Here is a 47,489-nt window from a genome sequence, read left to right as displayed (position 1 = left end):
CTCTTTTGTTTTTTTGTCATCAAAATCCAATTTAATTGCCATCTTTTTTACTTTTTTAAAAATGAGCGAACCGTAAGTTATAAGTTAATAGAACTGGATGTAGAGGGGTTGGAAGATCGCATATCAGTAGAATATAAATTTGCTCATGATCGCATTCAACAAGCCGCCTATTCCTTCATTCCTGACACCCATAAAAAAGCGGTTTATTTGCAAATTGGGCGGTTGCTACTGAAAAAAATATCGATAGATGAACAAGAAGAAAAAATATTTGATATTGTCAATAAATTTAATTTTTCCCGAGATTTAATTGAAGATTTAGAAGAGCAAAATAAAATAGCCCAATTAAATTTAATTGCAGGCAAAAAAGCCAAAAAATCTGCGGCCTATCAACCGGCTTATACCTATTTTCAAGCAGGCATAGATTTACTCATAAATCAAGGTTGGAAAACCCAATATCAACTGGCGGTGGCATTGCATAACGAGGCGGCAGAAGCGGCTTATTTGTGTGGTGATTTTGATAAAATGCAACGTTTAATCGATTTGATTAAACAAGAAGCAATAGATTTGATAGATCGGGTAAAAGCCTATGAGGTTCTACTGTTAGCTTATAATGCTCAAAACCAATTGCCAAAAGCACTTACCACCGCCTTAGAGGTACTAAAACTGCTAGGAGTAGACGTGACTGAACGTCCCAGCGATGAAGATGTGATGCAAGTCCTACAGGAAACTCAGGAGCTTTTAGATCAACGATCCAATGAAAATCTACTAACTCTCCCAGCCATGACCGATCCCTACAAACTGGCTGCCATGAAAATTATCGCAATGTCCTACAATGCCTCTTATACAATTCAGGGATTATTTGCTCTAATTGTCTGCAAGCAGATCAATTTATCAATTTTATATGGATATGCCCCCCTGTCAGCCACTGCTTTTGCCTTTTATGGATTTCTTCTGTGTCGTTCGGGACAATTAGAACGTGGGTATCAATATGGGCAATTAGCTTTACAATTCATCAGCCGGTTGACTGATAAAGAAATTCAAGCGAGGGTTTGGGTTTGGGTTTATTATTTTACAACCCATTTCAAAGAACATATTAAAACCAGTTTACCTATTTTTATAAAAGGATATAAAGCCGGATTAGAAAGTGGAAGTTTTGACAGTGCTGCAAGCAATTTAACTTCTTATACCGTAAATGCTTATCTATGTGGGAGAAATTTAGAAATCCTGGAAAAAGAAGCAAATGATTATAGTGCTTTAATGCATCAAATAAAGCAAGACAGTCATTTGAATTGGCATGAATCATTCCGTCAAGCTATTATAAATTTACGAGGGAATTACGACAAACCTTGGGAATTAAAGGGAGAGGCTTTTAATGAAGAAATCATGATGCCACTTCGTCTCCAATCCGGGGATGTCGCTGCACTATGTAATATGTATGTCAATAAATTAATTCTCGCTTATCAGTTTAGTGAGTTCCAAGATGCTCTCAATACAACTGCTGATTTAGATCAATATGCGATTTATGCGATGGGTACACCTGCCTATCCTACCATTTATTTATACCATTCCCTCACCCATCTCGCCATCTATCCCGACTCCCCGGAATCGGAACAACAGCGCATCCTAGAAAAAGTCACCGCTAACCAGGAAACAATGCAACTCTGGGCGCAACAGGCCCCTATGAACTACCTGCATAAATATTATCTCGTCGAAGCCGAACGCGCCCGAGTTCTCAACAATGATGCGGATGCCCGAGACTACTACGATCGCGCCATAACCCTCGCCAAAGAACACGAATATCTCAACGAAGAAGCCCTCGCCTACGAACTCGCCGCCCGTTTCTACATCGGACGCAACATCCCTCACCTAGCCCGTTTCTACCTCAAAGAAGCCCACTATGCCTATCAACGCTGGGGTGCGACAGCCAAAGTCAAACACCTAGAAACCCACTATCCCGAACTCATCGAATTACGCACCTCCACCCGCAGCACAATCGCCACCACCTCCATCAGTGGCAGCAGTTCCGGGGAAACCCTGGATATCGCCACGGTGCTCAAAGCCTCCCAAGCGATTTCCAGCGAAATTCAACTCAATAAACTCCTATCTCAACTCCTGAATCTCGCCATAGAAAATGCCGGGGCACAAAAAGGTGTGCTGATTTTATCCGACAACAATCAACTCAAAATCGAAGCCGCCAAACTTCCGGATAGGGAAGTCCAAATCCTAGAATCCCTCCCCCTAGAAAGCGGTAATTTTGTCCCTCCCGCTATCATTAACTATGTCGCCCGGACCCAGGAAAATGTCATCCTTGCCAACGCCACCGAAGAGGGAATTTTTACCGCAGACCCCTATATTCTCCAAGAGCAAACCCAGTCCCTTCTCTGTGCCGCCATTGTTAACCAAGGGAAATTAATTGGCATTCTCTACCTGGAAAATAACTTAGCAACTGGCGCATTTACCCAAGAACGCATTGAACTCCTACAAGTTATTTCCGCCCAAGCTGCAATTTCCCTAGAAAATGCTCAACTTTACCGAACTTTAGAAGATAAAGTCATCGAACGGACTGCTCAACTTGCCGAAGCGAATGAAGAAATCAGCGCCCTGAATGAACTGCTGAAATCCGACAACATTCGGATGAGTGCGGAACTGGATGTCACCCGCCAATTGCAACAAAAGATGTTGCCTCGACCTGAAGAATTGCAGGCGATTCCCGGCTTAGAAATTGCGGGATTTATGGAACCGGCAGATGAAATCGGGGGAGATTATTATGATGTGTTGAACCATGAGGGACATATCAAAATTGGGATTGGGGATGTCACGGGACATGGATTAGAAGCGGGAATGGTGATGGTGATGGTGCAAACTGCTGTGCGGACTTTGTTGGTGAATGATGAAACGGATTATGTGAAGTTTTTAAATACCATCAACCGGATGATTCATGATAACGTGGCGCGGATGCGGACGGATAAGAATCTGACTTTAGCGTTACTGGATTATGCGGATGGAGTATTGCGGATTAGTGGACAACATGAGGAGATTCTGATTGTCCGAGGGACGGGAGAAATTGAGCGACTGGATACGGTTGATTTAGGATTTCCTGTGGGGTTAGAGTTGGATATTGCTGATTTTATTACTCAGGCGGAAGTGACGTTAAATCCTGGGGATGGGGTGGTGCTTTATACCGATGGGATACCGGAGGCGGAAAATATGGCGGGAGAGTTCTATGGGATGGACCGACTCTGTGAGGTGGTGTCGCAGTATTGGCAGGAGTCGGCAGAGGCGATTCGGTCCGGGGTGATTCAGGATGTGCGAGAGTTTATTGGGGAACAGAGGGTGTTTGATGATATTACTTTGGTGGTGATGAAGCAGCGGTGATGGGGATTAGGGAGGATGGGGGAGATGGGGAGGATGTTGGATTAACTGCACCTTCCGGTCCCCTCCCCTTAGCAAGGGGAGGGGACCGGAAGGAGATTTTACAACTTCCGGCTTCAGCACCTGTATGGAGGCGGGTGCTAACCTCTTTCTTTGTGATGTGCGATTGCTACATCAAGAGGACCCCACCCTAACCCTCCCCTTAGTAAGGGGAGGGGACCGGAAGGGGATTTTACAACTTCCGGCTTAAGCACCTGTATGGAGGCGGGTGCTAACCTCTTTCTTTGTGATGTGCGATCGCTACATCAAGAGGACCCCACCCTAACCCTCCCCTTAGTAAGGGGAGGGGACCGGAAGGAGATTTTACAACTGGGATGCTTGGCGATCGAGTCTCACCTGAGACCCTGAGTCATCGGTGCGGTAGACTAAGGTGCGATCGCCACTTTGGACCGTTACCTGCCATCCCTCCACGAGTGCCAGCAAACAGCTTTCATTCGCTTCTCCTAATCCTAAACAGCCATCGGACCAGGTTTGTTGTTCTGCGGAAACCACGGTAAAATTCCCCGGTTGCAGTCCGAAATCTCGGGATAGATTGTCCTCCACTGCCGTTGTGATATCCGAGGGTAATAGCACCTCCCCACTCTGCGGATTGACGGTAAATTGTAAGCGAATCGTCGGGGTGCGATTGGCAACTTCCGTGGGATTTGCTTCCATGTTTGCTTGGGTATAGGGGTCAACGCCAAAGGTGGTCACTGTTAGCTGTTGAGTGTCTGGGGCGATCGCAAATTCTGTCCAGCCATAATTGTGACCGCTAAAATAGGAACCCTGGAGTAATTGTGCATCAATTTCCGACCCTTCTAACCCCACAGGATCATATCCTAATGGCAGAATCCGATTATCAATTACCTGGCGCACAAAGGCGTTCTTTTCCGCCTCATTGGTCATTGCCCGATAGCGGTCTTTCTCTGCGGGAGAGAGGAGTGCATCCGGGGTAAATGCCACGGTTGCTGGTCCAAAGGGGGCGGCAAAAGGTCCTTGGCCGATATTTAATTGAATCGCGGCTGGACCAATCATCACATCAAAAGCCCCGGTGGGTTTTTGTGGTTGACCCAATGCATCCTGGTAGGTTATATTGTTGACGACATTGCCATGAAAATCTCCCGTTACAAACACTACATTGCTAATATTGTTCTCATCAATAAACCGCAATAACTCGGTGCGTTCGGCTTCAAATCCTTCCCAACGTTCCCCAGAAACTGCTATTCCAAAATGTTGCATGGGGACGGTAGACATGACGAACTTCCAGGTAATTCCGGCATTTTCCGCCGCGAGTAAGTCGTTTTTAAATTCCTGTAACTGCACTTGACCCAACATCGTGCGATTAGGTTCAAACGAATTTTGTAAATAGGCGGTGACGGCTTCTGGGGAAGCGGTTTCTGGGATAAAGGGTAAGGGTTTATCTCGGAAGGACCGCAGGTCTAAAACAAAGCTGGCGGCATCATTGCCATGCACATTGTACCGATACAGTTTCTCTTTGTTGGCAGTCCGAGGGTCGCCGGTTTCCCCGTACTGTTGTTCGGTCATGGGTTTGTAATCCAGGAATGCTTCCAATGCCTGATTAAACACCGGGGTTTCATTAACAAATCGGCCTTCGGTCCCAAAAATTCCATTGCGTTGGGGAGATTCTGCCGGGGCCGCACCTCCCGCAAAATCATTGGTGATTTCGTGGTCATCCCAAGTGTTATAGGTGGCGGTAGAGGCGCGCAAATCGGCCCAGGGGTTGAGTGCGAATCGTTCGGTAAAAATCTCGTTATATTTAGTGTGAAATTGCTCTAGGTTGGCCGATTGGCGGACACCGGGGAGGTCCGGAGAGATACTGTCCATTTCTACCGTATCGCCCATGAGGACGAAAAAGTCGAGGTTGCGATCGGGGACGTTGCTAATGGAGGGATAGGGGGCGAGTTCTCCTTGCCAGTCTCCGGTGACGCCAAAGCGTAATCCCGCCTGTGTTCCTAAGGGGGCGGGAGTGCGAAACTGGCCGACTGCTGAAGTGCCTACAGCATCGGTGACGCGATAGTAATATTGGGTTTGCGGGGCCAAGTTACTCACTTGTACTTGGACGGGAACCGTGGGGTCGGTGACAAAGTTAGTCGTTTGTCCCGCGATCGCCCCAAAGCTGGCATCGGTGGCATACTCAAAACTCACCGGACCCACTTCGGTACTGCGGGTCCATAACACGGCACTATTTTGGGTCACATCCCCAGCCGCCACGCCATTAGGAAGGGTGGTATTACCTCCCATAAAGGGGGTAAATTCCCGGCCTTCAAAAATACCAAAGTTGAGATAATGTCCGATTCCGGTGATTTCATCCCGTTCTACGGCAGCAGCAACGTCCGGATTTTTGGCTAAATAGTAGGCGGGATTGTATAAATTGCTGGGAATTCGCCCCTCGCCTTGCCCAAAGAGCTGAAAGTGTTGGATGCCGGTGAGGGATGATTCGTTGACTGCCGCTTCGACATCGGGATTGTCTGAGAGATAGCGTTGCTCGTTATAGAGAGTGCTAGGGTTCCGTCCTTCTGTTTGCCCAAAGGCGATGTAATGTTGAAAGGGGGTGAGTTGATTGGCGGAGACTGCTGCGGCTACATCAGGATTTAAGGTGAGGTAGTAGCGGGTATCAAAGAGGGCAGTGGGATTACGTCCTTCATTCTGCCCGAAGGTTTCAAAATGGGCGAACCCAGTGGGAAATAATCCAGCGGCGATCGCATTGGCAACGTCGGGGTTACGGGCGAGATAATAGGCTTCATTATATAAATCTTGGGCATTCAACATAGTTCTGAGTGAAGTCACTGAATTTGTTCTTTTGATGCATGGCTTATTGTATCACTCAACTTTAAAATAAATGCAAGGGTTGGAAAATCTTTTTTTAATCGATAGGGAGGAAATCATGAATGGTGTGACAGCGGCTGTCCGAGTTGGAATTTTCCCAGAGTTTTAGACTCTAACCGGGCTGGTAGGGTTAGGATATAGGGTGGGCATGGCAATTTTCTCTGGCTTACTCTCATCCCGTATTTTTATGAATCGCCTGCGATCGCAATTAAAACCTTTTTTACGGTGGGTCATTCTCGGGGCCACCCTATTTTTTCTCGCCAAAACCCTCAAAGATAATGCGGGGGCTGTGGCGGATCTCCGGATTACCGGATCCAGTTGGATTGCCCTGGCGATCGCCCTGGCAGTGACCTTTTTAGCGCATTTGTGGTCCGGTTGGGTGTGGTTGTGGATTCTGCGGGAGTTTGATCGCCCAGTTCCTTTGGGTTGGGGGTTATCTGTCTATCTCACCACCAATATTGCGAAATATTTACCAGGCAATGTTTGGCATTTCTATGGTCGAATTGCGGCGATCGCCAAGCGGGATGTGCCCCTAGGGGTTGCCGTCCTCAGCGTCTTGCTAGAACCCCTGTTAATGGCAGCATCGGCCTTAATTATCGCCGGATTGGGGAGTAGTACCTTATGGGGAACTGCCTCGGGCGCTGTTCCCCCGCTTCTCCTGGGACTGGGATTAGGGGCGGTCCTGGTGGGGATCCATCCCCGGATTTTAAATCCGATCATTCAAGTTTTAAGCAAACTCAAACTCAAAAAAGCTCCCCCCAAAACCGAGGAACTGTTGGAAGTCACCCCCGAGGCACCCCCGCCAACTGCTGCCAAACTAACTCGTTACCCCCTGCTTCCGCTATTGGGAGAACTGGGATTTTTGCTGTTGCGCGGGGGGGGATTTATTTTAACGGTGCAAGCGATGACTCCGGTACAGCCCGCACAATTACCGCCGTTGATGGGGGCTTTTAGTTTTGCCTGGTTGTTAGGGTTGGTGGTTCCTGGTGCACCGGGGGGCATTGGCATTTTTGAGGCAACGGCGATCGCCTTGTTGGATCAGCAATTTTCCCCAGCGGCTATTTTAGGTGCGGTTGCTTTCTATCGCCTAATTAGCGTCATTGCCGAAGCTTCCGCCGCTGGGATCTCAGCCTTAGTCGGCAAAGGTAAACTCGCCTAATTCTCCCCTGATCGGAACTTCTGAGTCAATCCTGGCCTAATCGGAATAAAATAAGACAAAGCAGGGGTGGGAACCTGAGTCCCAATCCCTCAAACCCAACGGGAGGTTGAAATGGCTGAATATCGCAAAGTAGAATATCGCATTGGCAAAGACGGTAAAATTATAGAAACGGTCCTCAATGGCAATGGACAAAACTGCACAGAAACCACCGCCGAAATTGAAAAAGCCCTGGGCAAAGTTGAATCCCAAGAATTACTCCCGGACTATTATCAAGATGACGAAAATATTGTCACAGAATCCCACCAATCGATTCAACCATTTTAGGGAGGAAGGTTGATGATAGAGGAACCCAATTTAATCGGATTTGGCTGGGTTCTGAGCTTTGTCCTGTTCATTGGAATTTTATATTTAGTAGAGTTGGGAAACCTAAAAAATCAGCAATTAAAGTATGATGCGCTCTTGGGCAGTCGCATGAAGCAATTGGGTCTAATTCACTGGAAACAGTTAGCCCAAACCGCCGGGATATCGACCCTTCGCCTGCGCCAGATTCGGTCCGGGGCGATCGGCAATATTCCCTGGAGGGAATTGCGCCAACTGGCCCAGGCTTTAAATTGGTCAATGGGAGAATTAGAGCAACAGTTGGAACCGTTACCGACTCCATCAAAAACTCCGTCGGTTATGGGCAATTCTCCCCTTGAATTGACCGCCGAATTACGCCAACAATGCCAGCGCTTGCGAGAGGAATTGGAGAACCAAAAATCCCAGATTTGGGAGGAGTTTTGTCAGTCTACCTTTGAGGAAATACAAACCTTGCTGACGAACTATCCCACTGCCGCAGAAATGGCCCGCATTAAACCGGATTTACCGGCTAAAAATCTCACGGCGTTGTTTGCACCGCTGGATAATTTATTAGAAAATTGGGGCTATGAACCGATTGGTCATCCTTGGGAATCTGTGGCTTACAACCCGCAATTCCATCAAGGGGACTCTGATGAAATTCAACCGGGAGAGGTAGTTTATATTCGCTTTGTAGGCTATCGTCAAGGCGATCGCATTCTGTCTCCAGCGAAAGTTAGCCGAACCCTTCCCCGTGGGATCAATGCCTCTTCCTAAGACCCCCATGAACTGAAGTGTCCTCTCCCGAGGCTGTAATCCCTGCTCAGGAAAATTATGACCGTAGTCGCAATTGATTTTGGCACCAGTAACACCGTTGTTAGTATTCTTAACCCCGATAATAATTCCCCTGAAACCCTAAGATTTGGAGAAATTTCCAGGATTTTTAAAGGTAAAAAACAGACGGGAGAAAGTTTAGAAATTCCAGTTATTCCCACCGTAGTTTTTATTAAAAAAGCAAATCAAATTATTTTAGGGCAGCAGGTGATTTCTACCCGGTTAGGACAGGCTGAACCCGGACGGTTATTTCAAGGATTTAAACGAGAGTTAGCAGCGGATTTTCAAGCCCCACCCCGGTTAGTCGATGGATTGACCTACTCGGCATCGACGATTTCTGAATCTTTTTTAAAAGAAATTTGCCATCGTCTTTCACAGGGCGGAATCAAGCCGAGTAAACTGATTTTTACCGTTCCTGTGGGGGCATTTGAGCGCTATTTAGATTGGTTTCGAGACTTGGGTAGTCGCCTGGAAATTGCTGAGATTAATATTATTGATGAATCCACCGCAGCGGCCCTGGGTTATGCCATCAAAAAACCCGGTTCTGTGGTATTGGTGGTAGATTTTGGCGGAGGAACTCTAGATTTGAGCTTAATTCGCACGAACCCACCCCAATCGGGAAATTCAGCGTTACAAGCGGAGGTTTTAGGAAAATCTGATGCCTATATTGGCGGGGTTGATATTGATATCTGGATTGTGGAAGATTATCTGCAACGGCAGGGTTTATCCCGGTCCCAAATTGGGGAAATGGGGTGGCAACGGTTATTAGAAATTGCTGAAAAGTTAAAAATGCGCCTGTCTCGGGAATTTGAGGCGAAAGAGGCATGGTTTGATGATGAAAATTTTATGTCCTACGAAGTCGAATTAAGTCGCGATCGCTTTGAGGCAGTGTTAGATTATCATCAACTTTTAGAACAATTGCGCGGCGCAGTGGATGAGGTGTTAGCAGTCGCGCAAATGAAAGGAATTAGTAAAGCCGAAATTGAACAGGTACTGTTAGTAGGGGGGAGTTGTTTAATTCCAGCGGTTCAAACTTTAATTGTCTCCTATTTTGGCCGATCGCGGGTGAAAATGGATAAACCCTTTGAAGCGGTGGCCCATGGTGCATTAGCCTTAAATGATGCGGTGATAGTCGAGGATTATCTGCGCCACAGTTACGCGATTCGGTTATGGGACCCCCATTGTAAAACCTACTCCTATTTTCCCTTGTTTGAAAAAGGGGTAACCTATCCCTGCCAGCGATCGGAACCCTTGATGTTACAAGCGGCGATCGAGGGACAACAAGAAATCCGCCTCGATATCGGGGAAGTCGCCGAAATTTCTCACGCCGAAGTGATGTTTGATGAATCAGGACAGATGATCGGAGGTGCCTTGCACAAACGGGAAGAATATCGGTCCCTAGATCTCGATCGCGATCGCGTCTGTGTCGCCCATCTCAATCCCCCGGGACAAATTGGCCTCGATCGCATCTCCGTCCGTTTTGAAGTCAACTCAGGGCGCGTTTTACTGGCAACCGTCCGCGATTTGGTCACCGGCGAAACCCTAGTAGACAAAGAAGCGATCGCCAAACTAAAATAACGACTTCAGTCGTTATCTTTTCTGATGTTCGTAGTAACGACTTCAGTCGTTATCTTTCTTTTGTTCGTAGTAACGACTTCAGTCGTTATATTTTCTGATGTTCGTAGTAACGACTTCAGTCGTTCCCCAATCCCCCATTATACCCACTGCCCAATAATCACCCGAATTGTCCCATCTTCCAAAACCTCCTCCTCCTCAACCGTAAACCCTTGTTGAGGCGCAGTTCCTATCAGCGCATGATAGGCATACCGCTGACTTAACACCTTAACCCAGTCCCTCGAATACTCACGGGAATCATAATCCGAAATCACCGCCACAAACGTTCCATCCGCTTGCCGCTTAAATCCCAGATCATTACTCCGAGAACTAATAAACTTGCGCCGCACAATCACCTCAGCAGACTCCTCGCGAATATCTCCCTCAAATCCATGCAGTGGAACCGGAAACTCATGAACTTCCACCGAATCAAACCCCATATCCGCTAATGCTTTCGCCAAATACTCTATCTGACGAATCTCCGTCTGAATACTCGTAAAATGGGACATAATATTTAATTTCTCTTAGTCACTCTACATCCATTTACCCACCACAACCCGCAACGTTCCATCCTCTAACTGTTCCTCTTGTTCTACCTGAAAGCCCTGTTCTTCTACCGATACCATCAAGGTTTTATAAGCATATTTTTGAGTCACCTCCTCAACAAATTTCTCCGGATTAATTTGCGCCCCCCAAAAATCTGCCACTAACTCATAAGTCTCGCCAGTCCGACGAAATCCTAAATCATACCCATTTTTTTGGCGAATCACATAATCCGCCGAGGTGGTTTGTTTTTGATACCCTCGAACTATGGTATTTTCCTCAACGTGATGCCCCAACTCTCGCAGGCAACGATAGAGGGTTTCGCCGTTTTTAATTTGAACTTGAATCGTGGTAAAATGAGACATGATAGTTTTTCCTAAATCAAGTAAGTAAGCGGGATGATTTCCAGCGTCTAATCGGAGTCCAGGGAATCCATACCTTTTTGGATGGACCACTGTTTTAACTCCTCGGTTAATTCCGTATCATTAGAAGCGGTTCTCGCACCGGCTTCTGCTGCCCAATGTTTTAATTCTTCGATTTGATAGCGGGCGATCGCCGCTAAGGGGACCGTTTCTTCACTGGCACGCAAAATATCCTCCGTAGTAAAATCTCGGCGTTTTTCCGTGGTGTTTCCTCCAAAAGCTCGGTGCATTCCATCAATAATCACTTGTTCAATTTCCGCCCCACTAAAGTTATTCGTTTGACGGGCAAGTAATCCTAAATCAAACTCCCGCAGCCGACTGGGGCGCAGTCGCATCAGGTGAACTTTAAAAATTTCCCGACGTTCGGTTTCCGTGGGCAAATTCAAAAAGAATATCTCATCAAATCGTCCTTTTCTTAACAATTCTGCGGGTAAAATTCGGACATTATTAGCCGTTGCCACAATAAAAACCGGAACAGTTTTTTCCTGCATCCAGGTAATTAAAGTCCCAAAGACCCGACGACTGGTCCCGGAATCCCCATCGGTGCCCCCGGAAATATTGCCAAAGGCTTTATCAATTTCATCAATCCATAATACACAAGGAGACATCGCTTCCGCCAGTTGAATCATCTGGCGCAACCGACTCTCGCTTTCTCCGACAATTCCCCCAAATAATCGTCCGGTATCTAAGCGCAATAAGGGTAAGCGCCACTCATGGGCAATGGTTTTGGCAGACAGGGATTTTCCTGTGCCTTGAATCCCCACTAATAACACGCCTTTCGGGTTAGGAATTCCATAGCGGCGCGCTTCTTCGCTAAAGACATCATTTCGCATTCTTACCCAGGTTTTGAGGTTATCTAATCCGCCCACATTTTTCAGGGATTCTCGGGCGGGTAAAAACTCTAAAATTCCCGTTTGGCGAATGGTTTGTTTTTTCTCATCCAGGACGCTTTCAATGTCGGTTTCGTTGACTTGTTGTTTGTCCGCTAATGCTCTAGCCAAAACGCGCTGAATGCGGGTGCGACTCAATCCTTGGCAGGCTTTGATTAATTGTTCTCGGGCTAATCCTTTGATTTTAAGTTGTTCGGGGGTAACAAATTTTGTAATTAAGGCATTAATATGGGCGGCATCGGGGAGGGGAAAATCGATGACGGTGATTTCCTCACTTAATTCGGGGGGAATGGCGAGGGTATAGGCGGTTAAAATGAGGGTTTTTCGCGATCGCTGCAACTCCCGGGTGAGATTTCGCAACTCGCGAATCACGGGCATATTTTTGTCCGAGGTGGAATTTTTGAGGATGGGGTGCAAGTCTCGTAAGACAAAGAGAGAATCTTGGGGGGGTGCTTTGGCGATGCGATCGAGGGCGGCCATTGCTGATCCTTTTGCCGATCCATTATCTCCCCAACCTCGCACGATATCCCAGAATAACAGTTTCCGATGGGGCATTGACAATTGAGCCACTTTGTGCAATACTTCCTCCACGGGTTCCTCCTCCACACCCACAAGGTAAAGAATGGGATAACGCGCCCGAATCATTAAATCCAATTGGGCAATTAAGGCCGCATGGGGCTGAGTTTGACCGCCTAGGACGGCATCGTAAACTTGGGGGGAGTCAGGATGATTCAGCATTATAATCCAAGGGAGGCCCTTAATTGTTCGTGATAACCTATTCCCATTTTACAGGGTCAGGTTTGGGTTTGGGCAGGGAAATTGAGACGTGAACCGGGGAAATTTCAGGTACGGTGATCGGATCAGCCTAAGATAATTAGAGGAGGGATTCAGGACTCGGGGTTGACGCTCTCACAACCCTCGGTCATGGAATGCATGGGGGAAAGGGGCAATTCTAGGGTAAAGCAGGTTTCGCCAAATGCGCTGGTCACTTTAATCTGGCCCCCAATATATTCAGTTTGTTTACGAACCAGGGCTAGTCCCAATCCGGTTCCCCCATGTTTCCAGGGGTCGGAACTGGGAACACGGTAGAATTTATCAAAAACGTGAGTTAATTCCGTGGCGGGGATTTCTAGGCTGGAGTTTCTCACATTAAGATGTAACCGGGAGTCATCGCAGCGCGCCGTAATGGTGATCCGGCCTTGGGCGGGGGTATATTTGCAGGCATTTTCTAGCAATTCCGTGAGAATTCGCTGCAAGATATCTGCATCGCAGAGAATTGGGGGCAGTTCCGGGTCAATCTCCACCGCCAAAATTTGTTGAGTCTTCTTGACTTTTTGGAGGAAAGGGGCGACCACATTTCCCACCCACTGTTGTATCAAAACCGGGGTGACAGAAACGGGTTCGATCGCTGCTTCCAGGCGTTGCAACTCCAGAATGCTATCAATCAGGCGAATTTCCCGATCGCACTCTTCCCGCAAAATCTTAATATACCCCTCGGCGCGATCCAAGCTATGAGGCGGTTTGCTCTCTCTCCCCTCCGATGGCGTCGTCACCGAGGAGGACTCCTGTTGTCGTTTTTGTTCCACCATTTCCAAAATTTGCACCGCCATTTTGATATTGGCGATCGGGGTGCGTAATTCATGGCTGACGGTACTGAGAAAATCATCTTTCAGGCGATTCAGACGCTCTAATTCTTGGACTTGAGCGAGGGAAGCTTGATACAATCGCGCTTGACGGACGGCGATCGCGCATTGGGAGGCCACTTGCTGCACCAGTGCGATTTCTGTGAAACGGAATCTCTCCTGGGCGGGTTTACATAAACATAAGTTCCCGATCGCCCCACTTTCTCCGAAAATAGGAGTCACCAGAATAGACATTCCCTCGGGAAACTCATCTACGAAGACGGGACAAAACTGCACATAATCCTGATGCAGTATCGGTCTATAAATCTCCGGAACCTGCCTAATCGCCTGCCCTAAATCCGACACCCTGTCCCGAGCATATTCATAGCACACAGTTTCTGCCTGGGGTGACGTTTGGTAGAGAGTAGCATTACAATAATCCGACTCTAAGGCAACCGCCAACTCTCTCACTGCCGTCTGCAAAATTTGCCGTTCATCCAAACTATCGCGCAGTTTCTCCGTAATCCGATTCAGCATCGCTTCTTTTTCTAAGGCGTGTTGCAACTGCCGCGTGCGTTCCTGGACTTGCAAATCCAGTTCTGCCGCCAGAGTTTGAAATCGCTCCTCACTGCGCCGCAACGCTTCTAAAGTGCGATTCCGCTCGATCGCATGGTGGATCGCCCGGACCAACAGTGCACCCACCAGTTGTCCTTTGAGGAGATAATCCTGTGCGCCTTTGCGAACTGCCTCGATCGCCTGTTCTTCGTCCTGAGAACCCGTCAAAATCACCACCGGGATAGTCGGCGCTTGGGATTGCACTTGCATCAGAGTTTCTAATCCCCAGGAATCGGGCAGAGATAAATCTAATAATACCACATCAAACTCAGTTTTCGCCAACTGTTTTAGGGCTTCGCTGACCCGCCAAACGTGAGCTAATGTAAACTGCTCCTCGCCCAAATCTAATAATATCTCTTGTAGAAGTTCCGCATCGGCGAGATTGTCCTCCACCAATAAAATTCTCATATTTTACACTTCATCCAATAAAATTAATTTTAAGGGAAACAAAATTCTTTCCTAATTTTACCTTAATTGGTTAGGACATTGGCAAAAAATTTATCGGAATATCCAGGGAATTCAGCCCGCTGGAAATGAGCCGCGATGCCTCACCCCGAGGATGGCCCAGGCTGAGTTAAATTAAACCGGGCTAGAACAGTTCAAAGGGTAAGCTAACCGTAAATGTAGAACCCCTTCCCACCTCACTGTTAACCTGAATCGTCCCGCCTTGGACATCCACCGCATTTTTGACAATGGCTAAACCTAGGCCCGTCCCGGAGATCCCCTCTGTATTAGTGGCGCGATAAAAGGAAGTAAATAAGCGTTCTCGTTCGGACGCAGGAATCCCGATTCCAGAATCCTGAATCCGAAAAATCACCTGATTAGAGTCCACCGTTAGGTCAAATTGAACCGGGCCGCCATTGGGAGAATATTTAATCGCATTTGAGAGCAGGTTGGTCAAAATTTGTTCCAGGAGATTGAGGTCTAAGTACACCGGATAGGACTTGACCTGGCTCACAAATATTAATTGAATGGAATTAGCTTTTGGGGAGCAGTGATTATCCAGTTGAATTTGAAACTCAGCGACCAACTTTTGGCAAAATTGGGGCAGATCAAACCAACTGGGGTTCAATGGGGTGGGTTCCGGGGATTCCTGATGCCAGAGTACCAGCAGATCATTGAGGATTTTATTCATTCGTCCCGCAGACTCTTTGATTTTGCGGTTCATATCCCGTTTTTTCGCCTCGCTCAATTCCTCAGCCAATTTGTCCATCAAGTTTGCTGAGGCTAGAATGGTAGTGAGGGGATTGCGTAATTCATGAGAGAGCATTGAGATAAATTGAGATTTAATTTCTCGGAGTTCGCGCTCTTGTTTTAAGCAGGACTCCATAGCCATTTCATTTTTTTTGCGCTCGATCGCGTAGAACATTGAGCGGGTGATCATGCCTCCACTGACTAACCCTTTCACCAGGTAATCTTGAGCACCTTCCCGGACTGCTGTAATCGCCAGTTGTTCATCATTCAACCCCGTCAGGACCACAATGGGGAGCGTGGGGGCTTTTTCCCGCAGGGTCATAAGGGTTTGCAGTCCTTGACTATCCGGAAGTGAGAGGTCTAACAGGATAACTTGGACGGGATCGCGATCGAGTTTAACGAGGGCCTCTGCTAATCGCACCACATGAGTCACATTCCAAATCTGACTCTCCTGGCTCATTTCTAAAATGTCCTGGAACAGTTCGGCGTCCCCCAAATTATCCTCGACTAATAGGATATTTATCAATTCTCGATTCATAGTGCTTCTCCATTAAATTGGGTAAACTCTCAAAGGGGCTTGCAGGTGGATCTAGTCGGGAAGAATCCGCGAGATAGGGCCTCTCCATCAATTCGGTGATCGGGTGAGTTAACGCTTCGGCACTGCCGATTTGAGAGTCAAGAGAGAGTCAAAAGAGAGTCAAGAGAAATCTGGATTGATATCAGTCTGAGCGGAATCATATTTTGACGACGAGGAAAGGGCCCTTTTAATATCTCTGGGAAAAGGGGTCACTGTCGTTCGGTTTTCCCGCCTTTTTTTACTGGGGAGAGATTAATTTGCCCAATAGCTGGTCTGGTGTATGTCTGATTAACCTGGGACCTTTGCTCTGGTAAGGGTTAACCACCCCTAAAGATATTTCTTCTGGGTTTTAAACCCGGGGATTTTTCTCTTTCTGTTTTGATTCCGGTTATTAAAAGGAGTTTGGCTAAAAATTTTAGCATCGAAAGGGTAAACTTTCAAGTGTGTTTAGACTAAAATCGGTGGCAACAGCCGAGGAGGGTAGACTGATGCCCTCTGTAGCAACGACGTATTTCAGTCCTGGACATCGCGGCAGGGTCCGGGTTGAAACCTAATCTATGCCCCTGCTGTTTTTTCTCCAGTATCCGGTTCGCGATCGCCTCCCGGGTTCGCGTCTCCCTCGGGTTAGGGCCGCCATCCTGGATCAAGAGTTAGAGTGGGTTAAGGGTTGCGGATAGAAATCATTCCTCAATGGGGCTAGAATTAGCCAAAGTAAAGTAGAAAATTGCCCCGCGATCGGGTTCAGATTCAACCCATATATGACCCCGATGGCGTTCGACAATGCGCTTACAAATGGCTAATCCAATTCCGGTCCCGGGGTATTCCTCGCGGGTATGCAACCGTTGGAAAATTTGAAAGATGCGATCGCCATGTTTGGGGTCGATGCCAATGCCATTATCCCGCACGGAAAACAACCATTCTCCTTCCCGATAATGGGCCTCAATTTGCACCTTCGGAGGTTGCAAGCCCCGATATTTAATCGCGTTAGCAATCAAGTTTTGAAATAACTGGAGCAATTGAGTTTTATCCCCAAAAACCTGGGGTAAATTATGCCAAGTGATCCGAGCATCACTTTCACGAATAGCGATTTTTAAATTAGAAATAGCCCGAGTCATAATTTCATTAGAATCCACAAAATGGAAGGATTTGCCGTGAGTTCCCACCCGGGAATACTGCAACAAATCATGAATCAGTTGCTGCATCCGAGTTGCACCATCCAGAATATAAGCAATGTATTTCTCCGCTTTAGCATCGAGTTTTTCCGGGTAGCGCAGAGCTAATAATTGAGTATAACTAGCAATCATGCGGAGGGGTTCCTGTAAATCGTGAGAGGCAATATAGGCAAATTGCTCTAACTCCGCATTAGAACGGGCTAAATCGGCGGTATGTTGGGCAAGTTCTTTTTCAATGCGCTGGCGATCGCTGATATCCCGGGAAGCCGCCTGAATTTTGACCACCTCCCCTGTCTCCTGATGACAGATAGCCTGTGCATTCGTCTCAAACCAAAGATAATGTCCGTCTTGATGACGAAGCCGGTAAACCAACTGGAACGGACCCAATACTTCTAAAACCGCCCGATGGGAAATTTCTACATCGGGGATATCATCGGGATGTATCCACTCATAAGCTGAATGTCCGATTAATTCAGAAGGGTTATACCCCAGCAGGGTGAAGCAGGAAGGGGAAACATATTGATATACTCCGTCAGGACTATGAATACAAATCAGATCCGTGGCATTTTCAGCTAACAACCGATAGCGAGTTTCACTCTCTCGAAGCTGGACCTCTGCACGAATGCGATCGGCAATTTCCCGTTCCAACTGTTGATTCGTGTTTTGAAGTTGCGCCGTGCGGCGCTCAACTAACTCCTCCAATTGTTGACGATATTCCACCAATTCTGCCTCGGCTCGCTTGCGAAGACTAATATCTAAACCCATCCCGAGAATTTGCTTTGCAGTCCCTTCCGGGGTACGCGAAAAGATAGTATCCCGACTCACTAACCAGTGCCATTCTCCCTGAGAATCCCGCATCCGATATTCGGTTTCAATAATCTCTCCATCCTGAGCTGAGATTAATTTTATCTGATTTTCTACCACCCTAGGCCAATCTTCCGGATGAATCGAATTCTGCAAAAAATCCGGCCCCATATTTTGAATCTCTTGGGGAAGGTAACCGAGAATTTCATCGAGATGTTGGTTAGAATAGATATTCCGATTTTCTAGCAAGTCATAAAGATATAAAATCGTGGGGGTCGCATCAGCAATTTGTTGAATCAACCGCTGATTTTCCCACAGGGCATTTTCCACCAACCGTTGCTCGGTGATATCTTGATTGACAAACATTGCACCCACCATCACCCCCGATTGATTTCGTAACGGCATCGTCGAGTTGAGAATTGTTTTGCGCTTGCCGTTAAAATCTTCAATGTCAATTTCTTCATTCAAGATACTTTGTCCCGTTCGCAAGGTTCGGGATAATGCCCATTCTTCACTAGAGAGTTGCTTTCCTGTATCGGGCCACCATCCTTTATATTCATGATAGTGGTCCATTCCCACATATCGAGCACCGCCCCAAATTTTTTGACCCGCTGGATTTCCTTGCAGGATCGTCCCATTGGCATCAGTAATCCAGACCCCAAGGGGCAAGGTATCTAAGACACTTTGTAATCTTTCTTGACTCTCCTGGAGGGCGCATTGAGTGTAGAGGCGATCGCTATCATCCTGAATTGTCCCCAACAGATAAAGCGGATTTCCCTGACTATCCTTCAAAACACAGATGCATAGATGCACCCACAAAATCTCCCCATTCTTGCGAATCAACCGTTTCTCTGTTTGATAGCGGGAAATTTCTGGGCGCTCATTCATTTGTAGGAGAAATTCTCGGTCCTTTTCCCCCTCTTCTGGGACAGTAATCTCCCCAAAAGTCAGGGCCGCCAATTCTGAATCAGAATAGCCCAATAGATGACAAAAAGTGGGATTAACTTGCACAAACTCTTGCGTCTGCCAATGGATTAAAACCATCCCAATCGGTGCTTTTTCAAAAATATTTTTGTATATTTCGTCACTTTTTTGTGAGGCTGCGCCGCTCTCTTGCTGAACCCGAGCATTTGTTAATTCCGCTTGCTTATGTTCTAACGCCAATTCCAACGCCTCACAACGATGCTGTGCCAATGCAAGCTGTTCTTGAAGGGATTGAGTGAGGCGATCGCCCGCCTCAAAATCCATTGGTCCCCGATTCTGATTCGTCATAAAAACCCCCTTGTGCCCCATTTCCCGGGTTAAATTTTAACATTCCCTGTTGACAGCGGTTCATATAGGGGAGACCATCATGAAAAGGGTTATTTCAGGAGAGGGGATGAATATTACGGGTTTCTAAGGAACACAGACAAGGGACCGAAGTAAGACTGGCTTGCTGGGGTAAAATCCGGTTGCGCTGTTGAGCGATCGCACTCATTGAAGACACTAGACGCAGAGGACTCTATGCCACTTCCTGTAGTTTGGAGCATCATTTGGAATAATACCGTATTTCATGGGTTAGTTTTATTGGTATTTCTCGTCGCTGTTGTCGTCGAGATTTATCAAACCCTGCACTATCGCCAAGAGACTCAAGTTGTCACTACGGCTTTAGGGTTTTTAAACACCTGGCGACGGGATCAAAAGCCCGTTCCCACTCCCCGGATTTCACTTTGGCTATCCGACCATATTTTCCTGGATAACTATCAAAAACCAATTCAGCACAACGGTTACTTTATTTTACAACATTATCCCCAAGTTTTACAAATATCTCCTCGGAGTTCTCTGCAATTTGTACCCAGTTTATGTACAGCCATCGGAATTTTAGGAACATTTTATGGCATTCAGGCGGGGTTACAAGGGGTGAGTTTTGGCGTTACCCAGTCGTCGGATTTGTTAGCAGCAATTCAAGCCCTGTTAATGGGGATGAGAACTGCATTTTCCAGTTCTTTGATGGGGTTGGGGTTGGGGAGTCTATTTACCGTGGTGTTGTTTGGGACCAATGGACTGCGCCAATCCTGGCGCGATCGCCTCCGCATCCAAATCGATCGCCTGTTTATCCTCGAACCCAATCCTAGCGCCCTCAGCATCGCCGAAATCTCTCAAACCCGGGTGGAGGGACAAACCATTGCCACGGAACTCACCCCCATCTTGGAGAAGATTTCCACTGCATTAGAGGCGATCGCCGCCAAAGAGAATCCCCACCCCACAGCAGCGGAAAATTCAGCAGTGTTCCAGCAACTCTCCCAAACCCTAACCACCCTATCCCAGGACTTCCATCGGCTGCTTGGGGTGATAGAAACCCAACACCGAGAAACCGGCGATCGCCTGGAAAAAATGAGCCGCCAACTTCAGGAAACCTTGCAAAGTAACCTCCAACAAACCCTCCGCGATCGGGCGCAACTCGAACAGCAAATGCTCGAACAACTCCACCAGCGCACCTTAGAACTTTTAACTCAAGCAAGTACCAGCTTTCAGCAACAATCTCATACCTTAGAAACTGTCGGAACAGAAGCCTCCACCCTAATTCAAACCGCAAAAAATGAGCTAATCGGAGGATTGCAGGAAATGAATGAAACCTTGTTGAGTGCCAATCAAACTATGGAAAATTATTTACAGCAATGTACGGAAACCTATCAAAGCCAATTGCAAGATTTGTTTTCTCAAACGGTTCAAATGATGGAGTCTCAACGCCGAGCCTTTCGCCAGAATACCGCCGATGCCGCCAGTACCTTTCAGGGGTTGCGAGAGGCATTGGAGGCGTCTCTGGACCATCGGGTTCAAATTGAAAAAACGTTGTTGGAAGAGTGGCGAAATGGGGTAGATTCGAGAAAGTCAGAGTCCTAATTGGTGGGTTATGGGATGGTTTTTGGGGACTGGAGGCAGAGCCTCCGAAATGTGTGACTCGGCTTCAGCCCAGTCACGATATTATGGGCCAAGTCACGAGAAATGGGCAGATTTTTTGTTGGAATTTCCGGGATTAATTTATGCTTAATTTTAATCAAACCCCTGTGAATATCGAAGAAGAACAGACGGATAACTCTAGCTTTTACCTAGCCATTGGAGATTTAATGTCAGGAGTCTTGATGGTATTTGCTTTGCTATTTATCACAACCCTGCTGCAACTCCAGGAAGCGAAAGAGCAATTATCTCAAGAACGGCGCATTTTTGTGGGAGAACTGGTGGGACATTTGAAAGGCAATGAAATCGATGTCAAAGTGAACGAAGAAACCGGGGAAGTGAGTGTGCGAGAGGCGATTTTATTTGATGAAGGGAGCGCCCAACTGAAACCCGAGGGAAAGGCAGAATTGAGTAAATTTATTCCCCTGTATAGTCAATTAATTTTTTCCCATCCAGATTTTGAGCGAGAAATTTCCCGGGTGATTATTGAAGGTCACACGAGTTCTACAGGGTCTTATGAAGCGAATATGGAATTAAGTCTGATGCGAGCGTTGGCGGTGACGCGGTATATTTTTTCTTCTGAACTCCAGTTTGCGAGTAAAGCCCAATTAACCCCAAAAATTATGGCGGCTGGACGGGGAGAAATTGAGGCAGAACCGGAGTATGATAATCCAGGCGATCGCAAGGTGGTGTTTCGATTCCAGTTCCGAGGGGAGGAAATTGGCACCCTGGATTAAAGCGGTATTCACCCCCAGAAATCCCCAACAGCATACCCCTGGGGGGAATCTATGCCAGAGGACAGAGGAAGAGTTCATACAAGGGATAGAGTTGCGATCGCCTCCTTTATTGCCAAACTAAGAGGAATAAAAAGCAACAGCTATAATGGCATCACCTTTATGTTAAACAATCAAGTTAAAACAGCAGCATTACTGGGACTATTAAGCGGTCTTTTAGTATTGGGAAGCTATGCGTTAATGGGCAACGAGCAGGGCTTAATTTTTGGATTAATTTTGGCCGCTGTGAGTAGTTTGAGTTCCTGGTATTTTTCCGATCGCGCCGCATTAATGGCTTATCGGGCTAGACCAATGGAACGGCAGGAAGACCCGGAATTGTACGATATGGTCGCTCGATTGTGCGATCGGGCCGAAATCCCCATGCCGAAACTGTTTACGGTCCCCACCCAAACCCCGAACGCCTTTGCCACCGGGCGCGATCCCAACAATGCTGCGGTTGCCGTCACCCACGGACTGAGAAAACTCCTCACCCCAGAAGAACTTGAAGGAGTTTTAGCTCACGAACTGACCCACGTCAAAAACCGCGACACCCTCACCCAAGCCGTCGCGGGAACCATTGGCGGTGCAATTACCTTTGTGGGACGGATTCTCACTTTTGGCGCGTTATACGGTCCCGTCACCCGAGACAATCGCCAAGGGGTCAACCCCCTAGGATTATTGTTCCTGGTAGTTTTAGCACCTCTATCTGCCGGATTAATTCAGATGGCAATTTCCCGAACCCGAGAATTTGCAGCAGATATCGGTTCAGCAGAAATCACCCAAAATCCCTTAGCTTTAGCCAGTGCCTTAGAGAAATTGGAAGCAATGGGACGACAAATTCCCATGAATGGCAATCCGGCATTTTCTCCGTTATTGATTGTCAATCCCCTTAATGCCAAAGGATTACAAGCCTTATTCCGAACTCACCCCCCGACGGAAGAACGGATTGCGCGTTTGCAAGAAATGGCGCAGCAAAAGCAACGGACTCCTGTTTTGGCGTAATTTAGATTAACCCCACCCTAACCCTCCCCTTGCCAAGGGGAGGGGACCGGAGAATCACCCTGAACGTAAAAAACTACTTTTGTAAGGATGGGGGAGATTGGGTTTTGTCGGTTAATCCAGCAGACTGGAGATAATCCTCGAACTTAGCAATCCTCATCCCCCATCGTGTAAATATTCCTTCAGTGCAAATCCGTGAAATCAGTGGTTTACTCCTTTGTATCCCACAATTCAAACCCCTCCTCATTCTTCCCCAAAATCTGATCGCACACTGCCCGATCGCCTTCTCTCACCCGGGAATTATTCTCCAAATAATCATCCACCCACAGGCAACTGCGGGTTAATAAATCGTCCAGGTTTAAGTTCCATAAAATCACAGTTTTATCCTTACTGGAAGAGGCCAAAGTTTTACTATCCGGACTGAAACTCAGACTCAAAACTGCATCGTTGTGACCTTCCAGGGTGGCGAGCGCCTTGCCGTCTTTGGTCCAAAGTTTCACCGTCTTATCCTCACTCGCCGTCGCCATCAGTTCTCCATTGGGACTATAAGTCACCCAGTACACGGACCGAATATGTCCTTCTAGGGTGGCGATCGCCTTGCCGTCTTGACTCCAAATTTTTACCGTTTTATCCTGACTCGCGGTGGCAATCTGTTTTCCATCCGGAGAGAAGGTCACACTATAGACCTCCCCCTGATGTTCCCCGATGGTTCGCACCAGTTTCCCGTTTAAATCCCAGAGTTTCACCGTCCCATCTCCCCCAGCAGTGGCAATCCGTTTACCATCCGGGGAAAAGGTAACGCTATTTAGGGAATTTTCATCCGCCCGAAATGTGCGAAGTCGTTCTCCCCTCTTACTCCACAAAATTGCAATACCGTCCCCACTGACGGAGATCACCTGTTGTCCATCGGGACTGAAATCGATGCCTAAAACTCGGTCCTGATGACCCTCTAAAGTCGCGACTAAATCCTGTTTGGATTTACTCCAGAGTTTCACCGTGTTGTCAGCGCTTGCCGTGGCAAAGAGTTCGCCATCGGGACTAAAACTCAGGTTCCAAACGGCATCCTTATGTCCGATTAAGTCGGCAATTTTATTCCCGTTGGGTTCCCATAGCATGACCGTGTTATCTTTGCTGGCGGAGCCGAGGACTCGGCCATTGGGCGAAAAAGCCACCACCAAAACTTCATCGGTATGTTGCCGAAATCCTGGAAGTTCTCGGGGAACACTGTTCCAGAGTTTCACGGTGTTGTCCAGACTGGCAGTCGCGATGGTTTTGCCATCGGGAGAAAAGCTCACACTCCAGACTTCATCGCGATGTCCTTGGAGGGTATCCGTTTCCACCCATTGCTTTGTTTGGGGGTCCTGACGCCACAATTTGGCCGTGCGATCCAGACTGGCGCTGGCAAGGGTAGTCCCATCGGGACTAAAATTAACCCCGAATACCGCTTCTGTATGTCCGCGCAAGGTGGCGATTTCGGTACCGTTGCGCCTCCAGAGTTTCACAGTTTTGTCGATGCTACCGGAGGTGAGGGTTTGTCCGTCTGGTGAGAAACTCACACTGGTTACCCCTTGTTCATGGCCGGTAAAAGTGGCGATCGCATTGCCGTTAATGTCCCACAGTTTGACTGTGTTATCTAAACTGGCAGCAGCGATCGTCTGTCCATCGGGGGAAAACCTCACTAACAAAATCGGTGCCTTCTCCGTATTAATGGTGCGGAGTAACTGTCCCTGGAGGTTCCAGAGTTTAATGGTTCTATCTTGACTGCTGGAAGCCAGGATTTGTCCATCGGGACTGAAGCTGGCGCTGGTGACGCCGAAACTGTGGCCCCTGATGGTGCGGATTAAGGTACCATCCCGCTGCCAAAGTTTGATAGTCCCATCGATACTGGTGGAGGCGAGGGTTTGTCCATCAGGACTGAAGGCGACTCGGGTCACGGCCTGTTCATGACCCGTCAGGGTCTGCACTAAGCGACCCTCAGCGGTAAACAGTTTAACGCTTTTATCCGCACTGGCAGTGGCAATCAGTTCCCCATCGTTGGAGAAGGTGACGCTGACTACACTGTTTTTATGTTGTTCTAAACGGTTGACTTCTCGAACAGTATAGGCCAGTTGTAAGACATTGACGATCTGCATTTCCAAGGACGAAGGCGATCTCATGGTGAAGGGCGATCGGATGATTTCGGCGGTTTTCTGCCCCACCTGAAGACTATTCACCAACGCGCCAAATTCGTTGTTCAGGCGCAATGCTTCCGAAGATAAATTTTTGGCTTCCAGTTCAGCAATCTCAGCCTTGAGGCTTTTAGAAAAGGTTTGCCAGCTTAACAAACCAAACCCAGCAACCATGACCGCTAGGATCCAATTCAGTTTAGTTTGGATTTGCTTGGCTTTTTCTTTGGATTGGGTTAATTCCGCCTGAACTTCTTTCTCGCGATGGAGTTGTAAATTCGTCGCTTGTAACTCTTTATTTTTTTCTCGTAACCCTTTTAATCCGGCTTGGATGCGGTCTTGTTCCCGGATAAACTTTACTAAATAATCATGAACTAACTGATATCGGCTTTCCGGAAGTTCCGGCAGGACAAACACTAACCCCGCCTTTTCTAAGATTTTTAAAATCTTTTCTAAATCATCGGGATAGACCGATAATTCTGGGGTTAAATCTGCTAATAATTCGGCTTGCTTTTTCAGGGGACGAATGCCACTTTCTTCCGTGAGGAAATACAGCAGCAACCGCGCTGTATATTCATTTTCCGGGCCGCAGTCTGCGATCGCCTCTTCTAAAAAGCGCTGTACCAGTTTCTCTTTCGGTCCAGATTGCCGATATTGCGCTAAGGTGGTGATGTTCTCCGCTTGCAGTTGAGCACCGACCACCTGTAACTCAATCGGACGCACCTCGCCAACGCGATCGGCCAGGTCTTCAACTAATTCTTCAATTAAGGCCGGTTCTAAATAAAATTGAGCGCGTTGGGTCAAGCTTTCAATCACTTGTCGCGCTTTCGCCTGGGACAGATTTCCCAGGTAATAGCGGAACTTTTTATTCAGGATATCTTGATCCACCACCTCCAGATTCCCGAGGCGTTCACATTCCAGCAAATAATGTAAGTAATCTTCTCGTAAAGAAAAGATTACTTTCACAAAGGGCACATTGACACAGGCATTTAAAAATTGATAAAATTGCTGTCTCTGACCGGGGTCAGTTTCCACAAAAAAGAATTCTTCAAATTGGTCAAAAATTAAGACGGTGAGTAAATTGCGCTCGTTATTGCGATGCAGTTCCTCTAGTAATTCTTGAACCTTTTCCGAGAATTGACTGGCATTGAAATCGAGGTTAGGGGTGGGATTTCCCGTTAATCGGCCCGAGTCATCCCGGTCAAATCCAGACTCTTCTAGTCCTCGTTGGATGCCTTGCTTTAAGCCCGTCACCCAATCGGTGTACACTTGCAGAAGAACCGGGAAGGCGTTTCTGGCGGCGATCGCCGTTTGTTTGAGGACCGGCACTAATCCCGCTTGAACCAGGGAACTTTTACCCACCCCGGAATGACCGTGAATCACCGTGAGTCGGTAGTCATTCCGACCCAAGCGTTCGATTAAGCGATTCACATCCCCTTCCCGTCCCGATGTGGCAATTTCCACGGGAACATGAGTGGGTTGAACACTCACCATCAAGGAGGGATTTAAGGTGTGCAGGCGCGCTTGGAGACGTCCGGCCCCAATAAACGCGCGTAAGCCAAACTGAGCCTCGACTGCCCGAAGTTTTTGCTTGATTTCAAAGGCTTTGAGATATTCCGACTGCTGAAAATATAGCGATCGCAACTCATCTAAAATCCGGCGATATAACTGTAAGTCATACTGCGGATCGGTCAGATGTTCGGCCCGGTGCAAGTGAGCGATCGCCTGTTCCCCCTGACCGAGGTGAGCAAAAGCCCGGGCCAACAGCAGTAAATATAACCCATCAGGCCGGGGAATCAGCACATCGGGGGCATGGGAGAGGACCTCTAGGGCGCGTTCGGCAAAATTCCGCGCTTTTTCCCACTGGGACTGCTGCAACGCCACCTCGGCCAAAAATCCATAATCCCGGGCCAACTCCTGGGGTTTGCAATGCTGATGCAAAGTTATCGATTTTTTGGCAACAATCGATAACGCATCCCATGCCTGTAACCGCTGCAAAATCTCACCCAGTTGTCCGATAAACTTGGCGACTAATTCCTGATGTCTGGACTCCTCAAAGACGCGCACACATTCTTCTAAATAATATCGGGCCTCTTGTAAATGCTGCTGTTCCTGGGGTTGATCCAGTTGTGCCTGACGACAGTAACAAAGTCCGATGTGAAACAACACCACCCCCTGTTGCAAGTAATAGCGCAAGGGTGGCATCTCCCAAATCAGGGGAGAGGGGTCAGAAGTCATGGGAATGAAGGGCATGGGCTGGCGATCGCCCCGGGCAATCGAGTCTTTCTCGCCGTTGGAGTGGGAGGAACTGGGGATTTGTTTTTGCCAAAAGGCCAAGCTTTGGTGATAGCATTTTAAGGCCAAATCCAGACGATCGCTGGCATAATCATCGCGACCTAGCACAAACTGTAAACTCGCTTCCAATTCTGGCAGCAACTGCACCTGGCGATCGCTTAATTCTTGTTTGGCAAATCCCAATTCTAGGCAGTTGCGAGCCCCGAGAATCGTGGAGTTGGGAATAAAGTTGAGGGAACCCCGTTCCACCACCTCGGAGAATACCCGATCGACACTGATGGCGATCGTCTCGATCGCCGCCGTTGTGGAGAGAGAAAACTCCGTACTGGTGGCCCAACTTTCAAAGTCCGGGGCCACCCGAATAAAGCTTTTTAAAACCCGGTCATCCACCCAAAAGACAATCGGAAAGGGAAAGTGCTTTCTAAACTCTTCTCGAACCTGATTGGCCGCCATAAACAGGCGATCCAAATCACTGACCGATTCGAGTCCAAAGACCATTAATGCCTCGGGTTGTTCGGTGCCAATTTCATCTTGGATGGTTTTGTACAGCGTCCGCACAGAAGTGGACAGATGAAGTTCTCGAATATCTACAGAGACGGAATCATGTAGGTCTGCGGTCACGCGATCGCGCAAACTAGCATAGTTACACCGCGCCAAAATCAAGGAAAACTGCCCTTGAGAAAAGGAAATTGCCCGGTGTAAAACCTTTAAAGATTGTTCATTGCGCCTGAGTTCGGCGTCGTCATACTGTAGATTCATCATGGTTCAACCGTCATCGTGGGTCTTGGGTACTCGACTCGGGATTTTAGGCAGGGGAAAAGACGAAGAGAGGGCTTCTTTTTTGGATTGGGCTTCTGCCAAAATGGGGTTAATATCAAACCAACGACCGGAGTCGCGATCGCGGTATTCAAACACGAACATACTTCGCAATAAATGTTGATAGGCGGCCTCGCCTCTAACATTTTTGGTCTCATGTACTTGATTGAGTAGTTCCCAATCCGTCGGGGCGATCGCCAGTACCAAGTCGTTCCGCCGTTCCGAAATGACAGTTTCAATCGTTTCTCGACCAAAAGGCGGGTCTTCTTGTTGTAAACACCGATAGATCAACCCCAATAAATTTCGCACATGGCCGCCACTAATCCGGCACAAGCGGTCTAAGGTTTCCGCACTATCAAAGACTTGGGTAATGAAGTCTAGGCGTTCTGGGGGGGTCAGTTCGGGAAATGCCCGGGCCAGGACCATTTGCCGGAGTAACTCTAACCCTTCCTGAAAGTCTTGCCCATCGCGCGATCGCACAGGCACCATTGGCAGCACTTTCGGGGCAACCCCTGCCCCCAATCGGCTTTTGAGCGCTTCGGATTCATGGGAAAACATTAAAGACAGAGGAATCGTATAAACTAAATGACATTTAAGCTTGCGAAGTTGTTCACCGCGATCAACGAATAAATATTCCGTTTGCGATCGCCCAGAAGGTAAGGGGCGATTATCCACGCGATCGAGGTTATCCACAATCACAACTAACCCCCGTTTCTCCCGCCGTTGCAACTCCTGAGTTGCCGCCGAGAGAATATCCTCATTAATCGATTGTAAAATCCCACTGGTACGCGGTTCTAAATATTGCCGTAACTGCGTTCGCAGTTTAGGACTTTCTTTCGCTTGGCTGGTAATTTGAGCAATAGAAATGGCTAAATCTGCCGTGGGATCAATATCAATGGGCGCTTGCCAGACCTCAGTAATTTCTTTAAACAACTTAGTAAAATAGCTAGAGGTCAGCGGAATTCCACTGACTGCCAAATTTTCCGTCACCTGTCTGGCGATCGCCAGCAAAATATCAGAAATATCCACATCGGCCATTTCCAAGTCCCGAGAGGACTCAAAATACACCACATGAAATTCTGCCTCTTCCAATTGAGACTTTAACCGTAACAACTCCGTGGATTTTCCACAGCCAATATGTCCCGTAAATAACTGACAAGTGGGAACATCCGGAGACAATCGGGTAATGGTTCTGCCCAACTCCTCAATAATTTTACCCCCTCGGACCCCGGAGAAATCAATATAATACGGTCTATCCTCCGGATTTCCAATGGATAACGTCTTACTGGGGTTACACGCTTGATAAAATTTTCTCAAATTAATTTCCATCACCCTTGCCCTTGGTTTTTGAACTGGGTAGAAGCCACTAATCCCCTGAAAGAAAAACCGAAAACGTCAACACTTCTAAGATTAACAGCAAATCGGTTTTTTTCCCATCAGGGATTTTTCGACCGGAAGACCGCCCCTACCCTAGTTACTTCGCCGTACTCCTGGGCAGAAACCCACCCCATTGGGGTATGGGTACAGCGGCCAGACTATCGGGTTTCCTCATAAAATCTCTACCTAGTCGTCACAAATCTGGACCAGACACCCCGGTTTCTGATGTGACGGGTTATAATCCTCAACCCCTGCCTTGCGGGGTTTCCCCTCTGTCCAGTCTCCGTTGGTCACAGGGACTCCCAGTTTCGGGTATTCAGATTCAGTTCTTTGCACCTGGGATGCAAGCTGTAGAGGCTTTCTTCCACGCCACCACTTGCCTTCTATTTCCTCAAAAGAGCAGTCGTACCAGTCTTCTAATAGAGGTCCCTTCAATTTTTTGATCCCGAGAGACCGGGATGCTTTTATTGCTCTCAACTCAATTTAAACGGGATTAGATCGTCTTGTCTACACCCCGGACGGCGCACTCACCCCTTACTGTCTATTTCCGAGGTTTCTGCATCTGGAAAACTGCCGCCATTTTGCCCTAGTCCTGCGAACACTTATTCAGGGTACGAGTCCGCCCCGGGTTATCCCTATTTCCTAGGTTCCTGCTCAAATTTCTACCCTTCCTGGTGAAGCGATGAATTATCCCTGAATGAATCAACCGTGATCCAGTGACTCGGATCTTATTTGCAAATCCCTAATAACTCGCATTTTCCCGGTTGTTCTCCCCTAGCTGCCACCAATAGTTCCAGTGACCTAGGTTCATCCTGAGTCACCTCAGAATTCGGTTGCTGCCATAACAAAAGTTCAGGGTCAGCAGACTTTAACATTCCATCTCTAGCGAAGGTATTGGTGCCAGTCGTGACCAGAACGGGCAGGGCGAATAATAGACTTAACACTTTGGCATTCATCAGTTTGGTATTCATCATCTCAATCATCTCCTGGGATAGGTTACGCACCCTCTTTTATTCCTCGACTTTTTTATGGTTACTTAAGTTGCTATTTCTGATTATCTTTCCCAAGGTCAGGATTTTTCATCTGCCCGGGGTTAAGACCTAGAAATACTCGAATTCAGGAAAAAAAATCGGCAAATTCACTGATTTTTTTAGGCTTCCTCCGGTGGAGGAAGCCTGTCGCTTCAGGGAAGGCTTTTACACCTTTCGGCGTCCTCGCCCTTGCAGTCCTCCTCAATCCAACTCCCTTAATTTTGCCCTTGTTTACATCCAAAATTGGAGGAATAGAGTGACAGTTTTGACAATGGATTGTCCCGTTGCGTTCACACTCCTCCTGGAGAGGGATCCTACCACCCTCTACCCGGGATAACCTTGACGCCAGTGCCGGTAATCCATTGGTTTTTCACCGCCCCATCTGATCCGGTCTGAGGCGATCGCACTTCGACTCGCCACTGAGGACAGGACGGGATGTGGCACAGTCTTCGCCCACAAATTAACCACGCTTACGGAACTCTACCTTTATTGTACCAAAAATGGAAATTCCCCAAACCTAACAATATAAAATTAACCCCCCTCATCGGCTAAATCAAAGGGAATCATCTCCCCGTCACTTGAACTCTGGTGGGTTACCTCCCCTAAAAATGGCCGAACTCCTACCCCAAAGGTTAGAAACCGCTTTTCTTCCGACCCTCTGGAGCAATTAGCCGTCAATCGGGGTGAGAAACCCGGTTTGTGGTCCCCTAGCGCTCAGTCTTAAGGCATCCTCAGAACTGAGCCTTTCCATCCCCCTGTCTGGCTCACTCTACAAGGTCATTCCCAAAAATCCGGGCGGGTACTGTAAAAAGCAGGATTATAATTTTTCATTGACATTCAGCGGATCTAACCCCTCCCAGACTTTCGAGATGCCATGTCTCAAGAAATACTCGCAACGCTCCACATAGAACCGCGCCGCTTGGTCTTGGGGATTATTTTCTAATACTTTCTTAAACAATTGATGGGCTTCTGCAAATTTTTCTCCTTGATATAAAACAATTCCGCGCTCAAATTTAGTCCGAGAACCTAGCTTAGTTTCAATCAAACTTTGAGGATAGCAATCTAGCACTTCAAACACCGCCACCGAGTCTTTTTTGCCCTTAACTTGAACTTTTCCTAAAAACCGATAGTTGTACTTGGTGGGGTCATCTAAATGAATCAAGGTTTGGCCGCTAATCACGATAGAAGCACCATACAATTTCGTCAGTCCTTCCATCCGAGAGGCCAAATTCACTGCATCAGAAATCACCGTGGTTTCCATGCGTTGTTCTTCCCCAATGGTCCCCAGCATCAAGCTGCCCGTATGTAAGCCAATCCCAATGGCGATCGGCATATAGCCGCTCTTTTGGCGATGCACGTTGTAAATCATCACCTGTTTTTGCATCTCGATCGCCGCCCGCATGGCATCTTCTGCGGTATCGGGAAATAGCGCCATCACCGCATCGCCGATATATTTATCAATAAACCCATGATGATTCCTAATCACCGGACCCACTCGACTCAAATAAGAGTTAATAAAGTTAAAGTTCTCCCGAGGAGACATCCGTTCTGAGAGGGTGGTAAAGGAACGAATATCGGAGAACAGAATCGTCATATCTTTCTGAACTTGATCCCCCAGTTGCACATCCAAAATGGTGTCATAGCCGAGGAACTGGATAAACTCTCGCGGCACAAACCGGGCATAAGCCAAGTTAATTTTAGACAGTTGGATGTGCATTTTAATCCGCGCCAACAGCTCATTTTTAGAGATGGGTTTAGTCAGATAATCATTGGCCCCGGATCCAAAGGCTTCCATCATGTCCGAGGCTTGATTTCGGGCGGTTAACAACACCACAGGTAACTCATTAGCGGGGAACTTTTCGCGAATCCGCTGACAGACTTCATAGCCGGTCATTTTCGGCATCATCACATCTAGCAAAATCAAATCGGGTCGCAAGCCATTTTCTAGTTCAGCTAAGGCTTCGGGTCCATTACTTGCCGTGGCGATCGCATAATTTTCTAAAGATAAATGATTGACCAGCACTTGTAAATTAATCGGTTCATCATCCACGATTAAAATTTGGAACTCGCCATTACTGCGGGTCCGCCACCCTTCCACCGGGGCGATCGGTAAGGCGATCGCTGCCATCTCTTCTTCCTTGACAACGGGTTCGGAGGGTTCAGGCATGGGAATTTCTGGGGTCTGAACCTGGTCCGCCGAGATGGGGAGGGTAAAGGTAAACCGAGACCCTTCTCCCACTCCAGACTCCACCCAGATTTTCCCCTCATGGAGTTCCACCAGTTGCTTGGCGATGGACAATCCTAACCCCACAGACCCATAAGCGCGGAGTGAGGTCCCATCCCTTTGCTCAAACAGTTCAAAAATCTGACTTAACTTACTTTGGGTAATCCCAATCCCCGTATCCGATACGGTAATTGCTAAATATAAATGTTCGGTTTCCGGATTCATTGCCGGACGAGTCACTTTGCCCTGGAGGATGGAACGGGGATATCTCACACGACTCCATCCCCCATCCTCTGTGTCTCCGTCCTCGTCTTCGGTCATCAGTCCTTCTTGTCCCGACAACACCGTTGCCGAAACTTCCACGGTCCCGGAATCTGTATATTTGATGGCATTCCCGACTAAATTATGTAAAATCTGCTGGACGCGGTTTTCATCGGCATCCACCAAGGGAACATCTTTCCCCACGGCATTTACCAGTTGCAGGGATTTCCCTCCAACTAAGGGTTGACAGATCGTGAGGACGACATTGGTAATTTCCCGCATTCCCAAGGGTTTAAGGTCAAGTTGGATATTTTTATGCTTGAGCTTGGAAAAGTCGAGCAAATCCTGCACCAATTGCGCCAGAGTTTGACCACTAGAGACGACGAGGGACAGATTAGCCCGTTGCAACTCGCTGAGGTCTCCGGTGGCCCCATCTAACATAGATTCGGTAATGCCGATAATTCCATTCAGGGGAGTGCAGAGTTCATGGGAGGTACTGGCGAGAAATTCATCTTTGAGGTCATCGAGGTCTTGCAAGGCCCGATTTTTGGTTTCTAACTCTTCCGATGAGGTGAGTAAGTTGGTATAGAGGCGGGCATTTTCAATCGAAATTGCTGCTTGGGAGGAGAGGAGTTTGAGCACTTCCAAGCGGTCCGGGGTAAAGGCCCCGGTGGTGATGTTATTTTCTAAGTACAGAATGCCGATGAGTTTGCCCTGATGAACGATAGGCGCACAAAGGATGGATTGGGGTTGATAGTCGATAATATATTGGTCATGGATGAAGCGTTCCTCGGCGATCGCCTCTTTAATCACCACGGATTCCTGAGTCCGGGCGACATAGTTGATGATAGTCAAGGGTAGGCGACTGCTGTTTTCCACCGGGATATGTTGGCCGATCATCACCTCAGTTTCGTGGGTGGTTCCGGTGGCCTCAATATAAAGTTTATTCTGGGTTTCTAAGATTAAAGAGATGGTCTCTGCTCCCGCATTTTCCATGACAATTTTCATCAATTTTGTGAGCAGATTATCCAGGACAATTTCCCCATTAATGGCAGCGGAGGCTTTAACAAAGGCGGTTAAATCGAGTAAACCGGCATGAGAGCCAGTGGTGGTGGAAATAGTGGTGGTGGTGCTCATGACTCCCCCTCCCCCCTGTCCCTCCAGACTTCCCCGGGCGATGGAATGGGAATAGGCGGCATCGAGGTCGCTGACTTTGCGAGTGGCCCCCCAGCGCAGATAGGCATAATAGGCTTCGGTGATATAGGTGGAGGTGATTTTATCGAGGTTGAGTTGCTGATAAAATTCTCCTGCCCGTTCGCAGGCGATCGCCGCTTCATGAATGTAGCCATATTTGCGGGCGGATTTGATGGCGCGATCGTAATGGGTCATCGCCGCCACTTTTCGTCCTAAAACCCGGGCTTTTTCCGCCTCAACCAATTCATACTTATGTCGATAGTTTTGTGGCGCGTGTAAAGCCCATCGCTTCATTTGGCGTTGGGCTAGTTGGACCCGCGCCAACGCTTTGATTTTCTGGACGGGTGTCCCTTGGGGATAGAGAGCAAGTAAGGCTAAAGACTGGTAAAAATTGTGTTCATTAACACTGACCAATCCCACCACACCCTGTTGATAATTCTCCGCTAAGGCAGCATAATAAACCGCCTGTTCATATTCTCCAAATAAATAACATAAGATAGTTTTGGCCAGATAGGCCGCAAACACTGACATGGTATTGTTGGATTCAATCAAGGTGGGGAGCAGGGTTTCTTCCTCAAAGCTCTCTCCACTCAAGAGGCAGGGATTGGGTAATTCTCCTTGTAAGTTGAGTATGAATTGTCGCCAAATCCGCGCATAATGGACATGAAAATCTAGTTTGAGTTGGACCATCCAAGCAATATAATGGTCAGACTCGGCAGCCACTGCCTCTAGGGGTTCTCCCCGAAATAAATTATGATTGCAATAATGCAGGGCCGCGTGTCCCGCCCATTCGATATCCCCGGTTTCTAAGCCCGCATTAAAGGCATTTTTTAAGGGGTCGATGGTATCCTGAAGGGAAATTTTGGCGTGTTTGATATGGGCATAGACTAAATCTCCCACCTTCGCTTTCATGGTTTTATCGTCAAATTGCTCTAGCAGTCGTAAGGCGAGTTCACCACTGCGATCGCCTCCCTTAATATCCGACCAAGAACCATACAACAGCACCCCATAAAACCCGTAGGCAAAGGCAGAAAGCACAGAATTTCCATGTTTTACACAGAGGTCTATCATGGTGTAGACTACCAGATGCAGCATATTGACTGAAGAGACATAAGCTGCTGGGGTCATAGCGACTAAAATTCTCATGGCAGCCAACTGTTGCGGATTGCTGATATGTGGCAACGCCGCTAAATCTTCAAGGGTCTTGTTTTTGAGAATCCATTTGGTGCGGATTGCTCCCCAAATCCGATGGAATTGATTCGGCTGTTTCGGCAGGGTGATTCCCAGCAGTTGCAGGACCATCCCCCCGGTATTGATAGCCTTCTCCATTTGATTCTGAGACACATAAGATTGAATTTTCTTTTCGTAGATATCAATCTTTTCTAATAAGGTTCGGGTATTTTTGAGAGCATCCTGGGCCAGGTGGTTGGCTCGGGCGTAATTGGCAACTAAATATTCGGCTTCAATTAATTCATTGTAGAGATTTAAGGTGAACTCATAGCGGGAAATCCAGGTATCTTCGGGGAGTAACTGAAGGGATTTGGATAGATATTTAACCGCATTTTCATAAGCCATTGTCGTCTTGGCTTTTTGACCGGCTAGGAAATTGAGGTGAGCGATTTTACTGTTTTCCGACTGAGAGGCAATTAAACTCAAGCCAATGTTCAAATGATTGACAATCTCGAATAATTTTTCTTCCCGTTCTTCGGCGGTGCAATGTTTGAGGAGGAGTTTTCCAACTTTGAGGTGAACCTGTTGTTTCCGCTCCTCAGAAATCAGAGAATAGGCGACCTGGGCCACGCGATCGTGCAAGAACTGATAGGCGACCACTAAGTTATCTACCGGCAAGGCAACGGGTTCCTCATGGCCAAAAATTAAGGGGATTTTATAAGTATTGGCGATGGGTAAAATTAACCCTTGCTGTACCGCTTCCTGGAGGTCTGTAGCGGTAGCGGAGAGGGATTTTTCATTGACGAGGGCTAGAATATCAATATAAAATATATTCCCGATACAAGCGGCAACTTGTAAGGCATTTTGGGTAGATTCAGGAAGCTGTTGAATTTTGTTGACCATTAAATCCACCACATTATCCGTGATGGAAAGTTGCTCAATTCGGGGGAGATCCCACTCCCAACGCCCTGCACTGAGGTTACAAACCAGTAGATTATCTTGGATGAGGGACTTGAGCAGCATCCTTACGAAAAAAGGATTGCCATGAGTTTTCTGGTAAACGAGTTCTGCTAGGGGTCGCGATCGCACCGTGGGACAGCTGAGGGTATCGGCAATCAGTTGGTTAAGACATTCGATATTTAAAGGTTCCAGGGCGATCGGCGTTATCCGCACTCCGGACTGTTGAAACCGCCGAATCATTTGGAGTAACGGATGGCGAGGGCTATCGATTTCGTTTTCGGGATAGGCACCAATGAGTAACAAACATTGGCGATCGGATGCACTGACGATCGCCTGTAACAGGGTCATCGATGCCGCATCCGCCCAATGTAAATCATCTAAAAATAGCACCAGAGGATGGTCTTGAGTCGTAAAAACGCTCAGGAATTTTTGAAAGACAACACTTAAGCGATTCTGGGATTCTGAAGGGGGTAGAACCGGGACCGGGGGCTGTTTGCCAATAATCAGTTCCACCTCCGGAATCAGGTCAATAATGACTTGACCATTTTGGCCCAGTTGCAATAAAATTTGCTCTCGCCATGCGGTAATGCGGTCTTCACTTTCGCTTAAAATCAAGCGAATTAATTGCTCGAAGGCTTCAATCAGTCCCCCGTAGGGGATATTGCTTCTATACCGCTCAAATTTGCCCGAAATAAAATAGCCGGTTTGTCGGTTCAGGGGTTGGGGCATCGCCTGAAGTAGGGCCGATTTTCCCACCCCGGAATAGCCGGAAATTAGAACAATTTCACAGGATGAGGAGGGGAGTTCGCCGGTTTTGTCCGGTCCTGAAATGGCGGAAATGACCGGCGCTTGGCGGCGGATTCTCCAGTAGGCTTCTTGGAGAAGCGCCAGTTCGCGATCGCGCCCATAGAGTTTTTCAGAAACGAGCAGTTCCCCGGATAAATCCGCCGTCCCTAGGGCGAATTTCGCGATTTTGCCCGTTTCGTTCAGTTGCGTCAAACAGGTGACCAGATCCCCTTTGAGTCCATAAGCACTTTGATAGCGGTCTTCCGGATTTTTTGCCAACAGTTTCATCACGATATTAGAAACTACCCGGGGAATTTCTGGTTTAACTTCCGTGAGGGGACGGGGATTTTTGGCTAAATGGGCATGGACAATTTCCATCGGGTCTGTCCCTTTAAAGGGCAGTTCCCCCAGGAGCATTTCATAAAAGGTCACCCCAAGAGAATAAAAGTCGGACCGATAATCCAGTTCACGATTCATCCGCCCCGTTTGCTCCGGGGACATATAGGGCAAGGTTCCCTCGATCGCCCCGGGATTGATGCCCTTTTGTCCGATGGAAATACTAAAATCTGTAATTTTGACTTGCTGGGTTTTTCCCTGAATAATAATATTTAAAGGATGAAGATCGCGATGAATAATATGGGCGTTATGAATTTCCCCTAAAATTTCCGTCAGTTGGATGGCAATCTGTAAAAATTCTTTTAAATTTAACCGAATTCCCGTCAAATAGTGTTTGAGAGAAACCCCGCCCATATCCTCTAGGACGAGGGCAAGCTGATTATATTCAAAGGTTTCCAAGGCATACACCTTGATGATCCCAGAACTGTTCAAATTTCGCGTAATTTCATATTCATGGTGAAGTTTAGCCAGTTCCTCCGGAGTGGGGTACTCGGCTTTGAGCAGTTTGAGGATCACTCGTTGGTCGTCGAGTTCTCGTTGAGCTCGATAAACAATGGTGTTGACACCTTCGTAAATTTTTTCAATGATGGTGTAGCCTTTAAGCGAGATCGTCATGAGTCTCAACAATAGTCGATAGGTAGGCGTTAGAATGAAAAAGGTTTGATCCCCAGTTCAACGGTGGGTTGTTGTCACGGACTTACCCCCCTTTACGGCTCAATAACAACTGAGACAATCGGCGGAGGTAGACCCTTGATTTGCCCGGTTTGGATTTTGTTTCTTCACAGGGGATGTTTGGTGACACCCCATTGATACCGACTCTCCTCATTGAATCATCGCGCCCCACCCCAGGGCCATCGTTATGGAGGCTCACCGCTGAATCGGACCCAAACGGGTTCTTTTGACCTGAGCGAAACAATCCGGCGTCATTTACCCAGGCGTAGAGAACATCAATCCTGAGAAAACCACTGTAGAAGCTGCACCTCTTTGCCCTCAAAATGTGGATTAATCCATCGGTGTCATAAGAATCTCTATTGTTTATGATAAGACGCCTTCGAGAGCTTTTAGTCCCCCGTTGCTGGACTCCAGTGGGGGAAAGCAAGGGTGAGGATGAGGGCGTCCCCTTCACTTGCCACGGATTCAATGTTTTATCGCTTGGAAGGGAGGCATGGAATGGGCAAGGGAAAGCATTTTGACACAGCCGCTTTCCGCTCGCGCTTTGAATGTAGACTAACCTGATAGTTGGCCTCGGTTACAACCCTAAGCACAGGGTAGCGGTTACCACCCCCACCTGCTCACTGATTTTAAAGGTAATTTTGTGACTGTGCTAGAACCCGGGTGAAATCTTGGCCAGAAGGGGGCTAATTTTGAGGGGTTCCTGGATCAAACGGGGCGATCGCCACCCTGCCTGGATCACAAAGGGGTGCGAAAACTCGCACCCCTTTGCAGAATAGCTGACATCAGACTCCAGATTCAAGATTCCCGGACTCGTGAGGAGGGGGCCCAAGAGGGCCGACAAGTGCCTCCGGTGCAATCGAGATGGAGTTCATGCCAATACAGGGTGGGAATCGCCCATCCGCGATCGCCCGCGTGTTCCCGTCCTAACCAACGGTTTTCTAAATAATCATTCGGTGATTCATAGCGATGGGGATGCCAATAGGGAACGGTCAAGGACCCATAAACCTTGCGATACTCTTCCGAGTCAATCAAGGCCGATACCATTGCCCCCACACCATGTTCAACCAGTAACCAATCGCATTCACGGATTTCCGCTTCATCATGGGGCGATCGGCCTAAAAAATGCTTAAACGCATTCTCAATAAACTTGACGTTGGAACTTTTCTCATAGAAACTTTCCAAATAAATTGAAGAGACGGCAATACTCTTCAAAAAATGCCGAATTCCAATTTTTCCCTTGATAAATTCTTTCTCTAATCCCCCTAACTTTTTCCGTTCAAACTGATAAGGTTGCCGTTCCAAGACTTGATGATAAATTTGTCGCAGCACCCCTTCTCGTTCTTCAACGGAGGCTTTCTGCTTCATCGTCACTGGCTCTTGTAAGCTCATGGTCTGCTCCTCTATTTGGATAAACCGATTGGTATAATTGTCCCGATATATTGAGGACTGAGGCGGTTTCTGGCTCACTGAAACTGGGTCTCTAGTCCCTTGGCTTCAGATATCCCTGGGGAAATGCTAGTTGGCGATCGCCGCTTTCTGCACATTGGCCATCAGTTTCGGGGGAATATCTAAGGCCTCAATCATCCGATTAATATACGGATCAAGGTACTGATTCGCACTACTGGGTAAATGAGCATGAGTCGTTTCTTTCAAACAACGATAGGCTACCCCACAGGAATTTTGTCTCTGATAGGCCGTCAAAATATTACATTGCCACAACACCAAGGAATCATTAAAAAAGCGCGGGTCATCTTTGAGAATCGCTAAGGCACTGTATCGCATCACCTGAGTCATATCGTAATAGCAGCGCTGTCCGTGCTTCTGCATAATGTCTGGATGCAGGGACATAAACTTTTTCAAAGCATGACGAACCAGCAGGTCTCCCTTCTCTCGCAACATTTCGTAGGTTTTCACCCGTTCTCCAAAGGTTTGCAGATATCGTTTCATCCCTTGCAAATCCCCGGAACTCAGATACTGCCCCTCGTTGTCGTTAATCAGTTCTTGTAATTTTGAATTGATAGCTTGCATGGCATCCCCCTCGTCCTGAACCCAGGCCCAATTTTTATGGCTTTTCTATGTCTAGTGTTATCGATCGCAGCCCTTTCCGGCAAGGAATTGATGTAATTTTTAATATTTCCGTAAATCTGCTGAGAGGGGGTAACTAGCGGGGGCTCACAGGTGCCAGCAGCCTCTTAGGGGATTGCAAAATATAAATCATATAAAGGTTTGTAGTGACTCCTTGATTGAGTCATCTTTGAAGAAACCCCGTCAAGGGGGGACGTTGAACGTTTTGCGGGTTTTATTTTTTGGAGTTCCCTTAGACGAAATGATAAGGCGGGAGGGCATCCCCCAACTGTAACTCCCAAGCGGAACAGGTTTGCTGCCACTCTTGGAATCGTTCATAGAGTAAAGCTTCTTCCTGCTTATGAACTAACAGAAAAATCCGATGGCTTTGATCCTCCAGGTCCGAGGCGATCGCCTGGGGATACCATTGCGCCACTTGGCCGCGAATCCAGTCCCACTGGGCGGATTGCTCATTATGAAAGGCTTGGGTAGCCTGATAGCGCTGTTTTTTCGCCAGTAAATAGGCTTTGCCACGCACCTCAGTGGAAATCTCAAACTCGGGTTCAGGACGCTTAAAGCATTTTAAAATGTACTCCCCTTGACCAACAAAGCGATCGAGTTTCTCTAAATATTCCGCTTCCCGAGTAACTAAATGCTCTTGTAGCGCCTGGAGAGACCGAAATAGGGTCCCAAATCGCAGGGGTAACAGGCACTGTTGCTGAAACAATTCTCCTAGGGTGCGATCGTGGGCGACGATCGCCTGAACCAACAGCGCATCATCCCCTTGCAAGCGGTTAATATCCACATCAAGTTCCACCACAGCACAGATCTCCTTCCCGGGAACCAGTTGCACCAATTGGCCAATTCCGAGGGGGAGTTCTAACTCAACCGGGGGTGTTTTTAAAAAAGCGTAAGTGTAAACTTCCATCGGTTAACTGGGAATAAATTCGATCGCCAAGGATAACTGCGCCCACCCAGATTGCCAGTGTTGCTGGGATGAGCAGATTTCTACGGCTAAAGTATCCTCCGGGTCTAACAAAGCTGTCACCAGGGTTTCTACGGGATCAACGCTAGTGTTCCCTTTAGTGGAAGGCAACGAGACCCCGGAAAACCCGGCCCAGAATCGGGCGGATAACTGTTCCAGGGCGATCGCTTCAGAATACCACCCACTCCGGTCCGATTGAATCACCGTCCCTGGGGCCAACGGTGTGATCGGACTGGGAGTCTGTCCGGTAGCAATATCGATTACCCACGAGAACTTCGGGGTTTCCACGGTCAAAATTCCCACCAGTCGTCCCATTCCCGTTTCCCAGTCTCGTTCCGGTTGGAGGATGCGGGTTTGGACTCCTGCCATCCATTGCATGACCTCTAAACCTGACCCTAGCATCTTCCATAACAGTTGAGAGGCTAATTCATCGATGGAAATCTCTGCCGGAGGGGGTGGGATAACGGGATGAGACGGTTTGGTATCCACGAGACGACTGGCGATCGCCACGAATAAGGGAATCAATTCCGACCCCTCCCCTCCGTTGTTACTTCCAGGGATACCATGACTCTTTTCTTGCCAGTCCCAGAGGAGGGGAAGGACCGCAGCAGCAATTCCCCCATCAGAAGTCCCGGGAGTTTTGGAGGAATCTGGATAGTCTACCAGGGGTTGACAGGGGCGAATTTTCGCAGAGGTGGGGTGATCCGGGTCTGAAAAGGGTTCCGAGAAGAACTCCAGTTCTGGATCCCTGACAAATGCCAACTCTAAGGTGAGTTGCATCTCGCCCACCTGCCAGGGACTCCCGGGTTGGAGGAATTCTACTGGAGTGGGTTGGAGGAAGCGGGCGAGTTCTGGGGTGGTGAGGTGCAGTTGTTGGCGGAGTTGGGAGAGGAAGTCCCCCAGTCTCAGGGACTCACGCAAGGAGGCAACAGCATCGGACTGAATCCGGGTGGTTTCGGGGTCGAGGGGGACTAATTCGCCAGGGTAGGGACAAGGGCGATCGCTGGCGAGGTCAAAAAACCAGGGGCAATCCCCACTCTTTCCCCGTAATCCGAGCACCAGTCGCACCATTCCCCCGTCCCATCCCTGTTCTGGTTGGAACATATTCGCCGGAATCCCGCTAATCAGTCGCATCACCGCTTCGGAACTGCGGACGGCATACCAGAGAAGTTCGGGAATCCAGTCTTCTAGGGGGATAAACCGGGATTTTGGGGCTGTGTTTGGGTCGGGGTTGGGTTCTGGGGTGAGAACCGTCGCTTGTTTAAAGGAATCGAGGACCTGACAAGCTTCTGGGAGGAGGTAGGGGGTGAGGATTTCCGGAGTTGGGGGATAGTCAAAGCGGTGGACAACTTCGGGTCGCCGCATTTCGGCTACTTTCGCAATCAGTTTCTCCCAGGCGGCGATCGCCGAAGGGTCTAAGCAAAATTCCCCGACTTCCGGGCCGGTTTTTGGGGGAATTAGCTTGAGAATGGTCTGCCGGACCTTTAAGGGGTCAAAAGGGGGATGTTCCGGGTTTAATTGTTGGGGTTTACTCATAAAGTTTCCTTCCATCGATCTGGAAGAAGTGGATCGCGCCGCCGACTTCGGTCCGGGTGGCGATCGCTAAATTCAGGGGACTCGGTGGCATTTGGGTTCCGGAATTGAAGGCGGCAGCAAGGGCGATGGGGGACCCGGGTCCTTGAATCGCAGCCAAGGGCTCTAAGTCATGATTAAACCAGAGAATTTGCCCATTCTCATCGGCAGTCACCCCACCCCCAGGGACGACGGATAAACAAACCGGGAGGGTTGCTAAGGGTAGCCGACGGACCCGCAGGGGCCAGAGTTGAATCTGCCACAAGGCGGGTCTGGGGTGACGGGTAATTCCCGCCAGGGTATAGGGTTGTTCGGTTAAAATCACCGGGTCTAAAATGCCCTGAAAGGATTCAGACCCGACTCGGGTTCCCCGACGGGTATAAACCTCGAACAGGGTCCGGCCCTGGTTAGGGCCGGAGTCATCCCGGATCGCCAGGAGATGTTTGGAGTCGAGAAACAGGATCCTAGGCAGCTCATCGTCAGGAATTGGGCAGTGATGGTCTGGGGCCTTAAATCCGGTGGGGGAGAGGGTGGCGAGGGAATAAAAGTTGAGGGTCCCTGGTACGGCAATGGCTAACCAGCGGTAGTCTGGGTCGATCGCCATCCGAAATTCCCGATCGCAGGTGAGTTGATGTTGGGGTTGACCCTTGGCGATCGCCAGCCAATACAGCCGACGTCCGGTACTCACCCAGCAGCCCCCCGTTACTGGCAGAACCTCGGTCACGCGATCGGGAAAATCCACCACCTTGGGGGGGAGTGCTAGTTGATGCCAGAGTCTTACCTGATTCCCGTGGGCCGCGTAGAGATAGCCCTCCTGGGAGACTAATGCTGTGGTGGGGACGGATAGGGGAATGCGGGACTGTTGGCTGCTGGGGCATTCCGGCATTTTCGGCATCGGGGACTCGTTCAAGGGTAACGGGCGATCGCTCAAGAGTCGTACCCCGGGTTCATTCATCGCCGCTTTAATCTGTTGTGCCATTTGCGCGGCGCTGGCGTACCGCCGCGCCGGGAGTTTCTCTAAGGCTTTTTCCAGGATTAACCGCAAGGGCAAAGGCACCTGTTCGGGAACCTGCAAGCGCTGATTCAAATGCGCCCACATCAGGTCCCCAGGTTTTCCCGTAAAGGGTCGATATCCCAGCAGCAGTTCAAACAGCAAAATCCCCATCGAGTAAATATCCGCCCCCCGAGAGTACAAGCCATAAAAGCCTTCGGGGGCCGCATAAGCCGTCGCCCCCACTGCTTCGAGTTCATCACTCTCCCCCCGACGACTCCCTTGCAGTTCGCCGAAGCGCCGCGCAATGCCAAAATCCGAGAGGCGCGCAAACCAGGCCCCTTTTTTCACGCTCAACAGGATATTTTCCGGTTTGATATCACAGTGAATGATTCCCGCCTCATGAGCGCATTCTAATCCCGCCAGAATCCCGAGGATTAATTCCATCCCTTCCCCTAAACTCAAGGAAGCGTTTGCTTCCAGGAGTTCGCGCAGGGTTGCTCCTTCACAGTAGTCCATCACCACATATCGGGCGGCAGGGGTTTGTTCTAAGGCGCGACAGGTGACAATATGCGGATGTTGCAAGGTGAGTAAGGACAACAGTTCCCGCAAAAATTTATGGGTGGGTAGACGCAGGTGAGTCAGTTCTTTGAGGGCCACCAATTGGCCGGTTTTGCGCTCGATCGCACAAAAGACTTTGCCAAATTGTCCCTGCCCGACTAATGCTAAAACTCGATATTTGGGCAGTTGCTTTTGGAGTTGCCGCAATTCCTTGGGTGTTGCGGGTCCCGAGGGACGACTTCCTTTCAGATAGCCTATATTCGGCCCTTCATCGGATTGGTTAGTCCGGTCCATCCTCTCTCCCTTGTTGATCCTGTCTTGATCATGCGATCGCTCTGTCCTCTGATGAGTCATCCTGACTCGCCAGGTGTATTGCCCCTTCCTATCGTAAATCCCTTTGCCCGCAAATGACCGCTTCCCACCGGGCCTCGCATATCCTGACTTGGACCGCCAATGTCACAATAATTAAGATTGAGCCAGCTTTCAGGGTGCATCAACGTTTAAATCCGTCGGGGTAATCATAATAATCTTTAATTGTCAAGGGTTAAGTTCAAAAAAAGGCCCGTCCCCTTGTCCATTATCCTCAAAGTCAAAACCGGATCTACCGTAACTCGGAATCAATCCTACAACCCACCACCAATCACCCAATTAAGATGGTCAAAATTGTTCGTTTAGAACCAATCGCCCAAGATACCGAAGTTCAGACAAATGCTAACATTCTCTCGGCCCTACTTGCTGAAGATCTCCACGTCCTCAAAGAATGTGGAGGGCGAGGATTATGTGCCACCTGTCATGTGTTTATAAAACAAGGTATGGAGAGTGTCTCTCCAATGGGACGCCGAGAACAACGCACCCTAGAGGTGATCACCACCGCTAAAACTAACTCTCGCCTCGCCTGTCAGTCCCGAATCCTCGGCGAGGGGGTAGTGGTCGAAGTCCCGACGGGGATGTATCTCGATGCGATTGAAGATATCGAGGCCCTGATCGGACGGCGCACGGAACAAGATCTATTACATCCGATCACGGGTCAAGTTGTGGTGGAATCGGGTAAGTTAATTACGCGATCGGTCATTCTCGAACTCAAAGATGTTCGTCTCCAAGTCGGACAATATTTAGCCCGCACTCGCGAAGCTTAAAACACAGGGAGTGCGAGCATTTTAAAACATCAGGAGTGCGAACATCTTGCTCGCTAGAACAAGAGCGAGCAAGATGCTCGCACTGCTCTAAATATCCGCAAGATGCTCGCACTGCTCTAAATATCTGAACCCTGATCCTAAATCCGGTTGTTAAAAGTATTAAAAATCCTAGGCCCTTCGACTCCCTTCGGCTGGGCTCAGGACAGGCTTCGACCCTTCGACCCCCTTCGACTCTTCGACCGGCTCAGAGCTCAGGACAGGCTTCGGCCCTTCGACTAGCTCAGGGCTCAGGGCTCAGAACTCAGAGCTTGTCGAAGAGTCGAAGGGCCTACAATTGCTCAACTTCTTTTTAAAGACCTATTCCAACCGCATTCCGTATGAGATCCCGTGAACCGCTATAATTCCAAATTAATCCCCCCAAACTTTTAGAGAAAGGGGGGATTTTAAAGCAACAATCCTGCCAGAATTGTTCTGACAGGACTGCCTATTATAGTGACTTGTTAAAAAGACCTTTGAGGTCTGTGTTATTTCGATTTTCTATGTTTTTACTTTATCTGAATCTAAAGAGACCGGACATCTATCTTTAGGGAGAAGTTGCCTTAGTCTCGAGTTAGAGGACGCAGAACTGTAGGAGGTTGGAGTAACTACCTCCGAGGAGAAGGAAAAACTGGCGATCGCCCCCTTCAATTGCCCCCCATTGTCAATCCTTCACCCAAACCCGTTTTAATCGCAATAAAGAGTATCGCGGGTGTTGCGTCCTGTCACCGGATTGGTCCCGCTGGCAAGTTCACAGAGGATTTCAGTAGCATCATCGCGTAGGAAGACATCGGTAAAATCTGCTCCTTCGATATTGGCCCCGTTAAATTTAGCACTGAAGGCAAAAGACCCTTCGAGAATGGCATTTTTGAGGTTGGCTTTGATAAACCTTGCCGTATCTAAGGTGGTGTTGCTGAGGTTTGCGCCTTCTAAATTGGCCTCTTCTAGGTGCGCGGCGAATAGGCTGGCCCCTTGCAAGTTGGCATGACTCAGGTTACTTTTGCGGAGGTTCGCGTGGTTAAAGCTGGCTTGGGTGAGGTCGCGACCGGAAAAATCCGCGCCGAGGAGGTTTTCTTTGTTATAGTTTTGGGCGAGAGCCTCGGGAGGGTAAGCCGTGGTGAGGGTGGCGAAGGTTCCGACTGCTGAGCTCCAAACCAGTACAGAAACAACCAGACTCATGACCCGAGTCCAACCCCAGTTACAAAACCAATTTTTCATACGTTCGTTTCGTCGATCCAAAAGTGACTCCTGCGCGATGGGAGGGATGAGTTTTTAAGACAAAGAAAATTCAAGTATCCGTTGTTATTTTATCAGCAAGCGTAACCCTGGAGTTGTCGGATGTGTGCTTCTTCTCCCCTTTGGTTGAGTATCCTGGCCGACCCTAGACCCAACCCGGGTTTGTGGGGTGAAGCATTGGTAGCTCAATGGTTACTGGATACAGGGTGGGAGATTTGGGCGCGGCGTTGGCGCTGTCGGTGGGGGGAAATTGATCTGATTGCTTGGCAGTCTGGTTATACAACACAAAGTAAATCATTTGTCAAGGGAGATGTTTCCCCTCATTTGGTCAGGAGTGAGGGGGGTCTGTTGGCATTTGTGGAGGTCAAAACGCGATCGCCCAGGAGTTGGGATGCCGGGGGTCTCTTGGCAATTTCGTCCGGGAAGCAGGCCAAACTGATCCAAACCGCCCAGTTATTTTTAGCGGAACATCCGGAGTTCGCTGAGTTTCCCTGCCGGTTTGATGTGGCGTTGGTCCAATATCAGCGCCAAAGGCGATCGTCCCAGTCGGGGGTTAACCTCCCAGGCGATCGCCCAGGTCAACCTTCACCGCCACAGAATCCCATCTGCCTCGGTCAACCCCAACCCATTGGAGATTATTGCTTTACCCTGCATGATTATATTTGTGGAGCGTTCGATGCCTAAGATCGCAACAGCCTCCTGTTTCCCGGTGACGAGAGTTCCCTTGTAGGAATTGGCCCGGATTATGCTAAAGTTTCCGGACAATACCCCAACCCTTGCACAAATTGTTCGCGAAACTCCTCAATTTC

28 protein-coding genes (1 of these 28 running past the window's edge) are annotated in these 47,489 nt (G+C 48.4%); 10 read left to right on the top strand and 18 right to left on the bottom strand.

Annotation, left to right across the window (positions count from 1 at the left end):
• The first annotated feature begins 108 nt into the window (after nt 1-108).
• Nucleotides 109-3,375, top strand: coding sequence for a SpoIIE family protein phosphatase (locus tag NG795_RS09565; RefSeq protein ID WP_367288428.1), 3,267 nt, complete (start codon nt 109-111; stop codon nt 3,373-3,375).
• Nucleotides 3,376-3,735: 360 nt separating this feature from the next.
• Here the strand turns inward: NG795_RS09565 and NG795_RS09560 are convergent, their stop codons facing one another.
• The gene (locus NG795_RS09560; RefSeq protein ID WP_367288427.1) at nt 3,736-6,219 is read right to left on the bottom strand and encodes an alkaline phosphatase D family protein; all 2,484 of its coding nucleotides are present in this window, start codon (nt 6,217-6,219) and stop codon (nt 3,736-3,738) included.
• A 226-nt stretch (nt 6,220-6,445) separates the two neighbouring features.
• Here NG795_RS09560 and NG795_RS09555 point away from each other — a divergent pair, with 226 nt between their 5' ends.
• The 4 genes from NG795_RS09555 to NG795_RS09540 all read left to right on the top strand — a co-directional run bounded on the left by NG795_RS09555 (nt 6,446) and on the right by NG795_RS09540 (nt 10,165).
• Nucleotides 6,446-7,417 carry a lysylphosphatidylglycerol synthase domain-containing protein gene (locus NG795_RS09555; RefSeq protein WP_367288436.1) on the top strand — a complete coding sequence of 324 codons (972 nt, stop codon included), beginning with the start codon at nt 6,446-6,448 and terminating at the stop codon, nt 7,415-7,417.
• A gap of 111 nt (nt 7,418-7,528) precedes the next feature.
• The gene (locus NG795_RS09550) at nt 7,529-7,741 is read left to right on the top strand and encodes a DUF2997 domain-containing protein (protein WP_367288426.1); all 213 of its coding nucleotides are present in this window, start codon (nt 7,529-7,531) and stop codon (nt 7,739-7,741) included.
• 12 nt (nt 7,742-7,753) lie between these two features.
• Nucleotides 7,754-8,530 carry a nucleotide exchange factor GrpE gene (locus tag NG795_RS09545; protein ID WP_367288425.1) on the top strand — a complete coding sequence of 259 codons (777 nt, stop codon included), beginning with the start codon at nt 7,754-7,756 and terminating at the stop codon, nt 8,528-8,530.
• A 57-nt stretch (nt 8,531-8,587) separates the two neighbouring features.
• Nucleotides 8,588-10,165: an Hsp70 family protein gene (locus NG795_RS09540; protein WP_367288424.1), complete on the top strand. Its 1,578-nt coding sequence runs from the start codon at nt 8,588-8,590 to the stop codon at nt 10,163-10,165.
• Nucleotides 10,166-10,302: 137 nt separating this feature from the next.
• Here NG795_RS09540 and NG795_RS09535 read toward each other — a convergent pair whose 3' ends face one another.
• The 6 genes from NG795_RS09535 to NG795_RS09510 form a co-directional block, all read right to left on the bottom strand.
• The gene (locus tag NG795_RS09535) at nt 10,303-10,710 is read right to left on the bottom strand and encodes a DUF1257 domain-containing protein (protein ID WP_367288423.1); all 408 of its coding nucleotides are present in this window, start codon (nt 10,708-10,710) and stop codon (nt 10,303-10,305) included.
• Between the two features lie 24 nt (nt 10,711-10,734).
• Nucleotides 10,735-11,109: a DUF1257 domain-containing protein gene (locus NG795_RS09530; RefSeq protein WP_367288422.1), complete on the bottom strand. Its 375-nt coding sequence runs from the start codon at nt 11,107-11,109 to the stop codon at nt 10,735-10,737.
• Between the two features lie 47 nt (nt 11,110-11,156).
• The gene (locus NG795_RS09525; protein ID WP_367288421.1) at nt 11,157-12,794 is read right to left on the bottom strand and encodes a Ycf46 family AAA ATPase; all 1,638 of its coding nucleotides are present in this window, start codon (nt 12,792-12,794) and stop codon (nt 11,157-11,159) included.
• A gap of 149 nt (nt 12,795-12,943) precedes the next feature.
• Nucleotides 12,944-14,701, bottom strand: coding sequence for a hybrid sensor histidine kinase/response regulator (locus NG795_RS09520; protein WP_367288420.1), 1,758 nt, complete (start codon nt 14,699-14,701; stop codon nt 12,944-12,946).
• 181 nt (nt 14,702-14,882) lie between these two features.
• The gene (locus NG795_RS09515) at nt 14,883-16,025 is read right to left on the bottom strand and encodes an ATP-binding response regulator (RefSeq protein WP_367288419.1); all 1,143 of its coding nucleotides are present in this window, start codon (nt 16,023-16,025) and stop codon (nt 14,883-14,885) included.
• A 719-nt stretch (nt 16,026-16,744) separates the two neighbouring features.
• Nucleotides 16,745-19,312, bottom strand: a complete 2,568-nt coding sequence (locus NG795_RS09510) for a PAS domain S-box protein (RefSeq protein WP_367288418.1) — start codon at nt 19,310-19,312, stop codon at nt 16,745-16,747.
• 231 nt (nt 19,313-19,543) lie between these two features.
• Between NG795_RS09510 and NG795_RS09505 the strand changes: the two genes are divergently transcribed.
• The 3 genes from NG795_RS09505 to NG795_RS09495 all read left to right on the top strand — a co-directional run bounded on the left by NG795_RS09505 (nt 19,544) and on the right by NG795_RS09495 (nt 22,752).
• Nucleotides 19,544-20,923, top strand: a complete 1,380-nt coding sequence (locus tag NG795_RS09505; RefSeq protein ID WP_367288417.1) for a hypothetical protein — start codon at nt 19,544-19,546, stop codon at nt 20,921-20,923.
• Nucleotides 20,924-21,063: 140 nt separating this feature from the next.
• On the top strand, nt 21,064-21,714 hold the full coding sequence (locus NG795_RS09500; protein ID WP_367288416.1) for an OmpA family protein: 651 nt from the start codon (nt 21,064-21,066) through the stop codon (nt 21,712-21,714).
• Nucleotides 21,715-21,765: 51 nt separating this feature from the next.
• Nucleotides 21,766-22,752 (top strand): M48 family metalloprotease, encoded by a 987-nt coding sequence (locus NG795_RS09495; RefSeq protein WP_367288415.1) that lies wholly within the window; start codon nt 21,766-21,768, stop codon nt 22,750-22,752.
• Between the two features lie 206 nt (nt 22,753-22,958).
• Here the strand turns inward: NG795_RS09495 and NG795_RS09490 are convergent, their stop codons facing one another.
• From NG795_RS09490 to NG795_RS09450, 9 genes are all read right to left on the bottom strand, one after another.
• Entirely contained in the window at nt 22,959-27,971 is a 5,013-nt protein-coding gene (locus NG795_RS09490) for a WD40 domain-containing protein (protein ID WP_367288414.1), read from the bottom strand.
• A 3-nt stretch (nt 27,972-27,974) separates the two neighbouring features.
• Nucleotides 27,975-29,354 (bottom strand): P-loop NTPase fold protein, encoded by a 1,380-nt coding sequence (locus NG795_RS09485; protein ID WP_367288413.1) that lies wholly within the window; start codon nt 29,352-29,354, stop codon nt 27,975-27,977.
• A 776-nt stretch (nt 29,355-30,130) separates the two neighbouring features.
• Nucleotides 30,131-30,376: a hypothetical protein gene (locus NG795_RS09480; RefSeq protein ID WP_367288412.1), complete on the bottom strand. Its 246-nt coding sequence runs from the start codon at nt 30,374-30,376 to the stop codon at nt 30,131-30,133.
• A gap of 874 nt (nt 30,377-31,250) precedes the next feature.
• Nucleotides 31,251-38,039, bottom strand: a complete 6,789-nt coding sequence (locus NG795_RS09475; protein WP_367288411.1) for an AAA family ATPase — start codon at nt 38,037-38,039, stop codon at nt 31,251-31,253.
• An 855-nt stretch (nt 38,040-38,894) separates the two neighbouring features.
• Entirely contained in the window at nt 38,895-39,488 is a 594-nt protein-coding gene (locus tag NG795_RS09470; protein ID WP_367288410.1) for a phycobilisome rod-core linker polypeptide, read from the bottom strand.
• 126 nt (nt 39,489-39,614) lie between these two features.
• Complete coding sequence (locus tag NG795_RS09465; protein ID WP_367288409.1) at nt 39,615-40,127, bottom strand: globin family protein; 513 nt, start codon at nt 40,125-40,127, stop codon at nt 39,615-39,617.
• A 289-nt stretch (nt 40,128-40,416) separates the two neighbouring features.
• A complete protein-coding gene (locus NG795_RS09460) occupies nt 40,417-41,091 on the bottom strand; it encodes a GvpL/GvpF family gas vesicle protein (RefSeq protein ID WP_367288408.1) in 675 nt (224 codons plus the stop codon).
• Between the two features lie 3 nt (nt 41,092-41,094).
• Nucleotides 41,095-42,684, bottom strand: coding sequence for a hypothetical protein (locus NG795_RS09455; protein WP_367288407.1), 1,590 nt, complete (start codon nt 42,682-42,684; stop codon nt 41,095-41,097).
• Nucleotides 42,677-44,566: a serine/threonine-protein kinase gene (locus tag NG795_RS09450; RefSeq protein ID WP_367288406.1), complete on the bottom strand. Its 1,890-nt coding sequence runs from the start codon at nt 44,564-44,566 to the stop codon at nt 42,677-42,679. Before NG795_RS09450 ends, NG795_RS09455 begins: the two co-directional genes overlap by 8 nt.
• Nucleotides 44,567-44,925: 359 nt before the next feature.
• Between NG795_RS09450 and NG795_RS09445 the strand changes: the two genes are divergently transcribed.
• Nucleotides 44,926-45,408: a 2Fe-2S iron-sulfur cluster-binding protein gene (locus tag NG795_RS09445; protein ID WP_254565854.1), complete on the top strand. Its 483-nt coding sequence runs from the start codon at nt 44,926-44,928 to the stop codon at nt 45,406-45,408.
• 723 nt (nt 45,409-46,131) lie between these two features.
• On the opposite strand, the gene NG795_RS09440 is transcribed toward NG795_RS09445, so the two are convergent.
• Nucleotides 46,132-46,623: a pentapeptide repeat-containing protein gene (locus NG795_RS09440; RefSeq protein WP_367288405.1), complete on the bottom strand. Its 492-nt coding sequence runs from the start codon at nt 46,621-46,623 to the stop codon at nt 46,132-46,134.
• Between the two features lie 159 nt (nt 46,624-46,782).
• Here NG795_RS09440 and NG795_RS09435 point away from each other — a divergent pair, with 159 nt between their 5' ends.
• The gene (locus tag NG795_RS09435) at nt 46,783-47,364 is read left to right on the top strand and encodes a YraN family protein (protein ID WP_367288404.1); all 582 of its coding nucleotides are present in this window, start codon (nt 46,783-46,785) and stop codon (nt 47,362-47,364) included.
• Between the two features lie 59 nt (nt 47,365-47,423).
• Here NG795_RS09435 and NG795_RS09430 read toward each other — a convergent pair whose 3' ends face one another.
• Nucleotides 47,424-47,489 carry the 3' portion of a hypothetical protein gene (locus NG795_RS09430; protein WP_367288403.1) on the bottom strand. Its footprint extends 324 nt past the window's final position, so 66 of the gene's 390 nt are visible here — the last part of the coding sequence; its start codon lies beyond the right edge, outside the window; the stop codon is at nt 47,424-47,426.

The sequence above is a fragment of the Laspinema palackyanum D2c genome, assembly GCF_025370875.1.
GTDB lineage: Bacteria > Cyanobacteriota > Cyanobacteriia > Cyanobacteriales > Laspinemataceae > Laspinema > Laspinema palackyanum.
This window is presented reverse-complemented; position numbering and strand designations above follow the sequence as displayed.

Bases quoted from the DNA above. Each gene is read 5' to 3' on its own strand.
- NG795_RS09555 (WP_367288436.1), top strand. From the start codon at position 6,446: ATGAATCGCCTGCGATCGCAATTAAAACCTTTTTTACGGTGGGTCATT.
- NG795_RS09550 (WP_367288426.1), top strand. From the start codon at position 7,529: ATGGCTGAATATCGCAAAGTAGAATATCGCATTGGCAAAGACGGTAAA.
- NG795_RS09545 (WP_367288425.1), top strand. From the start codon at position 7,754: ATGATAGAGGAACCCAATTTAATCGGATTTGGCTGGGTTCTGAGCTTT.
- NG795_RS09540 (WP_367288424.1), top strand. From the start codon at position 8,588: ATGACCGTAGTCGCAATTGATTTTGGCACCAGTAACACCGTTGTTAGT.
- NG795_RS09535 (WP_367288423.1), bottom strand. From the start codon at position 10,710: ATGTCCCATTTTACGAGTATTCAGACGGAGATTCGTCAGATAGAGTAT.
- NG795_RS09530 (WP_367288422.1), bottom strand. From the start codon at position 11,109: ATGTCTCATTTTACCACGATTCAAGTTCAAATTAAAAACGGCGAAACC.
- NG795_RS09525 (WP_367288421.1), bottom strand. From the start codon at position 12,794: ATGCTGAATCATCCTGACTCCCCCCAAGTTTACGATGCCGTCCTAGGC.
- NG795_RS09520 (WP_367288420.1), bottom strand. From the start codon at position 14,701: ATGAGAATTTTATTGGTGGAGGACAATCTCGCCGATGCGGAACTTCTA.
- NG795_RS09515 (WP_367288419.1), bottom strand. From the start codon at position 16,025: ATGAATCGAGAATTGATAAATATCCTATTAGTCGAGGATAATTTGGGG.
- NG795_RS09510 (WP_367288418.1), bottom strand. From the start codon at position 19,312: ATGACGAATCAGAATCGGGGACCAATGGATTTTGAGGCGGGCGATCGC.
- NG795_RS09505 (WP_367288417.1), top strand. From the start codon at position 19,544: ATGCCACTTCCTGTAGTTTGGAGCATCATTTGGAATAATACCGTATTT.
- NG795_RS09500 (WP_367288416.1), top strand. From the start codon at position 21,064: ATGCTTAATTTTAATCAAACCCCTGTGAATATCGAAGAAGAACAGACG.
- NG795_RS09495 (WP_367288415.1), top strand. From the start codon at position 21,766: ATGCCAGAGGACAGAGGAAGAGTTCATACAAGGGATAGAGTTGCGATC.
- NG795_RS09490 (WP_367288414.1), bottom strand. From the start codon at position 27,971: ATGATGAATCTACAGTATGACGACGCCGAACTCAGGCGCAATGAACAA.
- NG795_RS09485 (WP_367288413.1), bottom strand. From the start codon at position 29,354: ATGGAAATTAATTTGAGAAAATTTTATCAAGCGTGTAACCCCAGTAAG.
- NG795_RS09480 (WP_367288412.1), bottom strand. From the start codon at position 30,376: ATGATGAATACCAAACTGATGAATGCCAAAGTGTTAAGTCTATTATTC.
- NG795_RS09475 (WP_367288411.1), bottom strand. From the start codon at position 38,039: ATGACGATCTCGCTTAAAGGCTACACCATCATTGAAAAAATTTACGAA.
- NG795_RS09470 (WP_367288410.1), bottom strand. From the start codon at position 39,488: ATGAGCTTACAAGAGCCAGTGACGATGAAGCAGAAAGCCTCCGTTGAA.
- NG795_RS09465 (WP_367288409.1), bottom strand. From the start codon at position 40,127: ATGCAAGCTATCAATTCAAAATTACAAGAACTGATTAACGACAACGAG.
- NG795_RS09460 (WP_367288408.1), bottom strand. From the start codon at position 41,091: ATGGAAGTTTACACTTACGCTTTTTTAAAAACACCCCCGGTTGAGTTA.
- NG795_RS09455 (WP_367288407.1), bottom strand. From the start codon at position 42,684: ATGAGTAAACCCCAACAATTAAACCCGGAACATCCCCCTTTTGACCCC.
- NG795_RS09450 (WP_367288406.1), bottom strand. From the start codon at position 44,566: ATGGACCGGACTAACCAATCCGATGAAGGGCCGAATATAGGCTATCTG.
- NG795_RS09445 (WP_254565854.1), top strand. From the start codon at position 44,926: ATGGTCAAAATTGTTCGTTTAGAACCAATCGCCCAAGATACCGAAGTT.
- NG795_RS09440 (WP_367288405.1), bottom strand. From the start codon at position 46,623: ATGAGTCTGGTTGTTTCTGTACTGGTTTGGAGCTCAGCAGTCGGAACC.
- NG795_RS09435 (WP_367288404.1), top strand. From the start codon at position 46,783: ATGTGTGCTTCTTCTCCCCTTTGGTTGAGTATCCTGGCCGACCCTAGA.